A 57,671-nucleotide genomic window follows, 5' to 3' on the forward strand; every position below is an offset into this window, starting at 1 on the left:
CTTGACCACCGTGCTGCTGGATGCCGAAAACGGTTTCAAGGACGAAGCCGCCCAGGGGCCGATCTCGCTGAAGAACGGCAAGCGCTTCTCGTTCGGTGTGTTCAAGGGGCAGCTGACCAATCTGGTTCGCTCTTCGGGCATCGGCACCTTCGTCGGCATGCTGCCGGGCGTCGGCGGCAGCGCCGCCTCGGTGCTGGCCTACAGCCAGGAGAAGAACTTTTCGCGCGACTCGTCGCAGATGGGCAAGGGCGCGCCACAGGGGATCGTCTCTTCGGAGTCCTCGAACAACGCCCTGACCGGCGGTGCGCTGGTGCCGCTGCTGTCGCTGGGGATTCCGGGGGATTCGACCACCGCGATCCTGATCGGCGCCTTCACGCTGCAAGGGATTCAGGTCGGACCGCTGTTCATCGGCAACAACCTCGATACCTGGTACCTGATGATCATCGCTCTGGTGGTCGCCAACTTCCTGATGTTCGGCATCATGTACTTTGCAATCCGACGCATCGCCAAGGTGGTCGAGGTACCCAAGTACATCCTGTATCCGCTGATCATCATGATGTGCGTCGTCGGCGCCTATGCGATCAACTACGGCATCATGTTCGATGTCTGGACGCTGCTGATCTTCGGTCTCTTCGGCTGGGTCGCGCACAAGATCGGGCTGGAAGTGGTGCCGCTGATCATCGGCTTCATCCTCGGCAAGTCGGCGGAGGTCTACTTCGTCAAGAGCCTGGAGTCCTACGGCAACTTCTCGATCTTCTTCACCAAGAGCCCGATCGCCATGGTGCTCTGGGCGCTGATCGCGGTGTCGCTGGCGTTCGCGATCTACCTGCGCCTGCGTAACCGTCGCGAGACCCGTACCACGACAGTGAGTTGAACCTCGACGGTTACCGGTCCGGTTGGTTGTCGGCAGGGTACACCGATAGTCGGGACGATCACGCAAGAGGCCACGCCGGTGACGGCGTGGCCTCTTGCGTGTCTGGCATCGGCTGGCTCAGTCGGCGCTGAGCTTGCGTACCTGATGCAGGTTTTCCATCGTCGTGAGACACGCTTCGGCCGCTTCGCGCCCCTTGCTCAGGAAGTGTTCGCGGAAGAAGCTCGTGTGCGATTCGTGCTCGTGGAAGTGGTGCGGCGTCAGCACGGCTGAGATTACCGGGACTTCCTGTTCCACCTGCAGGGCCATCATGGCATCGATGACCGCGGTCGAGACGAAGTCGTGGCGGTAGATGCCGCCGTCGACGATGAAACCGGAGGCGACGATCGCAGCATAGCGGCCGCTCTTGGCCAGGAGTTTCGCCTGCAGCGGGATCTCGAACACGCCGGGAACCGTGTAGGTGTCCACCTGGTCGGTGGAGAAACCGCGCTCGGCGACGGTGGCCAGAAAGCTCGCGTGGCAGTTTTCGACGATATCGCCGTGCCAGTCGGCGCGAATGAAGGCGATGCGCCGCGAGAGTGTCTGCTCGGAAAGCTGCGGCGGATAGGGCTGATTCATGGTCGTTTCCCGTAGTCAGTGGCGGAGGTCACGCTAACCAGAATCAGGGCTGCGGCTCGCTTGAAAACGGGAAGGCGGTGAGGCGAACGCGAGCCGGCCGGCAGCCGGGAACGCGGTCGATCGACCGAATCGTCGTTGCAAGAGACACCGTTCTCTTTCATCCGGACTATGACCGTCGGCTTCGGAATTGCACCGAATCTGCTGACCCCGGAAACCGCTGCCGGGCGCTCGCGGGCTTGAGTATCGCGTGCCTGTCGGCCATCGATACGCTTTACCGCCGGTGGGGACTTTCACCCCGCCCTGAGAACCGTAGACGGCGGCCGAGGGCCGCCGTCTACGGTTCTCAGTCTACGCCCATCGTCGCTGGCGAGAAAGGCCGAACGCGCGCGTGGCTATGGTATCTTGAGTCGATCGACGCCGATCGCAACACAACCCCCTGACACCTCTGGAAAAACGGAAGCGTGCATGAGCGAGCGCAACGACAACGCCGATATCGCCCTGATGACCGAAATCGCCTCTCTCTACTATATCGAGGGCGAGACGCAGGAAGTGATCGCCAACCGCCTGGGGATCTCGCGGGTCAAGGCGGGGCGGCTACTCAAGCGCGCGCAGGCTGAGGGGATCGTCGATGTCCGCGTGCGTCAGCACCCGGCGGTGAGCGCGGAGATCGAGCAGGCGCTGATTCGTCGTTTCGGTATCCGACGCGCGCTGATCGCGCTCGACCATGCCGACGCCGACGTGCAGCGTGCCAACGTGGCCAGCCTGGTCGCGGACCATCTGTCGCGACGCCTGACGGAGGGTGCCATCGTCGCGGTCGGCATGGGGCGCAACGTCGGTGCGGTGGCGGACAACGTCTTCGAGCAGGGGCAGCGCCAGTGTTCGTTCGTCTGCGCCATCGGTGGTTCGGTGCGTGCCGGCGAGTACATGAACCCCGACCACATCTGCCGGCGACTGGCGACACGCTTCGGCGGCGAGAGCGAAACGCTTTATGCGCCGGCGCTGGTGCAGAATCTCGCGCTGCGTGATGCGATGTACGAGAATCCGACCGTCCGTCAGACTCTGGATCGCGCGCGGCGCGCCGATCTCGCCCTGATCGGGATCGGCGATCTGAGCGAAAACAGCAATATGGTGCGCATGGGCTGGTTCACGCCGCAGGAGACCGCCGAGGCGCGACTCTCCGGTACGGTCGGCGACATGATGGGCTACGACTTCATCGACATCTATGGCCGGCCTTCGATGACGCCGATGCAGGGGCGCGTCATCGGCCTGACCATCACCGACCTGGCACGGATTCCCGACGTGATCGCCATTGCCGCCGAGAACACCAAGGCGGCGGGTATTCTCGGCGCGCTGCGCACCGGCGTGATCGACACGCTGGCGACCAGCGTTACCAACGCCCACACCATTCTGCGCCTGGACGAGGCGACGCGAGTCGAGGAGACCCCGCCCGCGCACTGATGCGGAGCGGTCCTGTCAGTCTTTCCCGGTCGCCGCTCGTGATTCGTCTCCGACGCTGGCCGCCGCTAGCCGCTCACGTATCGAGCGCATTTCGGCGAACGACGTCGGCGTACCAATGGAAGCTTTCCTTGGGCAGGCGCTGTTGGGTGGCATAGTCGATGTAGGTGAGGCCGAAGCGCTTGGAGTAGCCGGCCGCCCACTCGAAGTTGTCGAGCAGCGACCACGCCAGGTAGCCGCGAATATCGATGCCCTCCGCGAGCGCTTGCTCGATGACGGCCAGATGCCGACGCAGGTAGTCGATGCGTGCGCTATCGTGAACGCGGCCATCGTCGGCGATGATGTCGTCGAAGGCGCCGCCGTTTTCGGTGATCAACAGTGGCAGGCGGTAGCGGTCGCGGAACTCGCGCAGAATCGGCAGCATGGCGTCGGCATCGATCACCCAGTCGAAGGCGGTGCGCGGTGCCTCCGCCGGATCCTCCTGGGCAATACCGATACCTTCTGGCACTACGGCCCCGCCGGGGCCCGCCGGGTCGTGGCAGACATGCAGCGGCGCATAATAGTTCAGGCCGAAGTAGTCGAGCGGCGCCGAGATGGCTTCCAGATCCCCCGGCTCGATGAAGGGCTGGCCGCCGATCTCGGCGTGCCAGGCCAGCAGCTCGCTCGGGTAGGCACCATCCACCAGCACGTCGAGACAAGAGCGATTGAACAGCAGATCGAGCGTCTCTGCGGCCTGCTGGTGGGCTTCGCCTTCTCGCGAGGGCCGGGTTGGCCAGTAGGAGCCGACCATGCCGAACTCGCCCATGGGCTGCGCCCGGCGCATCTCGTGCACGGCGCGGCCGTGCGCCACCAGCTGATGATGGATCGCCGGCAGCACCAGACGCTGGTCCCCCAGCGCCGGCGGGAACATCCTCGTGGCATGGCCCCACCAGGTGGTGACGGCCACTTCGTTCATGGTAGCCCAGCAGGTCACCCGATCGCTCAACAAGCGATGCGCGTCCATCGCGTACTCGGTGAAGCGTGCGATGGTATCGCGCTCTAGCCAGCCGCCACGCGCCTCGAGTGCCTGCGGAATCTCCATGTGGTTGATAGTGACCAGCGGTTGGATGCCGCGTGCAAGCAGTCCGTCCACGAGCCGGTCGTAGAAGGCCGCTCCCTTCGGGTTGAGTGGCCCGCAACCGTCGGGATGCAGGCGGGTCCAGGAAAGCGAGAAGCGATAGGCACTCACACCGAGACGTGCCATCAGGTCGAGATCTTCCTCGAACCGATGGTAATGATCGGCAGCGATGTCGGCGGTATCGCCGTCGAGGATATTGCCCGGCTGGGCGGCGAAGAGGTCCCAGTTGGACGGACCGCGACCATCCTCCCGCGTGGCGCCCTCGATCTGATAGGCGGACGTGGCGGTACCCCACAGGAATTTTTCGGGAAACGGCATGCAAGGCTCCGGATCGATGAGAGAAGGCGGTGACAGAGCACGGTGACGAGCAGCGACCGACGAGGTAGCCGCGGCTCTTCAACGGCGATGTATCGATTTAGCGAATGCGTACAAACTTGAGTACCGGTATACCGACCAGGGCGACGATCGCGGCGGTGATCAGCAGGGCGCCATAGTTCTCGCTGCCAGCCTGGCCTTCGCCGATCGCGAGCAGCAGCGGTGCCACCAGGGGGATCAGCGAATAGGGCAGCGTGTAGGCGATATTCACCAGCCCCAGATCCCGGGCGTTGGTCGTCGGATCGACCATCGTCTCGGTACCCATGGCGATATAGAGCCCGGAGAAGAGCCCATAACCGACGCCCATGATGGCGACGCTCAGGAAGAAAAGGGGTAGGCCGCCGGCCAGCAGCATCAGGACCGCGCCGAGGGCGAGTGCGGCGCCGGCCATGGCGAAGACCGGCTTGCGCCGCTGTATCCGGTCTGAGATCAGGCCTGACAGTGGGCTCAGTGCCAGCGCGATCAGATTCATCACCAGCACGGCATAGAAGACCAGTCCGGGTACGCGTTCGGTGGCGATGCCGAGATGATTCTGAATGAAGAAGAATAGATAGGTCTGGACGACCGCCAGGGCGCTGGCGATCAGAAACATGCTGAGTAGGTACCAGCTGAAGCTGGGCGCCTTGCGTGGGTCGATGTAGAAACTGCCGGCCAGGGTCTTCAGATCGAAATCGGGCCGCGCGCCGGGTGCCAGGCGACGATCCGGCAATACCGCCATGAACAGCAGCACGGCGACAACGGCGATGATGGCCGGGGCCATGAAGATGAACCACGGATCGTTGGGGAACAGCTTCACGAAGTAGGTGCCGGCCAGAATGCCGGCGGTCGGCGTCATACCGGCGATGCCGGACAGCAGGCCCTGCTGCTGTGGCGGTACCTGATCGGCGATCACCGCGATCAGCGCGGCGATGGCGGCGTTGACGAAGAGCTGCATCAGCGCCCAGCCGGCGAAGATACCGAGCAGGCTGTCGGCGCCGGCCAATAGGGCGGCAGCGCCGCCGCCCCCTAGCGCGCCGACCAGCATCCAGGGACGGCGCATGCCGAAGCGCGAGGTGGTGATATCGCTGAGGCGGCCGAACAGCGGATTGGCGAACATCGCCACGAGCGCGCCGATACCGGCGATCAGTGAGTAGCTGCTGGTGGCGCTGTCCGGCGTGACCTGGTTGACGCGCAGCGCCAGACTCACGGTGGCGGGTGTCATCACCAGCATCCAGATACCGAACAGGGCGAACGTGTAGGCCGCGATGAACCCGGGGCCGACCCGGCCGTTGCCGGTGGCGTCGAGCGCTTCGCTGGTGGGTGAGGTCTCGAGAACAGCGGCGAGATCCGGCGTGGGCATGACGAGCTCCTGGCGCAACTTCGGCCTGCATTGAGTGGGCTTGGCGGACGAGAGCATCCACGCAAAACGAGACCGCGGCAAAATGGAATCGGTTCCGGTATCGATTCCAGAACCTTGCCGGGTGCCGGCGCGAGATGCAAGGGTCGGCGACAGGTCTGCGCCTAAAGTCTAATAAAATAGCGAAGACGACCCACCGCCGACGGGAGTGTGGTGAAACGATCGGCGGAGGTGGGAACGGCAAGAACGTTTAGCTGGAGGCGCGTTCGACCAGCGACACCGGCAGGGTATGCAGGCGCGTCGCCTCGGGGGCTTCCGTTTGCCCCTCGACGACCAGGCGCACGGCCAGTTCGCCAAGTTGGGCGGTCGGCTGATGGACCGTGGTCAGCGGCGGATCGACGAGCCGCGCAATGCGCTCGTCATCGAAGCCGGCCACGGCGACGTCCTGCGGCACCCGATAGCCGGCCTTGCGCAGCGCGCCGAGCACCGGTGCTGCCAGATAGTCGGTAAGGGCGAAGACGCAGTCGAAGGGGGCGCAGGACGTCAAGCGTCGCGCCAGCCGTTCGATATCCGGCTCGGGCTGGTCGAAGTCGTCATCCGAGATGAGTATCGCCTCGTCTTCGCAGGCGATGCCGGCCTCGGCCAGAACGGACCGGAAACCGGCAATGCGCTCATCGATGAAGGCGGCTTGGCCGGACGGCGCCACGATCAGCGGGCGCCGACGTCCGCGCGCCAGCAGATGACGCGCCACCAGCGCGCCGCCGCCGGCGTTGTCGGAGCGCACCGTGACGAAAGGTGGCTCGGTGAGCACGTCATCGATCAGCACGGTAGGCAGGCCGCGCGAGACAGCCGCGGTCTGGCTTGCCTCGAAGTGTTCCGGGGTGACGATCACCAGGCCATCCAGCGCCAGGTACGACAGCTCCTCCAGCGTTCCCGCCAGGCCGAGCGATTCGTGCAGCGGATGAATGAGCAGCTGGTAGCCGAGGCGGTTGGCCTCTGCCGTGGCGCCCTGCAGCACCGGCGCCCACCAGCCCCAGCTCTCCAGCGGCACCACCAGGCTCAGGGTCAGATGCCGGCCGGTACGTAGCGCCTGCGCGGTACGGCTGGGGCGGTAGCCGAGCTGTTCGGCGATGCGGCGGACGTGCTGGCGGGTGGCCTCGCGCACATCGGCGTGGGGCGACGGAGAGAGCGCGCGGGATGCCGTGGCCTTGCCGACGCCGGCGGCGCTGGCGACATCGGCCAGAGAGACTTTCTTCATGAGGCGGTCTGAACGGTGAACGGCAGGCAGTATGGCATGCGACGGGGCGTGACGTCATCGTGGCTCGGGCGTTGCCCCGCCTCCACGCGAGGCAGTGCCCGAACCACGAAAAAACCCACCGCTAGGGTGGGTTTCGATAGCCGGTGCCGGGCGCCGGCACCGGTCAGCGCGAGACGGGCGCGATCAGCCCAGCAGCGCTTTGGCGCGTTTGACCACGTTGTCGACCGTGAAGCCGAAGTGCTTGAACAGGTCCGCACCCTTGCCGGATTCGCCGTAGGTGGTCATGCCCAGCACGTCGCCATCGAGGCCGACGTACTTGTACCAGGTCGACGGGATGGCCGCTTCGATCGCCAGGCGCTGGCGCACGCTGGACGGCAGCACCGACTCGCGATAGCTCGCGTCCTGGGCGTCGAACTCGGTGGTGCAGGGCATGGAAACGACGCGTACCTTGCGGCCTTCGCCTTCCAGTTCGGCGGCGGCATCCATCGCCAGGCCGACCTCGGAGCCGGTGGCGATCAGGATCAGCTCGGGCTGGCCGCCGTCGGCGTCCTTGAGCACGTAGCCGCCGCGGCGGATCTGCTTGAGCTGCTCGTCGCTGCGCGACTGCGCCGGCAGGTCCTGGCGCGAGAAGATGAGCGCGGTCGGGCCATTCTCGCGCTTGAGGCCTTCGACCCAGGCGGCCGCGGTTTCGGTCGCGTCGCACGGGCGCCAGGTTGCCAGTCCCGGCAGGTTGCGCAGGTCGGCAAGCTGCTCGATCGGCTGGTGGGTCGGGCCATCCTCGCCGACCCCGATGGAGTCGTGGGTGAAGACGTGGAGGATGCGGGTGTGCGACAGCGCCGACATGCGCACGGCGTTATGCATGTATTCCATGAACACGAGGAAGGTGGCGTCATAGGGGATGAAGCCGCCGTGGGTGGCGATGCCGTTGGCAATCGCGCCCATGCCGAACTCACGTACGCCGTAATGCAGGTAGCCGCCGTCGAAGTCCTCCTTGCGGATCGCCTTGGCGCCTTTCCACAGCGTCAGGTTGGAGGGGGCGAGGTCGGCGCTGCCGCCGAACAGTTCCGGCAGATCCGGGCCGAGTTCGTTGAGCACCGCGAGCGAGGCCTTGCGCGAGGCGAGTTTCTCGGATTTTTCCTGGGCGCGCTTGACCAGGGCGTCACCGTCGAAGCCGGCGGGCAGTTCGCCGTTGTAGCGACGCTTGAGCTCCTTCGCCAGCGCCGGGTAGGCCTTCTCGTAGGCGGCAAGCTTGGCGTCATACTCGGCTTCAAGCTTCTGGCCTTTCTCGTGGGCATCCCAGGCGGCGTAATAGTCGTCGGGAATCTCGAACGCCGGATAGGCCCAGTCCAGTTCCTGGCGTGCAAGGGCGACCTCTTCCTCGCCCAGCGCGGCGCCGTGGCTCTCTTCCTTACCCGCCTTGTTGGGCGAGCCGAAGCCGATCACCGTCTTGCAGATGATCAGGGTCGGCTTGTCGCTGAGCGACTTGGCTTCCTCGATCGCCTTGTTGATCTGCTCGGCGTCGTGGCCGTCGACGTCGCGCACCACGTGCCAGTCATACGCCTCGAAGCGTTGAGCGGTATCGTCGGTGAACCAGTCCTTCACCTCGCCGTCGATGGAGATGCCGTTGTCGTCATAGAATACGGTCAGATTGCCGAGCCCGAGGGTCCCCGCCAGCGAGCAGGCCTCGTGGCTGATGCCTTCCATCAGGCAGCCGTCGCCGGCGAAGACCCAGACGCGGTGGTTGACGATCTCGTGGCCGTCGCGGTTGAACTGTGCGGCGAGCGTGCGCTCGGCCACGGCCATGCCGATGCCATTGGCGAGACCTTGGCCCAGCGGCCCGGTGGTGGTCTCGATGCCGGCCGTATAGCCGTGTTCCGGGTGGCCGGGGGTCTTCGAACCGATCTGGCGGAAGTTCTTCAGCTCTTCCAGCGGCAGGTCGTAGCCGGTGAGGTGCAGCAGGGAGTAGTGCAGCATCGAGCCGTGACCGTTGGAGAGAATGAACCGGTCACGGTCCTCCCAATCGGGATTGCTCGGGTTGTGCTTGAGATGGTCGTTCCACAGCACTTCCGCGATGTCGGCCATGCCCATCGGCATGCCGGGGTGGCCCGAGTTGGCCTGCTGCACGGCGTCCATGGAAAGCGCGCGGATGGCGTTGGCTAGCTGACGGCGAGATGGCATTGGCTGTCAAATCCCTTGGATAGTAGATGGATGTCGGAGCGGTTCCGATCGCGCTCCTAGCGTGATCCGGCGAGCGCCGAAGCCTCCTCGACGATCGCCTCGAACGCGGCCGGATCATGGGCGAAACGCCCCAGAAACAACCCGTCGACCTGTCCTGCCAGCCGAGTCAACAGGTCGGGGCCGGCGCTGCCACCATAGATGACGCTGGCTGAAGGGTTCGAGCACAAGTGCTCGCGCAATCCCTGGCAGACCGCCGCGATGTGGTTAAGCGATGCCGGCTCGGCCGCGCCGATGGCCCAGTGCGGTTCATAGGCGACCACCAGTGGCAGCCGACGCTCGCTCTCGGTCGTGCGGGCAAGCGCGCTGTCGACCTGTGCGCGACAGGCGACGATAGCTGCTTCGGCGCCCTGGCGCGAATGCTCGCCGACGCAGAGCACCGGCGTCAGACGCTGCGCCAGCGCGGCCTGCGTCTTGGCGGCGACCGTGGCGTCATCCTCGCCGAATAGCCGGCGGCGTTCGGCATGGCCGATCTCGACGTGGCGGCAACCCATCTCGGCCAGCATGACTCCACTCACCTCGCCAGTATAAGCACCGTTCGACGCGTGATACAGGTTTTGGGCGCCGACGGCGATCGGCGAGTCGGCAAATATCTCGAGTGCCGGTGCGATGGCAGGAAAGCTCGGTAGCACGAACGGCGCCACGCGACCGTCACGGACGGCCGCGTGCGTGGCTACCCGATCGGCGACCTGTCGGCACCAGTCGAGCGTACGCTCGTAGCCGAAGTACATCTTGAAGCTGATGCCGAGCGTGATCGGTGCGCTTGCCATGCCGGCTCCCTGTGCGTGGCTGATGTTCGGCGGCCCGACCGGCGGTCGGGCGTTCGGTCAACATGGCTTCCCTCCGGTCCCTTCGATCAGGTCGTCGCCGTCGTGTGCTGTTCGATCACCGCGTGTATGGCGGTCAAGATCATGGCGAGTGACGTGGCCCCGGGGTCCGGCGTGCCAACGCTCTTCTCCGCCAGCGGGCGCGCCCGCCCGAGCTTTGGCTTGAGCGCCGCCGTATCGCTGGCCGCTTGCGTGGCGACCTCGCAGGCCCGCTGCCAGGCCGGTGCCAGTGCTTCGCCGGCATCCACTGCCTGCGACAATGCCTCGCTGAACGGGATCAGCGCGTCGACCAGCGTCTTGTCGCCGGGCTTCGCCTTGCCGAAGGCCATGACGTCATCCTTGGCCTTGGCGATACCTCGAGCGTAGTGCGTCGGCGTCGGTTCGTCATCGTCGCCCAGGGTCAGACTCAGTGCATTGAGCATCACGCCCCAGATCGCACCGGACGTGCCGCCGGCGCGGTCTGACCAGGCTTCCGCCGCCAGCCGCAGCAGTGTGCCGGCCCCGGCTTGACGGTCGACCGCCGACTCGGCGGCCTTGTCCGCTGCCACGGCGCCGCGCTGCATGCCGATGCCGTGATCGCCGTCTCCAGCGATCGCATCCATGCGGCCCAGTTCCTCGACGTTGTCGTCAACGACCTGGCGGGTCGCGCCGATCGCCTGCCGGAGGCAGCGCGCCGCGGCCATCGACGCTTCGCTCGCTGGCGGAATTTCATCGGCGTCGGGAATGTCGAGCTGGGAAGCATCGATCGGCGGTGCCGGGTTGAGGCTGCCCTTGCGATAGGCGGGGGTATCGCAAGGCGCTTTCCACAGCCGCTCCAGCTCTTCGTCGAGCCAGAACAGCGTCAGCGAAGCGCCGGCCATGTCGAGGCTGGTCACCAGTTCGCCCACCTCGGGTTCGACGATCTCCAGGCCTGCCTCTGTCAGTAGCTGGTTGACGCGTCGGTAGACGACGAACAACTCCTCGTACTTGATCGAACCGAGGCCGTTGAGCAGCACCGAGGTGCGAGCGCCGTGCACGCTGTCGATGCCGTCCGGGATCTCCTCCAGTAGATGCGATACCAGCAGCTCGGCCAGGTCGTCGGCCGTGGGGATGGCCTGTTCGCTGATGCCCGGTTCGCCGTGAATGCCGAGGCCCACTGCCATCTTGCCATCCGGCACGTGGAACAGGGCGTCGTCGGCGCCGGGCAGGGTACAGCCGTCGAAGGCTACGCCCATCGAACGTGTGCGCAGGTTCGCGGCACGCGAGACACGCACAACTTCTTCGAGCGAATAACCGGCTTCGGCTGCCGCTGCGGCCACCTTGAAGACGGTCAGGTCGCCAGCGATGCCGCGACGCTTGTGGAGTTCCTCCTGCTCGGCGCTGGAGACGTCATCGATCACCGCGACGATCTCGCACGGAATGCCTTCGCGGATCAGCCGCTCGCGGGCCTGACCAAAGTGCAATACGTCGCCGGCGTAGTTGCCGAAGCTCAAGAGAACGCCGCCGCCGTTGTTGGCCGCCTTGCAGACGTTATAGACCTGCTGCGCCGAGGGAGAGGCAAATAGGTTGCCCATGACGGCGCCGTGAGCGAGCCCCTGGCCGACCAGACCGGCGAAGGCCGGGTAGTGGCCCGAACCTCCGCCGATCACCACGGCGACGCTGCCTGGTTCGCTGCGGGTGCTGCGAATGACGCCGCCGGGGACCTGGCAGACGCGCTGGGTATGGGCGGCGACGAAGCCTTCGGTGGCCTCGTCGACGAAATTCACTGGGTCATTGAAGAGACGTGTCATGGCCGACGCTCCGGCAGGGGATGGATGCCCGGTCGCGATGCGCCCGATAGCGGTGATATCGCGACGTTGAGATTATGATCTTTGTGCGAACATTTGTTTGTCGCAGTCATGAGCACCATCATAGCGCTGGCATAATGTGCGGATATGCGACTTTGGTGGGTGTTTCGCGCTGATTTGGCGTGTCTCGGTTCAGTGGCGCCGCGCAGCGGCATGTCGATGAGGCCGCGGAGATACCTCGAATTGAGCGGCACCTGGCGGCTAGACTTTTGTTCATATGAAAACCATTTGTTCATATGAAGCATTGCTGTCTATGATGAACCGTGGTTCCGACACGCCATTGACCGGACGGGAGGTGAGTGATGGCACAGACATGGCGAGTGGCGCTCGGGTGCGACGAGGCCGCCTACGAGATGAAGCAGCAGATCATCGAGCACGTGCGTGCGCTGGGACACGAGGTCGAGGACTTCGGCACGCACGACGCGCAGCCGGTGCTCTACCCGGATATCGCCCTGGCAGTCGCTGAAGCGATCGCCGATGGCCGCTACGACCGCGGCATCCTGATGTGTGGCACTGGCATCGGCGTGGCGATCTCTGCCAACAAGGTGCCCGGCATTCGTGCCGCGCAGGCGCACGATACCTATTCGGCCGAGCGGGCACGCAAGAGCAACGATGCGCAGATCGTGACCATGGGTGCGCGCGTCATCGGCATCGAACTGGCAAAGACGATCGTCGACAGTTTTCTGAGTAACGAATTCGAGCCGGGTGGGCGGTCCCAGCCCAAGGTGGATCGCATCGAGGCCTACGAACGCGGGCAGCGCTGAACGCGTTGCCGGCGAGAGCGGCGTAAGGCTTCCGGCAGAGTGGAAACTGTCTAAGGCATCGTCGCCAAGTTCTGGTGCGGACGGATCGGATGAACGACGGAGCGCGGCTCGCCCAGGCGAGCCGCGCTTTTTTTATCTCGCCACCGCCATACAGGCGCTACGGGGCTTGATACCGAGCCGGTATCGCAGCGCCTCGTCGCGATCACGTATCCCGACGTCGGAGGCTGATTCTCGTCCGCGTCGCTGCCTGACGCGCTCTGGTGTAATCGATCTCTGGTTCAATCGATCTCCGATCTCGTCGGGCACTTCTTTCCGGTTCGCCTCTTGCACGCCTCTCGATGGCTCGCCGTTCCTCTGCCTCGGGTCGGCATGGGCTGCCGGGGTGATGCGTATCTTGCGCCCACGTTCTTTGGTCGTAGGGCGTCCTGAAGAGCGATTTTTCTCTTTCAAATTCAGTGCCTTGAATACCTTCGGCCAAAGTCGAAGAGGCGTTTTGTTGACTGTTAACAGTGATGCGGAATATTGCTGTAAGGGTAGTCGGGAGCGCAGGCATGATTCGCCTGGACTATCCCGAACGCTTTCAACGGCGGCTAAACGCCGGTGCCACGGCAGGGGGAGCCAGCATGAAGACATTCCGTTCACTTTCCAGACAAACACGACGCCAAAAGGCAGGTTTCGAAGCAGGCGAGATCGATTCGCTGCAGGCCACCACCTGGCGGCGGGCACTGGTCCTGGCCGTCGGTCTGACGGCCGGGGTCGCGGTCAGCGGCGCCCAGGCGGCGCAAACGCTGGTGCTGGGGCATGGGGCTGCGCCGGGCAATCCGCGCTCGCTGGCAGCCGAACACATGGCGGATCTGGTCGAGCAGTACAGCGAAGGCGACCTCACGCTGCGCATCCAGGGCTCCGAGCAGCTCGGCTCCGATGTGCAGATGCTGCAGCAAACGCAAAGCGGCGCGATCGGACTGACCGCCAACAGTCAGGGGTCGCTGGCTTCCATCGTGCCCAAGGCCAATGTCTTCGGGCTGCCGTTCCTGTTCGATTCGCCGCAGGCCGCCTGGGAGGTCGTGGATGGTCCGGTCGGCGACGAAGTAGAGGCTCAGGCCGAGGAGCGCGGTCTGAAAGTGCTCGCCTGGTGGGATAACGGCTTGCGTCAGTTCACCAACAACGTGCGCCCGATCGAGAAGCCGGCAGATCTGGCCGGGCTGAAGATGCGGACCTCCCAGGATGCCGTGACCATCGACACCCTCGGCGAGCTGGGCGCCAACCCGACACCGATGGCGTTCGGCGAGCTCTATGTCGCGCTCAAGCAGGGCACAGTGGATGGCCAGGAGAATCCGGTGGTCAACATCATGTCCTCGCATCTGGATGAGGTGCAGCAATACCTATCGCTCTCCGACTACCGCTACGAGACCACGCCGGTGGTGATCGGTATGCCGACCTGGCAGCGGTTGCCGGAGAAGGATCGCGAGGCGCTTCAGCGCGCCGCCCAGGAGTCCGCCGAGTTTCAGCGTCAGACGCTGATCGAGCAGACCGATGAGCTGCTGGCGCAGATCCGCGAAAGCGGCGCCATGGAGGTCAACAACGTGGATGCCGCCGCGTTCCGCGAGGCGACGCAGCCGGTCCTCGACACCTGGCAGGAGAAGCTGGGCGATATCGTCGAGCATGCGCGTCAGGCGGCCGACGAGGCCAACGCCCTCTGATCGCCGCGGGCCGGGCGGCAGCTCGGCCCGTCGGTCGCGCCGAGCGCCCAGTCGAAGGAGGCGACAATGACCCAGGGGTATAGCGTGATGAACGACAGAGACGACGCCCGAGTGCCGAAACCGTCGCTGACGCGATGGCTCGCTCGCAGCCGCGAGCTCTTCTACTGGCTTGGCAGTGTGGTGGTGGTGACGACCACGCTGGTGATCGGTGCCACGTTGATGGCGGGTGTCGTCGTCCGCTACTTCCTGTCGGGGTCGCTCGCCTGGGGTAACGAGCTGCCGGTGATCCTGTTTCCCTGGCTGATCATGGGTGGCGTGGTCATGGCGGCGGCGCGGCATCAGCATCTCGGTGTGGATTTCTTCCTTCGCAAGCTGCCGCTGCGGGCGGCTCGCCTGCTGATGGTGCTGGTTCAGCTCATGGTGATGGCGCTGATGGCGCTGCTGATCCAGCAGTCTTTTGTGCTGTTGACCTATATGCAGTATCAGACGACGCCGGTGCTGGGCTGGTCGGCAACCTGGGCCTTCTACAGCTTGCCGCTGGGCGCACTCGGCGTACTGCTGCTGGCGCTGGTCGACCTCATTGGCTTGGCCAGCGGGGTCGAGTCGCCAGTCGAGGAGGAAGCCCCATGACATTGATCGCCCTGCCGCTGTTCCTGCTGCTGCTGGCGCTGGCGCTGCCGATCGGTTACGCCCTGCTGGGCGCGAGCAGCATCGGGATTGCGCTGAGCGGCAGCTATCCGCTGTCGATCGCCGCCCAGCGTTTCTTCGATGCCACCCAGAGCTCGCTGCTGCTGGCGATACCGTTCTTCATTCTGGCCGGCGAACTGCTGATCGCCGGGACGCTGGGGCAGCGCATCATTCACTTTGCCGGACTGCTGGTCGGTCGCGTGCGCGGTGCGCTGGGGCAGGTGAGCGTGGTGACCTCGATGCTGTTCGCGGGCGTTTCCGGATCGGCCGTGGCGGATGCGTCGGCGCTGGGCTCGGTGCTGATTCCGTGGCAGAAGCGCGAGGGCTATCCCGGCCCCTTCGCTGCGGCGGTCAACTCGGCGAGTTCGGTAATCGGCGTGATCATTCCGCCGTCGATTCCGCTGATCATCTATTCCAGCGTGGCGCAGGTGTCGGTTGGTACGCTCTTTCTGGCCGGCGTGATCCCGGGGCTGATCTTCGGCGGTGCCAGCCTGATCGCGGTCTACCTGATCGCCCGTCGCGGCAACTATCCGCGCAGCGAGCAGCCCTTCTCGCTGGTGGCGGTGACGCGTGGCCTGCTCAGCTCACTGCCGGCGCTGCTGATGCCGGTGATCATTCTCGGGGCGCTGATCGGCGGCGTCGCCACGCCGACCGAGATCAGTGTCGTCGCGGTCTTTTACGCCCTGGTCGTCAGGCTCTGCTATCGCGACCTTTCGCCGCGCGGGCTGCTGGGCTCGGTGCTGAGTGCCGGACGGGCGACCGGTGCCGTGATGCTGCTGATCATGGCCTCCTCCGTGCTGGGCTGGATCATGACGGTGGACCAGCTGCCGTCGCGGCTGGTGGCTTTCGTCGACTCGCTGGGGTTGGCGGACGTGCTGATCATTCTGTTCATGAACCTGCTGATGCTGGTGGTCGGTGCGGTAATCGACATGACGCCGGCCATCCTGCTGCTGGCGCCGATCATGATTCCGCTGGCCGAGTCGATCGACATGAGCCTGATCCAGCTCGGCATCATGATGGTGCTCAATCTGGCCATCGGCCTGTTCACGCCGCCGGTCGGCACGACACTGTTCATCTCGTCGTCGATAGCCGGCGTGCGTATCGAGCAGACCGCCAGGGCACTGGTGCCGTTCTACCTGTTCGCGCTGCTGGTGCTGGTACTGGTGAGCTACGTGCCGGCGCTCTTCCCGATGGGGTAAACCCGAGGAGCCGGCGGCATGCCGGCGCTATCAGGCGTCGCGTCATGTCTCGATTTATTGTTAACAGTCAACAATTAGGTGAGGTCGCGGGTTTGCCCGGTGTGGCGATGCGTGTGTCGTGAACCACGACGACGAACGACATCCCTGAATGAACGATTTTAATGACCGCGCGGGAAAGGCGCCGAGCCGGCCCCGTCATCGATGGAGTTAACGCCATGAGTACAGCATTGCCTTCGGCCGAGCGCCTACGTGCCATCGGCATGTCGGTGAGTACCGCCGCCTGGGATGGTTATGACTGGCCCGAGATCCTCGACTCGATGCAGCGCCTGGGCATTGCCGACGTCGAGCTGGCCTTTATCAAGGGGTACGTCAGCGAATTCACCGATGCCGACCTCAACGATGCGCTGGCGCGACGGCTCGTCGACGAACTGGCCCGGCGCGGACAGCGCTGCACGGTGCTGTCCGCGCATATCGACCTGGGCGAGCCCGGGGCCGGCGAGAGCCTGGCGGTGCGCATCCGTTTCGCCGCCGCGCTGGGTGCGCGGTATCTGATCACCAACGCCGCGAGCCTGGCAGGGCGGGCGACTTTCGACCGCGATCTCGAAGGGATGATCGACGCGGCCCGCGCGGCCGGCGTGAAGCTACTGTTCGAGAACCCCGGCGACGGTCGCGACAACCTGATCAATGCGGCGGACGACCTCCCCGCCTTTCTGGCGCGGCTGGATCGCGCCGCCGCCGGCATCAACTACGACCCCGGCAACCTGATTTCCCATCGTCCGGCGCTGTCGCCGGAGGCGGATGCTCAGGCGGCGATCCCGCTGAGCGACCACCTGCATCTCAAGGCGGTCACGCGGGTCGCCGACGGATACCGCTTCGAGGCGCTCGGCGAGGGCGATATCGACTATGCCCCGATCGTCGCCGCGCTGGCATCCCGAGCGCTGCCGTTCAGCCTCGAGCTACCTTTCCGGCTGCGCCGCGACACCCAGGCACAGCCCGACAAACTGGCCGAGCCACTGCCGCTCGAGGTGATCGAGAGCGGTGTCGCGGCATCGTTGCGCTTCATGGCGCAGCATCATCCCGGCCTTCAGGCCAACGACCTTTCTACCCGCTCTGGAGAGACGCAATCATGAACGGACTGCTCGACAACAAGGTCTGCATCATTACCGGTGGTGCCGGCCCGCGTGGCATCGGCAAGGCGACGGCGCGCCTGTTTCACGAACAGGGTGCCACGGTGGTGATCGCCGATCTGGATCTGGAACAGAGCCGGCAGGCCGCCGCCGACATCGGTGCCGAGCGAACGCTGGGCGTCGTTTGCGATGTCACTGACAAGGCCTCCTGCGAGGCGGCGGCGCAAGCCGTAAAAGACGCTTTTGGGCGGATCGACGTGTTGATCAACAATGCCGGCATTACCCAGCCGCTGAAAACGCTGGAGATCACGCCGGAAAACTACGAGCAGGTCACCGACGTGAGCCTGCGCGGCATGCTCTACATGTCGCAGGCGGTGCTGCCGTACATGGTCGAGCAGCAGGGCGGGGCGATCGCCAATACCTCCTCGGTGTCGGCACAGCGCGGCGGCGGTATCTTCGGCGGTCCGCACTACAGCGCCGCCAAGTCCGGCATGCTGGGGCTGTCGAAGGCGATGGCGCGAGAGTTCGGGGTGCATAACATCCGCGTCAACTCGGTCACGCCGGGGCTGATCCAGACCGATATCAATGCCGGCAAGATCTCCGGCGAGATGCAGGAAAAAATTCTCGCCAATATTCCGCTCAACCGCCTGGGGGATGCTCAGGATGTGGCTCGCGGCTTCCTGTTCCTGGTCTCCGAGCTTTCTTCCTATACCACGGGCGCGGCGCTGGATATCAACGGCGGCATGCATATGTACTGATGCCGAACAGCCGTGCGTCGGGCGGTTGTCTTGCGGCGGGTCGATCTCGGTCACCCGGGTAACGTTGTCGTGACGCGGACCTACGAGTCCGCGTCCGACGTTTCGTAAGCCGAGACCAGTCTGGCGACCGCTTCTCGCATATGTCGCTGGAGTTCGTCCTCGATCTCGCCGGGGTCTCCTCGTTCGAGCGTATCGACGATGAGGTGGTGGCGGTCGGCGGACATGTTGCGCAGCGCGCGATCGAGACCGGCCTGCATCACCGAGATGCGGATGGCGCCCTCGAGCGACAGCCAGGTGGTCAGCAGTGCCGGATTGCCGCTCTGTTCGCACAGGGTGCGGTGAAAATCGAGATCGGCTTCGATCTGTTCGCCAAGATCCCCCTCGACGCGCTGCAGCCGTGCCAGCGCCTCGCGCAGGTGCGCTAGGCGCTGGGCGTGGTCCGGCTGTGCCCGCAGCCGCTGGGCCGCCAGCACCTCGAGCGCCGTGCGCACTTCATAGATGTGTCCCAGTTCGGCCTTGTCGATGGCTCTCACGCTGAGCTGCCCGCGCGGGCCGGCCACGAGCAAGCCTTCCTGCTCAAGGCGGCGCATCGCTTCCCGCAGGGTGCCTCGACTGACGCCGAAGGCTTCCGAAAGCTCCGTCTCGACCAGGTGTTGGCCGCTGTGCAGCTGGCCGGACGTGATCGCGGCGCGTAGCCCATCCAGGCACTGGTCGCGCAGGGTCGTGCGTTTCAGGTTACGAATCATGGAGGGCTCATCGTTTGGGCTCAGGAGTGAATATTCGAGTTTGTTTGTAAACTGTCAACAGCGACTCGTAAATGAACAAATGTTCTATTCGCGTTCAGAAAGCACAGGGCGATTTGACTCTAATGTTAACAGTTAACATTAAATATCGCCGAATAACTTTAGTCGCAATATCCTGGGCAGTTGGGTTTTTATATTTTTTAAAACAATGATTTATTTTTGTTTACCTAAAGTATGAGGCGTCGTTTTTCCGTGGAGTGTTGAAGTTGTCCGGGCGGTGGGGCTAAAAACATATGAACTTCAAATGAGCATGTGTTTGCTTCCGGAGACTCTCATGGCCGAATCTACCACCGCGTCCCCCCAAACCGCCGCTACCGGCGACATCCCGCGCACGATGAAAGCTGTGGTCGCTTACGCCCCCGGTGACTATCGCTACGAGGAGGTTCCCGTTCCCGAGATCGATGACAAGGAAATTCTGGTCAAGGTCGAGGGATGCGGCATCTGCGCCGGCGATATCAAGTCTTACGACGGCGCCCCCAGCTTCTGGGGCGACGAGACACAACCGGCTTATATCAAGGCGCCGATGATTCCCGGCCACGAGTTTATCGGCCGGGTGGTCAAGGTCGGCGCGGCGGTCGAAGGCTACCAGCCCGGGGATCGAGTCATCTCCGAGCAGATCGTGCCGTGCTGGGAGTGCCGCTTCTGCGGGCGCGGACAGTACTGGATGTGCGAGAAGCACGACCTCTACGGCTTTCAGAACAACGTCAATGGCGGCATGGCCGAGTACATGAAGTTCACCAAGGAGGCGATCAACTACCACGTGCCGGAAGAGCTGCCGCTGGAGAAGGCGATTCTGATCGAGCCGTACGCCTGTTCGCTGCACGCGGTGCAGCGCGCGAAGATCGAACTCGGCGACGTGGTGGTGCTCTCCGGTGCGGGCACGCTGGGCCTCGGCATGGTCGGCGCGGCGAAGAAGGCCGGCGCCGAGAAGCTGATCGTGCTCGATCTGTTCGACGATCGGCTGGCGCTGGCCGAGCAGTTCGGTGCCGATCTGACCCTCAATCCGAAACGTGACGATGTGGTGTCGATCATCAAGGAGATGACCGGCGGCTATGGCTGCGACGTCTACATCGAGGCGACCGGTCACCCGACCTCGGTCGAGCAGGGACTGTCGATGATTCGCAAGCTCGGCCGCTTTGTCGAGTTCAGCGTGTTCAAGGACCCGGTCAGTGTCGACTGGAGCATCATCTCCGACCGCAAGGAGCTCGATGTGCTCGGCTCGCATCTTGGCCCTTACTGCTATCCGCTGGTCATCGAAGGCATCCGTAACGGTGACTTCCCCACCGACGGCGTGGTGACTCACCAGTTGCCGCTGGAGAAGTACGAGGAGGGCTTCGAGCTCATGAAGCACGGGGCGAAGTCGCTGAAGATCGTGCTGATTCCCTGAACCGAACCGCCGTGCGAAGAGGAGGCCTGACATGAGTGCAACCGTCGCCAGCCGGCCGATATCCCCCGGCAAGTCGCGCCGACGTCTGATCCTCGGCGTCGTCGCGGTCGCGGTCATTGCCGCGATGGCCTGGGATACCACGGTGGTCGAGATCGGCACCGAAGCGGAACTGGCCGGGGGCTTCTCGGCCGACACCTACGGCAGCGAACACTTTCCTGCCATTCGCGAGAGCATCGAGGCGCGTGCCGTGCCCGCCGAGGAACTGGCGGCGGCGGTGCTAGAGGATGCGACCGCTGCCGGTCAGCAGTATGGCGTCGGCGACGGCTTCGGGCCGGTGGTGCCGGTGACGTTCACCGGCACGCTCGGTGAGGCGCGCTCCGGCGTCTACACGGTGGCTGTCGAGGGCGTGCCCGACGACATCGGCGTGCGCCTGCAGACGGGGCCGGCGATCAACGGGACCGATCTGCGCGATGCCACCGGCGAGATCGCCTTCAGCCAGTTCACCAACCAGATCGAATACCAGAACGCGGGCGCTTCGATCAACGATGCCATGAAGCAGGCCGTGCTGGCCGATCTCGATACCGCCAGCCTGAGTGGCGAGACGGTGAAGGTAACGGGCGTGTTCAAACTGATCAATCCCAAGAACTGGCTGGTGACGCCGGTCCGGCTGGAGGTGCAGTGATGGCTTCCCGTTCCACGCCTCACGCTCGGCACGCCGTGGTCGAGCCTACCGCCGCCGGGGCGCATGCCAACGGCGCGGGCCATCACGACGAGGCGATCGTGCTGTCGGCGCGCGATGTCGCCAAATCCTTCGGCAGCGTACAGGCGCTCAAGACCGTCAACTTCGATGTCTATCGCGGTCAGGTGACTACGCTCTTCGGCGAGAACGGTGCTGGCAAGTCGACACTGATGAAGATTCTCTCCGGTGTGATCCAGCCTACCGACGGCGAGATCCTGCTCGAAGGGGAGCCGGTGCGCTTTGCCTCGACTACCGATGCACAGCGTCTGGGTATCTCGATCATCCATCAGGAGCTGAGCCTCGCGCCCAACCTGAGCGTGCGCGACAACATCTTCATGGGGCGTGAGATCAAGGGGCCCACGGGCATCGACTATGCCGAGGAGGCACGCCAGACCCGGGCGTTGATGGAAGAACTCGACGAGCCGATCGATCCGCTGACGCCGGTCGAGGATCTGCGGCTGGGGCAACAGCAGATTGTCGAGATCGCCCGTGCGCTCTCGGTCGATTCGCGCATTCTGATCATGGACGAGCCGACGTCGGCGCTATCGGCGTCGGAGGTCGAGGTGCTGTTCCGGGTCATCCGCGACCTGAAAAGTCGCGGTGTGTCCATCGTCTACATCTCCCACCACCTCGAGGAGGCGCTGACCATTACCGATCACGCGGTGGTGCTGCGTGACGGGGTGATGACCGCTTACGCCCGCCGCGCCGAGATCGACCTCGAGTGGATCGTACGCAACATGGTCGGCGAGAACTTCGATCTCGGCTCGCCGCCGGCCGGCTATGCCCTGGGCGAGGTGGCACTCTCCATCGAGGATCTGAGCGTCGCCGATTCCAGCGTGTCGGAGCGGTCGGTGGTCGATCACCTGTCGCTCGAGGTGCGTGCCGGTGAAATCGTCTGCCTCTACGGGCTGATGGGCGCCGGGCGCACCGAGCTGCTGGAGTGCGTGGCCGGCCGGGTGCCGTCGAGCGGCGGTCAGGTGAGGCTGGAAGGGGAGGACGTTTCCCACCTGAGTATCGCCGAACGAATCGAGAAGGGCCTGGTGCTGGTGCCGGAAGATCGCCAGCGCGACGGTCTGGTACAGACGATGTCGGTCGGCGAGAACCTGTCGCTGGCGAGCATCAAGGCATTTACCAAGGGGCTGTTGACCTCCGGGCGGCGCGAGCGAGGGGTGGTCGAGGAGTCGATCGCCAATGTCCACATCAAAACCGACGGCCCGCGCGCCGAGATCGGCTCGCTCTCGGGCGGCAACCAGCAGAAGGTCGTCATCGGCAAGATGCTTGCCACCCATCCGCGCGTCGTGCTGCTCGACGAGCCCAGCCGAGGCATCGATATCGGCGCCAAGGCGGAGGTGTTCAAGTTGCTGGCGGAAGGCGCGGCCAGCCAGGGCCTGGCGGTCATCTTTTCCACCTCCGAGGTCGGCGAGTGCCTGAGCATTGCTCACCGCATCGTCGTCATGAGCCGCGGGCGCATCGCCGCGGAGTTCGGCGCCGACATCTCCAAGGAACAGATCATGGCAGCCTCCGGCGAGGCCGTGGTCGCCTGAAGACGCAAGACGAGGCGTCGGTCGCCCGACCACAACACACGAGAGCGCTTTGACGCGAAGGGAGTTTTGATTATGTCCAAGCAACGCCAGGCGCCTGTGCGCCAGCGTGGCGGCTTCGATCTCGGGCGCCTGCTGCTCGAGGGGCGCGCGTTCTTCGCCCTGATCGCGATCATCGTGATCTTCTCGCTGCTGTCGCCGGTCTACTTCACGACCAACAACTTTCTAACCATGTCGTCGCACGTGGCAATCTTCGGCCTGCTCTCGATCGGCATGCTGCTGGTGATCCTGACGGGAGGCATCGATCTGTCGGTGGGGTCGACGCTGGGGCTGGCCGGCGTGGTGGCCGGCTTCCTGATGCAGGGCGTCACCTTCGACCTGTTCGGGGTCACGCTCTACCCGCCGGTGTGGGTGGTGGTCATCCTGACCTGCGGCGTCGGTGCGCTGATCGGTGCCATCAACGGTGTTCTGATCGCCTACTTCAAGGTGCCGGCCTTCGTGGCCACGCTAGGGCTGCTCTACGTCGCGCGCGGCGTGGCGCTGCTGATGACCGACGGCTTGACCTACAACAACCTCGGCGGCCAGCCCGAGCTCGGCAACACCGGCTTCGACTGGCTTGGCTTCAACCGCCTGCTCGGCGTGCCGGTGGGGGTGTGGGTACTGGCGCTGGTCGCCATCGTCACGCTGCTGGCGCTGGCGCGTACACCCTTCGGCCGCTGGGTCTATTCCACCGGTGGCAATGCCCGTGCGGCGGAGCTTTCGGGCGTACCGGTCAAGCGCGTGCAGGTGTCGGTCTACGTGCTCTCCGGTATCTGCGCGGCGATTGCCGGGCTGGTGCTCTCTTCCCAGCTGACCTCCGCCGGGCCGACGGCCGGTACAACCTACGAACTGACCGCGATCGCCGGCGTGGTCATCGGTGGGGCGGCGCTGACCGGTGGGCGAGGCAACGTGCGCGGCACGCTGCTGGGCGCGTTCGTGATCGGCTTTCTCTCCGATGGCCTGGTCATCATCGGTGTCTCCTCCTACTGGCAGACCGTCTTCACCGGCGCCGTCATCGTCCTGGCCGTGCTCCTGAACAGCATCCAGTACGGCGGGCGGCGCAAGCGGGCCGCCCCTGCCTCGCCTTCTTCTCCTGCCTCGGCGCCACCGTCAACGACGGATCGGGAGCCTGCCGCGGCCGACGGGAAAAGCGCCGGCAAGCCGGCGGTCCAGCACTGATCGAGCGGCGCCCGTGATGGGCGCCATCGATCACCACCATCGATAAAGAAGGGTGATCCATCATGTTGAAAACAGCCAAACGCCTGTTGATCGCAGCCCTCGTCGTGACCGCGCCGCTGCTCGCCGGCACCGCCGCGGCGCAGGACAAGGGACTGATCTCGATCATCGTCAACGACCCCTCCAATCCTTACTGGTTCACCGAGGGCCAGATCGCCCGCGAAACCGCCGAGGAGCTGGGGTATCGCGCCAATGTCAGCGCGCACAAGGGCGATACCAACGCCGAGAGCCGCCAGATCGATACCGCGATCACCAACCAGGCCAAGGCGATCATCCTCGATCCGGCCAATGCCGACGGTTCGGTCGGCGCGGTGCGCAAGGCAGTCGACGCGGGCATCCCGGTCTTCCTGGTCAACGCCGAGATCAACCAGCAGGGCCTGGCAGAAGCGCAGCTCGTTTCCAACAACGCCCAGGGTGCGGCGATCGGCGCACAGCAGTGGGTGCAGGCGGTCGGTGATTCGGCTCGCTACGTGGAGCTCAAGGGCGCACCGTCGGACAACAACGCCGCGACCCGTTCCAACGGCTATACCACCGTGTTGAGCCAGTATCCGGATCTGGAGAAGGTCGGCGAGGATGTCGCCAACTGGGATCGCACCCAGGGCTACAACAAGATGCAGAGCCTGCTGCAGGCGAATCCGGATATCGACGGCGTGATCAGCGGCAACGACGAGATGGCGCTGGGTGCCATCGCCGCGCTGAAGGAAGCCGGCAAGCTCGATGATGTGGTCGTGGGCGGCTTCGATGGTTCCCCGGATGCGGTCGACGCCGTGCGTTCCGGCGAACTGGCCTATACCGTGCTGCAGCCGGTGGCGATCTTCTCGAAGGCTGCCGTGCAGATGGCCGATCGCTTCATCACCAGCGGTGACACCGGCCTCGAGGGCGAGAAGCATCTGTTCGATTGCCTGCTGGTGACGCCGGACAACGTCGATCAGTACACCTCCGCCTTCGTGCTGGAGCAGTAACCGCATATCGAAAGGGTCGATGCATGAAGACTGTCGCGGGCCGAACGGCTCGCGGCAGTTTGGCGTAAAGCGTTCCGATCGGCGCTTGATCCGTCGATAGGCGATGCCCGCGTCGTCGAGTGGTCGGCAGCAGGCTTCGGCGAGGCCATCGTCGATCAATACGAGGTCGAACTCTTGGCAATCGGCCAGCCGATGCCGCACGTGGCGGCCGAACTTGGCGCTGTGAACGAGCGGAATCCGGCGCTCGCCGCCGGCTCGACTGCCAGGCGTCAGATCATGGTCAGCACGACCTTGATCGAGTCTCGCCGAGCGGCGATCTCGAAGCCGCGCTCGAACTCGGCCAGTGGCACATGATGCGTGACGATACCTTGCGTCGTCACCAGGCCGCGCGCCAGCAGGTCGATCGCCACCGGGTAAGTGTGCGGAGAGAGGTGCGAGCCGCGGATATCCAGCTCCTTGCGGTCGCCGATGGTCGACCAGTCGACGGTGGCGGGTTCCTTGAAGACGCTGAACTCGACGAAGCGGCCGAGCTTGCGTAGCGACTCCAGGCCCTGGGCCACGCCGCTCGGCGCGCCGGTGGCGTCGATATAGACCTCGCAGCCGTAACCGCCGGTGAGGGCCCGAATTTCCTTGGCGATATCGTCGCGATGCGGGTTGAAGCCGTGATCGCCGCCGTAGTCATAGGCCATTGCCAGGCGGTCGTCGTGGGTATCCACCAGGATCAACTGCCTGGGCGTCTTGAGCCGGGCGAGCTGGACCATGGCCAGGCCGATCGGGCCGCCACCGGCGATCACCACGGTGTCGTCGAACTGGATATCGGCGCGATTGATGGCATGGATGCCGCAGGCCAGCGGTTCGAGGAAAGTCGCGTCCTCGACGCTCAATCGCGGGTCGACCGGGTGCAGCACGGCATTGGCCGGCACGCGCAGATATTCGGCCATACCGCCGTCGGCGACACCGCCCTGGAAGCCGAAGATGTGATGTACCTCGCACATCCAGTAGTGGCCGCGCTGGCAGTAGAGACACTTGCCGCAGGGCAGGATCTGTTCCGGCACGACGCGATCACCGAACGAGACACCGAAGTGTTCCCCGGCACCCTCGCCCAGTGCGACGACCTCCCCCGCGAATTCGTGGCCGACGATCATCGGTGGCTTCACGAAGGGCGCGAAGCGATCGCCGTCGCCCCAGTACATCGCCGCGCCGTCGCGGCACTTGAGGTCGCTGGCACAGATGCCGCAGGCGTGAACCTTCAGGATCAACTCGTTCGGCCCCGGTTTCGGTGTCGGCACCGATTCGAGTCGATAGTCGTTCGGGCCTCGGCAGACCACGGCCCGCATGGTGTCGGGTAGTCGTTCGGGATCGGACATGGTGTCTCCTCGCGGCAGGCGTGGGTTGGCTGCCATGGCACGAAGTCCGTGAATAACATTTCAGCGTGATAAGTCGCTTTATGACTTTGGTATCGGGGGGTCTCCACCGATGGAGTTCTGTTTTTAACCATTTGAATCCAAATGGTTTGTCAGGGGGCTTCTCCTTGGTTTGGCACCAATGTCTAAGCCATGAAGATCACAGGTGAATGTTAGAAACAGGTGAATGTTAGAAATGGCTGGCATGCGACGAGTCGAGCGAGGCTCGGCCAGGGTTCGTTCTTGGGGAGGCAGTGATGCCGGAGGGATACTTGCTGGGGCTGGACGGCGGTTCCAGCTCGACCAAGGCGGTCATATTCGATGCGCAGGGAGAGGTGGTCGGGGTCGGTCGCCATGGCGCACCGCTTGAGCATCCGCAGGCGCATCGGGTCGAGCGCGACATGCAGGCGGTCTGGCGCAGTGCCGTGCAGGCGATCCGGCAGGCGCTTCAGGATGCCGATATCGACGGTCGTGAGATCGCCGCGATCGGGGTCACGGCCCACGGCGACGGGCTTTATCCCGTCGACCAATTGGGCGCGCCGCTGGGCAAGGCGATCACGTCGTTGGACAGCCGCGCGACGGGCATCGTCGAACGCTGGTCTCGCGAGGGCGTGCAGGCGCAGGCGCTGGCATGTCTCGGTCAGGTGCCGTTTGCCTTCTCGCCGGTCGCGCTGCTGGCGTGGATGCAGGCGCACGAGCCGGCGCGTTTCTCGGCACTGGGTCATGCGCTGACCTGCAAGGACTGGCTGCGGTTGAAGCTGACCGGCGAGGTGTTTGCCGACTTCACGGAAGCCAGTACCGGCTACACAGACGTGCACACCCAGCGCTACAGTCGCGAGGGGCTCGCCCTGCTCGGCATCGAGGCCGCCTTCGGTGCGCTGCCGGCGGTGAGAATGCCCGACGAGGTCGCCGGCCAGGTCACCGCCTCGGCGGCGCGGGAGACCGGCCTGAGGGCGGGCACCCCCGTTGCCACCGGTTTGCATGATGTGACCGCCAGCGCGGTCGGACTCGGTAACGTCGAGGCGGACACGCTGACTATCGCTGCCGGCACCTTCAGTATCAATGAGGTGTTCTCCAACGCGCCCCGCCCCGACTTCCGCTGGGCAACGCGCAACGGCCTGCGCCCGGGGCAGTGGCTCAACATGGCGGTATCGCCGGCGTCGTCGAGTAACCTCGAATGGTTTCACCGCCAGTGGGGGCGGCCGGGGGATGGAGGCACGGCGGCCTTCCTGGCCGATATGGAGTCGGCGCTGGAGGACGCTTTCGCCAGCGCCTCGCGGCTGGTCTATCACCCGTTTCTCTACGGCTCGCCCTATACGGAACCGGCCAGTGCCGGTCTGTTCGGGCTTCAGGGCTGGCACGGTCGCGGCCATGTGCTGCGCGCGATTCTCGAAGGGGTCGTGTTCAACCACCGGGTTCACGTCGACGCGCTCGCTTCCGCGTTTGCCATTCGACGCACGCGGATCACCGGCGGCGGCACACAGTCGCCACGTCTGGCCCAACTGTTCGCGGATACCCTGGGGCGCGAGGTCGAGATCGGGGCGACCCCGGAGGCCGCTGCCTGGGGCGCTGCCATCTGTGCCGGTGTGGCCGCGGGTCTGTTTCCGTCGATCGAGGCGGCCGCGTCGGATGCGCGGATGGTCCGCCGCCATGTGCCCGACGCCGCGGCACAGTCCGCCTGTCAGGCGCAATTCGAACGCTACGAACGACTGGTCGAGAGTCTGTGTCCACTCTGGAGCATGCTCGACGCCGAGTCGGCCACGGCGGTCGAGTCCGGCGAAGCATCTCACTCCACGACGCAGGGAGTTGGCCGATGAGCGATGGTACTCCGCCAACTGCCGTCAGCGACCGCCAGCGTACGCTGGCACGGCTCGCCGAAAATCCCGCCGTGGATGTGCTGATCATTGGGGCCGGTATTAATGGCGCGGGTCTGTTTCGGGAGCTGGCCGCCCAGGGCATCGATACGCTGATCGTCGACAAGCAGGATTTCTGTGGCGGTGCCAGCGCGGCGCCGTCGCGCTTGATTCATGGCGGTCTCAAGTATCTGGAAAGCGGCGAGTTTCGCCTGGTGGCGCAGTCCACGCGCGAACGCAACCTGCTGCTACGCAACGCGCCACACGTCGTCCATCCGCTGCGCACGGTGATGCCGACGCACAGCTGGTTCGGCGGCATCTGGCCGTCGATTCAGCGTTTCCTGCAGCGGCCGGCGAAGATCGACGATCGTGGCGTGTTGATCAGCGAAGTGGGGCTGGCGCTCTACGACTTCTTCGGTCGCCGGTTTCGCAGCATGCCCCGACACTCGGTGATGTTCGGGCGCCGGGTTCGCGAATCGCTGCCGGACATCCGCGGCGACGTGCGGGCGCTGCATACCTATTACGATGCCGCTGTCTCCCAGGCCGAGCGGCTCGGCTTCGAGCTGATCGACGATGGCTGCCAGGCGCACCGAGGTGCGATGGCGCTCAACTATGTCACACCGGTCGGCCATACCGACGGCACGGTCGATCTCGAGACGTTGGCGGGAGAGCGGCTGTCGGTGCGTCCGCGGATCGTGATCAATGCCGGGGGCGCCTGGATCGACGAGATCAATCGTCGTCTGGGGCTCGCAACGGCGCATATCGGCGGCACGAAGGGCGGACACCTCATCGTCGATGTGCCGGCGATTCGTCGCCAGCTCGACGGTCGCATGATCTATTTCGGAACACCCGATGGCCGGATCTGCCTGATCTATCCGTTCATGGAGCATGTTCTGGTCGGCGCCACCGATATTCGCTGTACCGATCCTGACCGGGCGATCTGCAGCGACGACGAACGCGACTACATGCTGGAGGCGGTGCGTTATCTGTTTCCCGGTGTGCCGGTGGGACCAGAACAAGTGTGCTATCGCTATAGCGGTGTCCGCCCGCTGCCGCGCAGCGATGCCGACGACCCTGGCCAGATCAGCCGCGACCATGCCCTGGTCGAAGATCGGCTCGGCGATCTGTCGGTACTGTCGCTGGTAGGCGGCAAGTGGACCACCTTCCGCGGCTTTGCCGAAGAGGCTGCCGATACGGTACTGACGCGACTGGGACGGCGCCGCGAGGTAGGGACCGAGCAAATGCCGATCGGTGGAGGACGCGACTACCCGCGCCGTGATGCCGAGCGCGATGCTTGGCTGTCGCGTGTCGCCGGACACTGCGATGGCGACCGTGGCCGCGCCGCCGCGCTGCTTGCTCGCTACGGTTCGCGGGGCGAGGCCGTGGCCGCCTACTGCGCCGAGCGCGAAGGGGCTCGGCGTCCACTGCGGACGCTGCCCGACTACAGCGTCGGTGAATTCGAGTTCGTCTGTCGGCGCGAGCGGATCGAGCAGCTCGACGACGTCCTGTTCCGGCGCCTGCCCATCGCCCTGTCGGCGCGACTCTCTTCGGCCGTCATCGAGGAAGTCGCCGACTGCTGCGGGGTGACGCTCGGCTGGTCGGATACGCATCGCGAGGCGCAGGTCGTTCGCGTGCGGCGGCTTGCCCGGGAGCGCCACGGGGTGACCTTGGCGGGGGCGGACATGACCGGCGAGACGACGGCCCCGGCAACATGACGATGACGACCGCTCAGGAGCATGATGCATGACGACTTCTTGTGGCGCCGCGATCGGTGCTGCCGAGCGGCGAACGCGTCGCCTGTTCCGGCGCGCAAGCGGCCGCAGTTGCATGGTCGCCTTCGATCGGACGCTGCTGGCGGGACCGCTCGAGTCGGCGATCGACGCGCGCGCCACCTGCGCGGCGATCGTTGCCGCCAGCCCGGAGGCGGTCCTGCTGTCGCCCGGGCTGCTCAAGCGCTGTGGTGATCTGTTTGCGTGCCGTGAGGCGCCCGCGGTGGTGCTGCGGATCGATTACCCGATGGTCGGCGATTTCACCTTGGCCGGGGCGGAACGCCACCGCCTGATCGCGACCCCCGCCGAGGCCCAGGCCATGGGCGCCGATGCGGTCGTCGTCTGCCTGATTTCCGGCTATGAAGATTCCGACGCCGAAGCCGATAACCTGACAGCGGTGGCCGAGACCGCGCGTGCCTGCGAGGCAATCGGCCTGCCGCTGATCGTCGAGGCGGTGGTGTGGGGCCAACGCGAGGAAGGGCGGCTCGATCCGACACGTATCGCGCGGGTGGCGCGCATCGCCGCGGAACTCGGTGCCGATCTGGTCAAGGCGCAGTTTACCGGGGCGCCGGCGGACATGCGTCGGCTGGCAGCGAGCTGTCCGGTACCGGTGCTGATTCTCGGCGGCGCGGCGGTGGATGACGACGACGCTCTCGAACGCTTCACGCGGTGTGCACTCGACGGGGGCGCGCAGGGTGTGATCTTCGGGCGTAACGCCTGGCAGCGGACGGCTGTCAGCGCCGGCATCGAGCGGTTGATCGATATCGTCCACGGCGATGCGGCGAACGCTCCGGCGTGATGCGGGACGTTCGGTGCGCCCACCGCCGACACGCCGGATGGCGCGCTTCACGACGGCCTGGTAAAGCCCGGCGCGGCGGAAAGATAGGCAGCTAGCAATTCAATGTGTAGACTTTTGTCCCCCTTGCCTCGAGTCGTCGAGGGCTGTCGAACATCGATGCCGAGCGTCCTGGCGCCGGTGGAATCGGCAGGTGCCCGCGACAGCTGCCATACTCGCGACAGGGATGTCGCGTGCCGTTCTGACCATTGACGCCGGCCGACGGCGCCGAATGACCAGCAGGCGGGCGCGTACGTGCACCGCAACCAGTGAACGAAAAGGGGCTCCGTACGCCATGAGTGAATATTCTCTGTTTACCTCCGAATCTGTCTCCGAGGGCCATCCGGACAAGATCGCCGACCAGATTTCCGACGCGGTGCTGGACGCCATCATCGCCCGCGACAAGCAGGCGCGCGTGGCGTGCGAAACGCTGGTCAAGACGGGCGTGGCGATTGTCGCCGGTGAAATCTCGACGACCGCTTGGGTCGATCTGGAAGATCTGGTGCGCCGGGTGATCCTGGACATCGGCTATACCTCTTCCGAAGTCGGTTTCGATGGCGAGACCTGCGGCGTGATCAACCTGATCGGCAAGCAGAGCGTGGATATCGCCCAAGGCGTCGACCGTGCCAAGCCGGAAGACCAGGGCGCTGGCGATCAGGGCCTGATGTTCGGCTATGCCACCAACGAGACTGACTCCTTCATGCCGGCGCCGATTCACTATTCACATCGTCTGGTCGAGCGCCAGGCCGAACTGCGCAAGAACGGCACTCTGGGCTGGCTGCGTCCCGACGCCAAGAGCCAGATTACCTTCACCTACGGCGACGACGGCAAGCCCAATGGCGTCGACGCCGTGGTGCTCTCGACCCAGCATGATCCGGATATCTCGCAGGACGAGCTGCGCAAGGCGGTCGAGGAACTGATCATTCGCGATGTCCTGCCGGCAGCGTGGATTCACGACAGCACGCGCTTCCACATCAACCCGACCGGAAAGTTCGTGATCGGCGGGCCGGTTGGCGACTGCGGACTGACCGGGCGCAAGATCATCGTCGATACCTACGGCGGCATGGCGCGCCACGGCGGCGGCGCCTTCTCCGGCAAGGATCCGTCCAAGGTCGATCGCAGCGCCGCCTACGCCGGTCGCTATGTGGCCAAGAACATCGTCGCCGCGGGGCTGGCCGACAAGTGCGAGATCCAGGTCTCCTACGCCATTGGCGTGGCCGAGCCGACCTCGGTTTCGATCAACACCTTCGGCACCGGCAAGGTGGCCGAGGCCAAGATCATCGAGCTGGTGCGCGAACACTTCGACCTGCGTCCGCACGCGATCACGCGCATGCTCGACCTGTTGCATCCGATGTATCAGCTCACCGCCGCCTACGGCCATTTCGGTCGCGAGCCGTTCGAATCCAGCTACGTCTGGACCGACGTCAACGGTGAGTCGCATACCGAGACCTTTACCGCCTTCCCATGGGAGAAGACGGACAAGGCGCCGGCGCTGAAGGCGGCCGCCGGGCTCTGATTCGACCCGACAGGCGGCAACTGCGTTTGCCGACGATTCGCGACGGACCCGCCAAGGCGGGTCCGTCGCTTTTGATATCTCTCATGCCCCCTTTCTGTTTACACGATTTCTGCCAGGAGTAAGACGTGCTCGAACTTGCCGCCATCGTCATGACGGTCACCGCCTGTCTGGCGTGGTTCAACGAACGCTTCATCAAGTTGCCCGCGACCATCGGGGTCATGGTCATCGCCCTGTTTCTGTCGCTGGTGATCCAGGGGCTCGCCGCCGTCGGCTTCGAGGCACCGGCGTCACTATCGCGCGGCTGGGTCGAGGCACTGGATTTCGATGCGCTGTTGATGAACGGCATGCTCTCGTTTCTGCTCTTTGCCGGGGCGCTGCACGTCGATATCAAGAAGCTCAAGCACTACTGGGCGTCGATCGGCGTGCTGGCCACGGTCGGGGTGCTGGTCAGCACGCTGCTGATTGGCTTTGCCTCTCACTGGCTGCTGCAGGTGATGGGCGTCGAGGTCGCACTGCCGTGGTGTCTCGTCTTCGGCGCGTTGATCTCGCCGACCGATCCCGTGGCCGTGCTGGGGATCATGCGCGATGCCGGGGCGCCGGAGGATATGGAAGTGCGCATCGTCGGCGAATCGCTGTTCAACGACGGGGTCGCGGTGGTGCTGTTCACGCTGCTGCTGGCTGCCGCGCAGAGCGGAGAGTCCCTCGGCGGCTGGCATGCGATCGGCCTGTTCGTCGAGGAAGCGGGCGGCGGCGCCGTGTTCGGTCTGGCGCTCGGGTATGGCGTGCATGCGCTGATGAAGCGTGTCGACCAGTATCAGGTCGAAGTATTGCTGTCACTGGCGATGGTCCTCGGCGGCTATACCCTGGCGACGCATCTGCATGTCTCCGGACCGATAGCGATGGTTGTCGCGGGGCTGGTCGTGGGCAACCACGCCTGGACGCACGCGATGTCGACCACGACGCGGCAGCACCTCAATGACTTCTGGGAACTGGTCGACGAGATTCTCAACGCGCTGCTGTTCGTGATCATCGGCCTGGAGCTATTGGCGCTGCCGTTCGATCGCATCTACCTGCTGGTGGCGGTGCCGCTGATTCTGCTGCTGATGGCGGTGCGCTGGCTGGTGGTGGCGACGCCGGTCATGCTGGCGCGTCGCCATTTCCGTCCGGGGTCGATCCCGGTTCTGACCTGGGGCGGGTTGCGTGGCGGTATCTCGGTGGCGCTGGCGCTGTCGATGCCGCCGGGCGAGGCGCGTGACGTGATCCTCAACGTCACCTACCTGATCGTGCTGTTCTCGATCGTGACCCAGGGCTTGACCATCGGTCATCTGGTCCAGCGCGTGCTCAAGCGCAACGCCGGGGCATCGGGCTGATTCTTGGCCTGGCCAAGCGAGATGAATCGCGCGCAGGTGGTATACGCCTCACACGGGCCTCGCTGTTAGACTTTGGTTGTAGTTGATCGCTTATCCATGGTATCGCCGTCGGCCGTTACTTACTCTTAGGCAGCTTGTTCGATAACGCGAAACCGACGGAGTGAACCATGATGTTACGCACGGGAATGCTGGTCGCGGCGCTCGGCCTGTCAGGCGCATTGCTGGCAGGCTGTGGCGACGACGCCGACGATCAGGCGCAGGAGGAAACCCAGTCCTCCTCAACGTCGCAGGAGAACGGTGCGAGTTCGCAGGCGTCGTCGGCCGATAGCGGCGAGTCTCAGGACATGGCGACCAGCGGCGAGGCCGCCGGTGGCGAGCCGGTCAACCTGATCTTCGGTACCGGCGGTACCGGCGGCAGCTATTACCCGATCGGCGGCGCGCTGAAGAGCATCTTCGAGCAGAGCGAGCTGGTCGACGGCGTGCAGGTGGTCTCCACCGGCGCCTCCGTGCAGAACATCAACAACATCTCCGACGGGCTCAACCAGATCGCGATCGTCATGAGTGACGTCGCCTACGATGCGGTCAACGGCCAGAACCAGTTCGACGGTTCGCCCGCCGACATCGAGGCGCTTGCCGGACTTTATCCGAATGTCGTGCAGGTGGTTGCCACGGCCGACAGTGGTATCGAGAGCATCGCCGACCTGGCCGGCAAGCGCGTCGGCGTGGGCAAGGTTGGCTCCGGAGTCGAGCAGAGCGCGGCCAAGGTGATCGAGTCCGCCGGCCTGAGCTATGACGATCTGGCCCGGGTCAGCCACACCGGCTACGCCGACAGCGTCACCGAGATGAGCAACGGCAATCTCGACGCGGCCTTCTTCACCTCTGGCGTGCCCAACTCCAGCATTACCGGCCTGATGCAGAGCACCGATATCACCTTCGTGCCGGTCACCGGCGACGTCGCGTCGTCGCTGCTGGAGCAGTATCCCTACTACGAAACCTACGAGCTGCCGGCCGGCGCCCCCGAGCGCTACAACCTCGACGAGTCGGTGGAGACCGTGGCGATTCGCAACATGATGATCGTTGGCAGCGACATGCGTGATGATGTCGCCGAAGAGCTCGCTCGTCGCTTCCACGACTATCTGGAGTCCGGCAATGTTTCGGTCGGCGCGCTCAAGCAGTTCGACCCCAACACCATGAATCAGAACCTGGTGGTGCCGGTGCATGCGGGTGCCCAGGCCTTTTACGAGACGCTGGCATCGGCAGACGACGCCTCGGCGACTAGCGCCGATGACGACAGTGACCTGTCGGAAGAGACTGCCAGCTCGTCTGAGAATGAAGCGGCAGCCACCACGGAGGCCGACGGCGCCGAAGCCGAGCCGGCCAAGCAGACCAGTGCCGAGACGCCGGAAGACAACGTGGAAACTGGCGCTGACAGCGATGCCAGCGGCAGCGAAAACGCCCAGGATGAACAGCCGCAGTCCTGAGTTCTGCATGGACGAGGCGTTCGTGGCACGAGTGGTGGCGTGGTGGCGTGGTTGAAGTGTTGATGTTGGTGGTCGCACGTTGACCGCGCGCCAGCGGTCGATAGCCCTGGCGACGGTCGCGATTTTCGTGCTCGCCGCCACGCTGCCGCTCCCCTGGCTGGTGGTGAGTGAAGGCACGCAGTGGCGGCTGGCCTTTCCCGGCTGGCAGGGCACGACCTTCAAGGTGCGCTGGATGCACTCGGTCGAGAAGGAAGACTGGGAGGAGTGGTTCGCGGTCACCGGCAACGGCGCCATCGAGATCACCGGTACCCGCTTCAAGACCTTCGGCGCCGGCGTCCCGGCCCACGCCGGTAACGCGACTCGGCTCGAGGATGGCTGGGTCGTGATGACCGGCATCGATCGCGTGGTCGACCCCTATGCCGTTCAGGCCGCCGTCGAGGAGCATTACCGCCTGATCTTCGCCGGCCGCGTGATCCCGCTCTCGCACGCCGACCCGCCACCGATTCTGCTCATCAGCGTGCGTGACGCACCGCTGTGGCAGGCGCTGCCGGCGCTGTTCCGTTCGCTGACCAGCGTCGAATCGCGGCGCTGATACCGACGAAGCGGGCTCGAGGCGCGCTTCGTCATGTCGCCACTACCTCGTGGACCGAAACCCCGTCAGAAGATAGGCAGGCGTGTGCTGGCTGGCCGATTCGGGCTGTCCGGCCCCGCGTTCTGTTGAAGATTGTGCCATAGCGTAGCGTCAGGCTGACGCAGGATACCGATATGACCGAACAAAAAACCACGCTCTCCGCCGATGCCGATCAGGATCCGGCGGTCAAGGAAGCGCTGGAGAAATTTGATCGCGAGAGTCTGGTGCGGGACAAGTTGCCGGCCGGCATCGTCAAGTTCGTGACCGTGGTCAGCGTGCTGCTGGCCCTGTTTCATCTCTATACCTCGTTTTCCGGGCCGCTGGTCGATGTCGCCCAGCGCAGTATTCACCTCTATACGCTGCTCGGGCTCGCCTTCGTGCTCTATCCCCTGACGCGCAAGGGCGCGCGGGACCGTGTCCCCTGGGGCGATGCACTGCTGGCGCTGATCGCCTTCGGCATCGGCGTCTACATGCTGGCGGTGTCGGACCGGGTTATCGCTTCGGCCGGGCGCATCAACAATGTCGATATGGTCGTCGGTTTCGTCGCGATCGCGCTGGTGCTGGATGCGACCCGGCGCGTCACGGGGTGGGGGCTGACGGTTCTGGCTTCGCTCTTTCTGGTCTACGGCTTCTACGCCAAGCTCTCGTTCTACCCGCAGCTGAACGAGGCGATCATTCTCGCCACCTGCAAGCAGGTGGTCGCGCATCTGGTCTTTATCACCGAGGGGCTGCTGGGCACGGCGATCGGTGTCTCGGCCAGTTACATCATTCTATTCATCCTGTTCGGGGCATTTCTCGGCAAGTCCGGGCTGGGCCAGCTGTTCAACGACCTGGCGCTGGCAATCGCAGGCCACACCCGTGGCGGCCCGGCGAAGGTGGCGGTCATCGCCAGTGGCTTTCTGGGCTCGATCAATGGCTCGGCGATTGCCAACGTGGTCACCACCGGGGCTTTCACCATTCCGCTGATGAAGAAAACGGGCTACAAGCCGAACTTCGCCGGCGCGGTAGAAGCCTCGGCGAGCGTGGGCGGCCAGATTCTGCCGCCCATCATGGGGGCGGCGGCGTTCATCATGGCCGAAGTGCTCTCGGTGCCTTATACCCAGGTGATCCTGGCCGGCATTATTCCGGCGCTGCTGTTCTACCTCGGCGTACTGTTCCAGGTGCACCTGCGCGCGATGCGCAACGGACTCGAGGGCATTCCGCGCTCGCAGTTGACGCCGCTCAAGGCCGTCATGCTCAAGCGTGGCCATCTGCTGATTCCGATGGCGGTGCTGCTGTGGCTGCTGTTCGAAGGGCGCGCGCCGTTCTTCGCGGCCTTCTGGTCGATTGCCGCCACCGTGCTGATCTGCGGTACCCGCCGCGTGACCCTCGGGTTGAGCGCGATCCTGGTGCTGCTGATATTCGAGCCGCAGCTGCGCGCGCTGATCGGCGGCAACCCGATGCCCAACTTTCCGGCCAGCCGCTGGATGCTGTTCGCGATCATCGCGATCCCCGTCGCCATCAACGCGATCCGCGCCCGACTGGGTATGGTGGCCGAGAAGATGGATGTCGGCGACTGCCGTGATGCCATGCATGACGGCGTACGCAATGCCATTCCGGTGGCTATCGCCTGCGGCGCGGTGGGGATCATCGTCGGCATTGCCACGCTGACCGGCGTGGCGCTCGAGGCCGCGGACGCGGTGGTCACGCTTGGCCAGCAGATTCCGATTCCGATGATCCAGCTGCTGGTGACGCTGGCGCTGACCATGGTGGCTTCCATCGTGCTTGGCATGGGGCTGCCGAGTATCCCGACCTACATCATTACCAGCACCATGGCCGCGCCGATTCTGCTCAATCTGCCGCTGTTCCGGGAGCTCGCCGGCAGCAACGAGACCGCGATCTTCGTCGCGCACATGTTCGTGTTCTACTTCGGCCTGTTCGCCAACCTGACGCCGCCGGTGGCGCTGGCCGCCTACGCCGGTGCCGGTATCAGTGGCGGCTCGCCCAACGCCACAGGCTTCCAGGCGATGAAGCTCGCCATCGCCGGCTTCGTGGTGCCGTACATGTTCGTCTTTGCCCACAGCATGCTGATGATCGACGCGACCTGGTTGAACACGATCTGGGTGATCGTGACTGGTGTCGTCGGCGTGCTGTTGCTGGCAGTGGCGGTCGAAGGTTACCTGCGCCGGCCGCTCAATCCGTTCTGGCGCGTGCTGGCGGCAGTCGGGGCGCTGGCGCTGATCTTCCCGGGTCTGGTCAGCGATCTGGTCGGCGCGGCGATTACCGTCGTGCTCTTCCTCCTCGCCAAGCAGAAAGCGCCCAGCGCCGACCCGGTCTGATCGGCATCCCTCTCTCGACGCCCGCTTGCCGTCACGGCAGGCGGGCGTTTGTGTCTCCGGCGGTGGGACCTCCTGTGGTATCTGGCTGCCGATCTCATACTTTCGTATGGCGCGACGTTTTGCTCATCCTCGATTGACGACAGGGTGCGCTGCGGTTTGCTATAAGAAAAACAAGGCACCCGTAAGTTGAAGCAACGGCGAGAGGTGCCGGTCATAGACCGATGAGGATGGCTCATGGCAATTAACGTCACGCGGCGCCAGTTTTTCAAACTGGGCGGGGCGGGGCTGGCGAGTTCGAGTCTGGCGATGATGGGCTTTGCGCCAGAACCCGCCGAAGCGTCGATCCGCCAGTTCAAGCTGGCCCACGCCAAGGAAACCCGTAACACCTGCACCTACTGCTCGGTCGGCTGCGGCATCCTGATGTACAGCAAGGGTGACGGTTCGAAGAACGTCGAGCAGGATGTCTTTCACATCGAGGGGGACCCCGACCATCCCGTCTCCCGCGGTTCACTCTGTCCCAAGGGGGCCGGCCTGCTGGATTTCGTCCACAGCGATGGTCGCCTGGCCTACCCGCAGGTGCGCGAGGCCGGTGCCAGCGAGTGGACGCGCATTTCCTGGGACGAGGCGCTCGAGCGTATCGCGCGTCACATGAAGGACGACCGCGACGCCAACTTCGTGCGGCGTAACGCGCAGGGGCAGACGGTCAATCACTGGACCACGACCGGTTTCCTCGCGGCTTCCGGCTCTTCCAACGAGGCCGGCTACATCACCCACAAGGTGGTGCGCAATCTCGGCATGGTGGCGTTCGACAACCAGGCACGCGTCTGACACGGACCGACGGTGGCAGGTCTTGCCCCAACATTCGGTCGCGGTGCCATGACCAACCACTGGGTCGACATCCGCAATGCCAATCTGATTATCGTGATGGGCGGCAATGCTGCCGAAGCGCATCCCGTGGGATTCCGCTGGGTGACCGAGGCGATCGAGCATAATAACGCCGAGCTGATCACGATCGATCCACGATTCACGCGTACCAGCGCCGTGGCGCAGGACCGGGCGTTCATTCGCACCGGTACCGATATCGCCTTCCTCGGCGGGCTGATCAGCTATCTGATCGAGACCGATCAGATCCAGCGCGAATACGTGCTCCACTACACCGATGCGGCGCTGATCGTTCGCGACGGCTACGGCTTCGAGGATGGCCTGTTCTCCGGTTACGACGAGGCCACGCGTAGCTACGACAAGCAGTCGTGGATGTACGAGATGGGCGACGACGGTTTCGTGCGGCGCGATGAGTCGCTCGAAGATCCGCGCTGCGTCTATCAGCTCCTGCGCGCGCATTACGCCCGCTACACCCCGGAGACGGTCTCGAGCATCACCGGCATTCCGGTGGAGACGATCCAGCGCATCTGGCGGAAGATCGCCGCGACCGCCGTGCCCGACCGCACCATGACCTTCTGCTATGCGCTGGGCTGGACGCAGCACTCGATCGGTTCGCAGATCGTGCGCGTGGCCGCCATGGTGCAGCTGCTGCTCGGCAACATGGGTATGCCGGGCGGCGGTGTCAACGCCCTGCGCGGCCACTCCAACATCCAGGGGCTGACCGATCTGGGGCTGCTGTCGCAGCTCTTGCCGGGCTACCTGACGCTGGCCAATGCCAAGGAGCAGGATTACGCCGCCTATATCGACAAGCGCACCAAGCAGCCGACGGTCGAGGGGCAGGTCTCCTACTGGAAGAACTACGAGAAGTTCCACGTCAGCCTGATGAAGTCCTGGTTCGGCTCGGCCGCGACCGAGCGAAACCAGTGGTGCTTCGACTGGCTGCCGAAGCTGGAGCGACCGCTCTACGACGTGCTCGATACCTTCGAGCGGATGTCGAAGGGCGAACTCAACGGTTACTTCTGCCAGGGCTTCAATCCATTGGCGTCGTTCCCCGACCGGGCCAAGATCACCCGCGCGCTGTCGTCGCTCAAGTACCTCGTGGTGATGGACCCGCTCAATACCGAGACCAGCGAGTTCTGGAAGCACTACGGCGAGTACAACGACGTCGACTCGAGCGCGATCGATACCGAAGTCTTCCGCTTGCCGACCTGCTGCTTTGCGGAGGACGAAGGGTCCATCGTCAACAGTGCGCGCTGGCTGCAGTGGCACTGGGCCGCCGCACCGCCCCCGGGCGATGCGCGACCCGACATCCGCATCATGGCCGAGCTGTTCCTCCGGCTGAAACGGCTGTATCAGGAGGAGGGCGGCGTCTTTCCGGAGCCGATTCTCAACCTGACCTGGGACTACGACATCGCGGATGAACCGAGACCGAGCGAACTCGCACGCGAGTACAACGGCCGCGCTCTCGAGGATCTCGTCGATGACGAGGGCAATATCACCCGCCGCGCCGGCGAGCAGCTCTCCGGCTTCGGCGAGTTGACCGCCGATGGCCGGACCGCGGCTGGCTGCTGGATCTTCACCGGCTGCTGGACGGAAGACGGCAACCAGATGGCGCGACGCGACAATTCCGACCCCTACGGGACCGGCAATACGCTGGGCTGGGCGTGGGCGTGGCCGGCCAACCGGCGCATTCTCTACAACCGCGCCAGCGCCGATGTGCAGGGGCGACCCTGGGGCGCGAACAAGGCGTTCATCTGGTGGGACAGCGAGCAGGGCCAGTGGACCGGTGCCGACGTGCCGGACTTCCCGACGACGTCGCCGCCGTCCCAGGGGCAGATGCCGTTCATCATGCAGCCGGAGGGCGTGGGGCATCTGTTCGCCGGTCAGAGCATGGTCGATGGGCCTTTCCCCGAGCACTACGAGCCGTTCGAATCGCCGGTGCCGCAGAACCTGCTGCATCCCGGCAATTCGCGGGCGCGGGCCAATCCGGCGGCGCGCATCTTCGACGACGATCGCGAGGCGCTGGGCAAGCCGGAGGACTTCCCGCACGCGGCGACCACCTATCGCCTCACTGAACACTTCCACTTCTGGACCAAGCACGCGCGACTCAATGCCGTGGTCCAGCCGGAGCAGTTCGTGGAGATCGGCGAGGCGCTGGCCGAGGAGATCGGGGTGGCCGCCGGCGATTGGGTCAAGGTGTCATCCAATCGCGGCTTCATTCGCGCGGTGGCGGTGGTGACCAAGCGCCTGCGGCCGATGCAGATCGGCGACCGCCAGGTCCATCACGTGGGGATTCCGTTGCACTGGGGCTTCACCGGCGTGGCGAAGAAGGGCTATCTGGTCAACGCCCTGACGCCCTTCGTCGGCGATGCCAACACCCAGACGCCGGAGTACAAGTCATTCACCGTGCGCGTCGAAAAGGCGTAAGGGAGCGTTCGAGACATGAATAATTCCCAGAACATCATCGCCCGCTCCGCGACCACGACGACACCCCCCCAGGTGCGAAGCCACGTGGAGGAGGTCGCCAAGCTGATCGATGTCTCCAAGTGCATCGGCTGCAAGGCGTGTCAGGTGGCGTGCATGGAGTGGAACGACCTGCGCGACGACGTCGGCGAGTGTCACGGCACCTACGACAATCCGACCGACCTGACCGCCAACTCGTGGACGGTGATGCGTTTCAGCGAGCACGAGTCCGACGATGGCAATCTGGAGTGGTTGATCCGCAAGGATGGCTGCATGCACTGCGCCGAGCCGGGCTGCCTGGCGGCCTGTCCGGCGCCCGGCGCGATCGTGCAGTACGCCAACGGCATCGTCGACTTCGATTCCGAGCACTGTATCGGCTGCGGTTACTGCATCACCGGCTGTCCGTTCGACATCCCGCGTATCTCGCCGAAGGACCAGAAGTCCTACAAGTGCACGCTCTGCTCGGACCGGGTCAACGCGGGGATGGAGCCGGCCTGCGTCAAGACGTGCCCGACCAACTGCATCGAGTTCGGGACCAAGGAAGACATGCTGGCTCGTGCCGAAAAGCGTGTCGGCGATCTGCAGGCGCGCGGCTTCCGGGACGCGGGCATCTACGATCCGGCGGGGGTCGGCGGTACGCACGTCATGTATGTGCTCCACCATGCCAATGATCCCAACCGCTACAGCGGCTTGCCGAAAGATCCGCGCATCTCGCCGCTGGTCGGCGCCTGGAAGGGCGTTACCAAGCCGATCATGTCCGCGATCATCGGCATTACCGCCTTTGCCGGCGTGATCCACTACATGACCAAGGGGCCGAAGGAGGAGCCGGAAGACGATCCGGGGCACGATGACGCACCGGCGCACACGCTCGGCTACGATGCGACGCGTCGGGACGCGGGAGCGCGCGGCGAGGGTGAGGACAGCGCGGGCGATCGCCCGAAGGGGGAAGAGCGATGAAGAGGCCACACGATCGTCTGATCCGGTATTCGCCGCTGGATCGCGCCAATCACTGGAGCATGGCGATGGTTTTCGTGCTGCTGGCGCTGTCCGGCCTGGCATTCTTTCATCCGGCATTCTTCTTTCTGAGCCATACGCTGGGCGGACCGGTGTGGGCGCGTATCCTGCATCCATTCCTCGGCGTGGTGCTGGTGCTGCTGTTCTACGCCATGGCGCTGCGTCACGTCCGGCGCAACCTGCTGGGCGAGAACGACGTCCAGTGGATGCGCCAGATCGGTGACGTGCTCGATAACCGCGACGAGAAGCTGCCGCCGATCGGCAAGTACAATCCGGGACAGAAGCTGGTCTACTGGTCGCTGGTGGTCTCGATCGCGCTGCTGTTGATCAGTGGCGTGATCATGTGGCGGCCGTGGTTCGCCGGCTACTTCCCGATTCCGTTGATCCGTTTTGCCAACCTGATCCACGCCCTGTCGGCGTTCGTCGCCATCGTCACCATCGTGATCCATGTCTATGCCGCGATCTGGGTCAAAGGCTCCGTGCGGTCGATGACCCGTGGTTGGGTCACGCGCGCCTGGGCACGACATCACCATGGCCTGTGGGCCAAAGAGCAGGAGGAGAAATCGCGTGAGCACTCCTGAACGGGACGCCGGTGCCAGCGCTACGGGCGAGCATGCCTTCGGCCGGGCGCCGGCGTCCCCCGGGGCGCCGCCGATGGTCGTGCTGCCGGGGCGCAAGCTGTTCGCCGAACGCGCGCAGCGGCTGCACCGGCTAGCCGAGCGCCTGCCGGCCATGAGCGACTACCTGCATTTCATGGCGCGAATCGTCGAGGCGCAACATCGCGTGCTGCAGCAGGCCCGACCAAGCTTGACCGACACGGCCGATCTGGCGATCGCCCACGACATTCCGCCGCTGGCGGTCGACGGCTTGTGGCGCGACATGTCCTGGCCTATGGACCTTGAGGCGCTGATTGCCGACCTCGACCCCGAGGTACCCGCCGCCCAGCGCGTCTGGTTCGAAGCGCTGCGGGAAGCACCCAGCGAGACGCGCACTGAGCTGGCGGCGGCGCTGCTGGGTGGCGAGCCGCTGTCGGCTGACGCCACCGCGATGGCGCCGCTGGTCGGTGCGGCGCTGCAGGTGGCGTGGACGCGCCAGGCACGTGGGCTGGCGCATCCGCCGGGGCGGCCGAAGGAGAGCGTGCGTGCGCTCTGTCCGTGCTGCGGGGCCCCACCGGTGGCGAGCGTGATCCAGATCGGTATGGCGCGCTCCAAGGTGCGCTACCTGCATTGCGGCCTGTGCGCCACCGAGTGGTACGCCGAGCGCGCACGCTGCCCGCAGTGCGGCGACAGCAAGACGCTGGGCTACCATACGCTGGAGGACCACAGCGGGGATCGCGTCCTGCCTGTCCAGGCCGAGACCTGTGACCACTGCGCCAGCTATCTCAAGGTCGTTCAGCGCGAGTGGGCGCAGGACGCCGATCCGCTGGCCGATGATCTCGCCAGTCTGGCGCTGGATATGATGATCGCCGATCGCGAGCTGGCGCGACGTGCCTTCAATCCGCTGCTGGTGCTGGGCAGCCCCGCCTGACACGTCGATCTCTGCAGGCGTCGGTATCGGTCGCGGCGGTTCTGGCCTGCGGCGGGCTTGTTCCGGCGTCCTGGCAGCGCTTAAATCGAAACTCCACCCGCGGCCTGAGAGCTGTTGATGTCGGAACCCACCTCGATACCCGAAGACCTTCGCCGCCGTCTGCCGGCGGTCAACACGTTGCTGGTTCACCCGAGTCTGGCCGAATGGCGCGAGGAGGTCGGCGAGCGGGCGCTGACGCGCGCCGTACGCGACACGTTGGCTAAATGGCGAGATCGACTGGGGGACGCCGAGATGGCGTTGCCCGATGAGGCGACGCTACTCGCCGAGATTCGTGAGAGCGTCGGACGCCAGCGTCAACGCCACGCACGTTCGGTATTCAATCTTACCGGCACGGTTATTCACACCAACCTGGGGCGCTCCCCGTTGAGCGAGTCCGCGATCAAGGCGGTGGTCGAAGCGGCACGTCACCCGGTAGCGCTAGAGTACGATCTCGAGGCCGGGAGGCGCGGAGACCGCGACCGGCTGGTGGAGGATCTCCTCGTCGAGCTGACCGGGGCCGAGGCGGCGACCGTGGTCAACAACAACGCCGCCGCCGTGCTACTGGCGCTGACGGCCGTTGGCGCCGGTCGCGAGGCGATCATCTCCCGGGGCGAGATGATCGAGATCGGCGGGGCGTTTCGCATGCCCGACGTGATGACCGCCGCCGGCTGCCGACTGGTCGAGGTCGGCGCCACCAACCGCACCCACGCGCGGGACTTTCGTCAGGCGCTCGGCGACGAGAGCGGGTTGATCGTCAAGGCACATACGTCGAACTATCACGTCGAGGGCTTTACCGCGAGCGTACCCGAGCCCGAGCTGGCCGAGATCGCCCATGCCCACGGCATCCCGTTCATGATCGATCTCGGCAGCGGGGCGCTGACCGACTTCCGTGCGCTCGGACTACCCTGCGAAGCGCAGCCGGGCGAGGCGATCGCCGCCGGCGCCGACCTGGTCACCTTCAGCGGCGACAAGCTGCTCGGTGGCCCGCAGGCGGGCATCGTGGTCGGCCGGCGCGAGCTGATCGCCAAGCTCAAGTCGCACCCCCTCAAACGGGCGCTGCGCTGCGACAAGCTCACCCTCGCCGCGCTGGAAGCCACGCTCAGAACCTATCGGGATAGTGCAGCGCCCGAGCGTGAACTGCCGACCCTTTCTCTGCTGACACGGCCCGGCACCGAGATTGCGGCCCAGGCCGAGCGCCTGCTCCCTATCGTTCGCCAAGCCCTGGATGGCATCGCCGACGTGGAGGTCAGGTCCTGTCGCAGCCAACTGGGCAGCGGATCGCTGCCGGTAGATCGCCTCGACAGCGCGGCGCTGGCCATGACGCTGCCGCGCGGGCGCGATCTGGCCCGCCTGGAGCGGGCATGGCGCCGCTTGCCGCGTCCGGTGATCGGGCGCGTTCATGACGGTGCGGTCTTGCTCGATCTGCGCTGCCTGGCCAGCGACAGCGACGAGCAGGCCTTCGTTGCCCAGCTATCGCGGCTGCCGGATGCGTGGCGAGCGGTATCATGATCGTCGGCACCGCCGGCCACGTCGATCATGGCAAGACCGCGCTCGTTCGGGCGCTGACCGGGGTCAAGACGGATCGCCTGAAAGAAGAGCAGGCACGTGGCCTGACCATCGAGGCCGGTTACGCCTATCCCGACCCGCCGCCGGGGTTCGACGGCGTCTCGCTCGGCTTCATCGATGTGCCCGGCCACGAACGCTTCATCGCCAATATGCTTTCCGGCGCTGCCGGTATCGAGGCGATGCTGCTGGTGGTCGCGGCGGATGACGGCATCATGCCGCAGACGCGTGAGCATGCGCGAATCCTCGAACTGCTCGGCGTCACCCGAGCCTGGGTGGCACTGACCAAGATCGATCGCGTCGACGGCGCGAGAGTCGACGCGGTCAGCGCGGACATCGACGCCTGGCTGGCCGGGACCCCCTTTGCCGGTTCGCCGATCTTCCCGCTTTCCAGTCTCCGCGGTGAGGGCGTCGAGGCGCTGAGCGAGACGCTCTGGCGAGCCGCCGCCGATCAGCCCGGCCGCGACGATAGCGGCAGCTTCCGGCTGGCGGTCGATCGCGTTTTCATCAAGTCGGGTAGCGGGGTCGTCATGACCGGCACGATTCGTGCCGGCAGCGTGCACACGGGCGCGTCGGTTCGTCTGCTGCCGAGCGGGCTGGTGGCGCGCGTTCGCGGGCTGCGAGCGCAGAACCGCGAGGTCGAGTGGGCAGGGCATGGGGAGCGCTGCGCGATCAACCTGAGTGGCAGCGATATCGAGCGCGATCGAGTGGCGCGCGGCGACTGGGTGATCGGCGAGCACTCGCCGATCACCGACCGTCGGCGCCTAGACGTGACGCTACGCCTGCTGCCGGAGTCGCCGCCGCTGACTCACTGGACACCGGTTCATCTGCATCACGCCAGCGCTCACGTCACCGGGCGTCTGTCCCTGCTGGAAGGGGAGACCCTGATGCCGGGCGAGACTTGCCTGGCGCAGCTGGTGCTCGAGTCGCCGCTGCAGCCGGCGCACGGCGACGCGATCATCGTGCGCGATCACGGCGCCAGTCGCACGCTGGCGGGGGCCCGGGTGCTCGATGTCGCGCCGCCCCGACGCGGCGCGCGCAAGCAGGAGCGGCTTGCCTGGCTGCGTGCGTTGCGACAGGCGCTGCCGACGGCGGTCGCTGCGACGTCGCCTGATCGGCTCTGGCCGGCACTGGACGTCAATCATGGCGTCGATATCGTGGCGTTGGCCGCCAACCTGAACCTGGCCACAGCGACGGTAGCGGCTTCCGCCGAGCGTGCCGGCTGGCAGGTCATGACGAGTGGGGCCGTATGCCTGGCTCTGTCCGACGGCTATCTGCAGCGGTTGTATCGGAAGGTGCTGGCCCGCCTGGCCGAGATGCACGAGGTCGAGCCGAGCATGCGCGGCGTCGAGATCGATCGCCTGCGCCGCCTAAGCGCGCCCGACCTGCCGGCGTCGCTGTTCCGCCCGCTGCTGGCGCGCTGGAAGGACAATGGCGATCTCGTTCAGCACGGCCCCTTCGTGGCGCTGGTCTCGCATCGTGCCACGCTCTCCGATGTGGATAGCGAACGCTGGAAAGTGGTGCAGCCGCTGCTCGCGGCGCAGCCTTTTGAACCGCCACGGGTACGGGATATCGCCCGGCAGCTGGCGTGGCCGGAGACCGATGTCCGGCGTTTGCTGCATAACTGTGCGCTGCTGGGAGAGGTCTACCAGCTGCGCCAGGATCACTTTTTCCTGACGCCGGCGGTCGCGACGCTGGCCGATATCATCCGCCAGCTCGATACGGTGTCGCCGGGCGGGGTCGCGGCCGCGGCGTTTCGTGATCGCGTCGGCTGCGGTCGCAAGCTGGCCGTGGCCATTCTGGAATTTTTCGATCGCATTGGCTTCACGCGTCGAGTGGGCGATAGCCACAAGGTGATCCGAGAGGATATGCTGTTTGCGTGATCGCTACGCTTGTCGTTGATTCCGGAAGAGAATCGTTCCCCGGTGGGGCGCCAGGACTTCAACTCCTGTAGGGGCTGCCAGCGGTCCCTGGTGGGTTCGACTCCCACTCTCTTCCGCCATGACGAGGACGACTACCGGGTGGCAGCCGCTACGGTGATGTCGAGGGGCGTTTTCGGCGTCTCCTGTCACGGCATGGCTCGTAGATTCTCGGGCGTTTCGATGTCAAATGGCGGCGCCAAAAAGAAATTCCATTTTTATTGATCCGTCAGATGGTTATAACTGGCTGATTAAGATCACTTAAGTTTTGTCATTAGCAAAAGTGATGCATGGATTACGAGAAGTCCCTTGGATAAGTGCGCTCAGAGGTCCACTCTGAACATGCTCACTTAGCCAAGAGGCAACAGCCGCGAAGGACCGCGGGGGTGAGCTCTCTCGATTGATCTCTCCGGTCGATCGTTCCGTTTTGATCGGCCCTCTCCCACCGCACTTCGCGATCCTGATCGACACGGCTCGATGCCGAGTCTCAACCCTTCGCGAGAACAGCATGCAAGGCTCTTTAATTGGCATCGTGGTCGCGCTGGTCGTCTGGACGACCACGCAGGAATGGGGATGGGGTATCGGTGCCGGTATCGCCGTCGGTATCGCCTGGGACCTGTGGCGCCAGCACCCCGGCAGGCGGTCGCGAGACGCCGACGACGATGATAGTGGTCGCTAGGCGCACGACACTTCGTCTTGTACGGCCGCCCCCCGTTCACGGTGGCTTCGCCCGTCATGATTTCTGCTGCAGCCCCTCCAGCAGCGCCGCCATATCGTCGGCGTGCTCTTCCTCCTGCGCCAGAATATCTTCCATGACACGCCGCGAGGTCGGATCCTTGTCGCCCAGGTAGGTGATGATCTCACGATAGCTGTCGATCGCGATGCGCTCGGCGATCAGATCTTCCTTGATCATCTCCTCGAGGGTTTCGCCTTCGTTGTATTCCGAGTGCGAGCGGCTGAGCAGTCCTTCCGGCGAGAAGTTCGGGGCACCGCCCAATTGGGTGATGCGTTCGGCCAGCTGGTCGGCGTGCTGCTGCTCTTCCTGGGCGTGTTCCAGAAACTCGTCCTTGGCAATGCTCGAACTGAGGCCATCGGCCATGTAGTAGTGGCGCTTGTAGCGCAGCACGCAGACGATTTCGGTCGCGAGCGCCTCGTTGAGAATCTGGATTACGGCTTCGCGATCGGCGGCGTAGCCCTCCGTGACGGCACCATTCTCGATATGTCGGCGGGCCCGTTCGCGAATCGTCTGGATATCGGTCAGAAACGTCTGTTCGCTCATGCGATCTCCTCCCTGATGGATCGGCGTGCGGTGCCCGCACGCCATAAAGGCAGCGTATACCCAACGCTTCTCAACGTAGTCGATCCGCGGATTTTTCCCCAGCCGTGACGCCGAGCCGGTGTAATACAATAGCGCCGAGGGTGTGGGCTACCATGCAGGCAGACTTTCAGGCGGGAGACAGGTATGCCGTCCCACGATCACGCGGCACACGGCGCTGACCACCATGGCCACCAGCACGGCCATGATCACGACCACGACCACGACCACGACCACGACCACGACCACGACCATGTCCCGACGGTGACAGCGGATAGTGCGCGGCGGGTGAAGTTGGCCATGCTGCTGACGGCCGGTTTCATGGTTGCCGAAATCGTCGGTGGGCTGGTGTCGGGTTCGCTGGCGCTGCTTGCCGATGCCGGTCATATGTTCAGTGACAGTTTTTCACTCGGGCTCGCACTGTTCGCTTTCATCATGGGCGATAAGGCGCCGGACAAGCTGAGAACCTTCGGCTATCAGCGTTTTCAGGTCCTGGCTGCTTTCGTCAATGGCCTGACGCTGCTGGCGATCGCGGTCTGGATCTTCGTGGCGGCGATCCAGCGTTTCATGCAGCCGGTGACGGTGCTGGCGGGGCCGATGATGGTGATTGCCGTGCTGGGCCTGGTGATCAACATCATCGTGTTCAAGATTCTGCACGGTGGCGACCAGGAGAACCTCAATCTGCGTGGCGCACTGCTGCACGTCATGGGCGATCTGCTCGGATCGGTGGCGGCGATCGTCGCTTCCGTGGTGATCCTGCTGACCGGCTGGACACCGATCGACCCGCTACTGTCGATGCTGGCTGCCGCGCTGATCCTGCGGGCCGCCTGGAAGATCCTGCGGCGCTCCACGCATACCTTGCTCGAGGGGACGCCCGACGGTATCGACAGCGCCCGCCTTCGCGAGGCCCTGCTCGAGGTCGAGGGCGTAAGTGACCTGCATGACATGCACTTGTGGGGGCTGACGCCGCAGGAGCCACTGCTCAGCGTGCATCTGGTGATCGAGCGCGCGGATCTGCACGACATGGTGATCGAACGCGCCTATGCGCTGCTCAAGTCACGCTTTCATATCCAGCATGCCACGCTGCAGGTCGAGACGCGCGCCTGCCTGACTGGGGGCGATTGTCATCATGGTATGACGCTTCACCCTTGATCAGCCGGGGGAATCGTCGAGTACAAGACGAGCCCATGACTGGCATTCATGGTGGAGGCGGAAAGTTTCATTGGCCGCAGACAAGAGGAATCGGCAGAATTCCCGTTCAGACGTCGTCAATTCATCACCGGCAGTCGTTCCCGGGATGTCGGGCGGACGCAGGATCGCCGCCGCTGCGCGGCGGTCGGCCGGCAACGAGCCTGTCGCGAGCCACCAACAAGAGAGTCCACGTATGAGCACGCAACCGCCCCTCGGCATCAGTTTCGAATTCTTCCCGCCCAACACCGAGGCCGGCCGGGAGAAGCTCGATGGGGTCCGTGATGCGCTGGCGGCGCGGGATCCGCGTTTCTTCTCCGTGACCTACGGCGCCGGCGGCTCCACCCAGGCGCGGACCTTCGACACCGTGAAAGCGGTACGTCGTAGCGGCGTGAGAACGGCCCCCCATCTTTCCTGCGTAGGTAGTGACAAGAGCGTGCTGCGCGAACTGCTGCAGCGCTATCGCGAGGATGGAGTCGATAGCCTGGTGGCCCTGCGCGGGGATCTTCCCTCGGGGATGGGCGGTGCCGGCGAGCTGCGCTACGCCAATGAGCTGGTCGAGTTCATCCGTGAGGAGACCGGCGATCACTTCAAGATCGCGGTGGCCGCCTATCCGGAAGCGCATCCGCAGGCGCCGAGCCTGGAGCGTGACCTCGAGAACTTCGCACGCAAGGCACGCGCGGGCGCGGATATCGCGATCACCCAGTATTTTTTTACGGCGGACGCCTATTTTTACTTCGTCGAGCGAATCCGCGCGATGGGCATCGAGACACCAGTCATTCCCGGTATCATGCCGATTTCCAACTACACCAAGCTGGCGCGTTTTTCGGACGCCTGCGGCGCGGATATTCCGCGCTGGATCCGCAAGCAGTTGGAAGCCTACGGCGACGACAGCGAGAGCATCCAGGCCTTTGGCACCGAGGTGATCTCGCGTCTCTGCCAGCGACTGCTGGAGGGCGGTGCCCCCGGGCTGCATTTCTATACGCTCAACCAGTCGGCGCCGGCGCTGCGCATACTCGATAATCTGCGCTGAGCGTTCGCATCCTTCGCTGGCGGTGACTACGTTGAGGTAACGACGTTGAATAGCGTCACTCACGGCAAGGAGAAGATCATGCAACGCACAGGATTGATCGGCGTCGGGGCTGGGCTCTTGCTGGCGCTGGTGGGTACCGCCGCAGCCGAGACGACGGTCGAGATGCAGGCGCTGAGTTCGGATGGCACCGGCGATAGCTTGGGCACGGTGAGCGCGGAAGACACCGACCATGGCCTGCTGCTGACGCCGGATCTCGCCGGACTCGAGGCCGGGCTTCACGGCTTCCATCTGCACACCAACCCCAGCTGCGACCCGAGCGAGAGCGATGGCGACGTGACGCCGGGCGGCGCTGCTGGCGGTCATTTCGACCCTGAAGAGACCGGTACCCACCAGGGTCCGTATCGCGATGATGGCCATCTCGGTGATCTGCCGGCGCTGACGGCCGATAGCGAAGGCTACGTGAGCACGCCGGTGCTCGCACCTCGTCTCACCGAGGCGGATCTGGCGGGGCATGCGCTGATCGTGCACGCGGGCGGTGACAACTATTCCGACGAGCCGAAGCTCGGCGGTGGCGGTGCTCGCGAGGCCTGCGGGATCATCGAGAGCGACTGAGGGGGAGCGGCGACTTGGCCTTGTCGTTCGTTTCACCGGTCGTTCATTGGATAGACGGCCCCGCCGTGGCGGGGCCGTTTGCGTGAGGGCCTCGGGAATCTTGGAATACTCTCTGTAAGCTGTTGTTTTTTATCTGCCGGACGCCTCATAATCTGGCCATTTATCCAGTAATGGGGCGCGTGCGCCGGTGGCTAACTTTCGAACGCATTTCGGCGTGGCGGGAATCGGTGGCGTGCTGGTCGGCCAGGCCGGTTGGCATGCCTCGCTGTGGAATGGCTGGCAGGCGCTCGCGGTAGCGGCGATGGTCGCGTTCGGTGGGATTCTGCCGGATATCGACGCCGACCATTCTCATGCCATTCGACTGATCTTTCATCTTCTCGCCATCGTGGCGGTGGTGCTGGCGGTGCTGGTGCTGCAGCAGCGCGTGACGCCGGCCATGCTGTTCGCGGCCTGCGGTGCCATTTATCTCGCCATGCGCTATCTGGCGGGCGCGATCTTCGCCCGTTTCACGGTCCATCGCGGTCTCTGGCACTCACTGCTGGCAGCGGCGATCAGCGGGCTCTGCACGGCGGCAGTCAGCTTCTCGCTGCTGGGGCAGCCCGAGCGTCTGGCCTGGTTGCATGGGCTGTCTCTGACGCTGGGCTTCCTGATCCACCTGGCGCTCGATGAGCTTTATAGCGTCGATTTGACCGGGGCACGGCTGAAGCGCTCGTTCGGTACCGCGCTCAAACCGTTCGATTGGAACGCGCCGGGTAGTGCATTGATGCTGCTGCTGACGTCCGCTCATCTGTTGAGCTGGCTGCCGCCGCTGGACGCCCTGCGCGAGCTGCTCGTGCAGGGGCTGTCGCTCTGGCCTTAGGGCGAGCGTCTGAAGATGCGTCAGCCCGATTGCCGCGCTGACCGCGGAGACGGTGGGCGAGGGGAGCGCAAGGGGAACTCAGGAATCGCGGGGCGGACCCGGATCGAGAATGCGCACCGGCGTGATCTCCTGCGCCGCCGGCGATTGACGCTCTCGCGGCTGGTTGACCCGAGTGGCCAGCTCCTGCGGCGAGTCGTCATCGATCGGTAGCTGTTCGAAGAAATCGCAGCTGACACAATCGCGGTAGCGAATACCGTTCTGCTCCCAGCTACGCACGCGGTCCATGGCCGCGCAGCGCGGGCAGATGGTGCCGGCGATGAAGCGCTTCGGCGTATGAGTCATGTCGTGCCTCGTATCATGGCATCTCTCTGCAGTTGCCGAGCGGGCCTTGTGGCCCGCTCGAGCCGATCGGGTGGCAGGGGTCAGGCGGCGTCTTTCGGTTCGATGCCGGAGTGACGCAGCAGCGGTTCGATGCTGGGTTCGCGCCCGCGGAAAGCGGCGAACAGATCGGCGGCTTCGCGGGAGCCGCCGCGCTCGAGGATCTCCTCGCGGAAACGTTGCCCCGTTTCCGGGTCAAAGATGCCCGCTTCCTCGAAGGCGCTGTAGGCGTCGGCGGACAGCACCTCGGCCCACTTGTAGCTGTAGTAGCCTGCCGCGTAGCCGCCGGCGAAGATATGCGCGAAGCCGTTCTGGAAGCGGTTGAAGGGCACGGTCGGGACGACCGAGACCTTGGCGCGCACGTCATCGAGCAGCGCCTGCACGTCGGCGGCACTCGGTGCCTCGAGTTCGTGATGCAGGCGGAAGTCGAACAGCGAGAATTCGAGCTGGCGGACCATCTGCATGGCGGACTGGAAATTGCGCGCGGCCTGCAGCTTGTCGAGGAGATCGTCGGGGAGCTTCTCGCCGGTATCGACGTGGCCCGCGATCAGATCCAGACCGTCGCGTTCCCAGCAGAAGTTTTCCATGAACTGGCTAGGCAGCTCGACGGCGTCCCAGGCCACGCCACTGATACCGGACACGTCGGCGACGGTCTGGCGCGTCAGCATATGATGCAGACCGTGGCCGAACTCGTGGAACAGCGTCAGCACCTCGTCGTGGGTCAGCAGTGCCGGCTTGCCCCCGACCGGCGGCGTGAAGTTGCAGGTCAGATAGGCCACCGGCAGCTGTAGCTCGCCGTTCTCGCGCTCGCGGCGGGTGCGGCAGACATCCATCCAGGCACCGCCGCGCTTGCCTTCGCGAGCGTAAAGGTCGAGATAGAAGCCGGCGATCGGCTTATCGCCGTCGAGGACGTCGAAGTAGCGCACGTCGGCGTGGTAGCGCGGCGCTTCCGGGTTCTCCGCCATGGTGACGCCGTAGAGCTTGCGGGTGACCTTGAACAGACCTTCGACCGCGCGGGTAGCCGGGAAGTAGGGGCGCAACTGCTCCTGCGAAATGTCATAGCGTGCCTGACGCAGCTTCTCGCTGACGAAGCCGATATCCCACGGCTGTAGATCGCTCATGCCGAGGCTCTCGCGGGCAAACGCTTCCAGCTCGTTGAACTCCTGCTGCGCCTGAGGGTGAGCACGCGTCGCGAGATCTTCGAGAAAACCGAGGACCTGGTTCGGCGAGTCGGCCATCTTGGTGGCAAGCGAGTAGTCGGCGTAGGTGTCGAAGCCGAGCAGCTGGGCGAGCTCGTGGCGCAGCTTGAGCGTCTCTTCGATGACGGGCGCGTTATCGTTCTCGCCGGCCGTGGGGCCCTGGTCGGAGGCGCGGGTGACATACGCGGTATACACTTCGCGGCGTAGCTCGCGATCCTCGGCAAAGGTCATCACGGGCAGGAAACTGGGGACGTCGAGGGTGAGGCGATAGCCGGATTCGTTCTTGGCGTCGGCATTCGCCTTGAGCGTTTCCCTGGCGCTCTCGGGCAGGCCGGTCAACTGGGTATCGTCGTCGAGCGACTTGTGCCACGCCTGAGTGGCGTCGAGCAACTGGTTGGAGAAAGTGTTACCGAGCTCCGATAGGCGCGCCTGGATCTCGCCGTAGCGGCGTTTCTTGTCGTCGGGCAGGTCGACACCGGCCAGGCGGAAGTTGCGCAGGGTGTTGTCGACCGCCTTGCGCTGGCCCTCATCGAGGCTGGCGAAGTCGTCGCTGTGACGCAGGCGCTCGAATGCCTCGAACAGTGCGGTGTTCTGGCCTACCCAGGTGCTGTATTCGGAAAGCATGCCGAGACACTGTTGATAGGCTTCGCGCAGCGCCTCGTTGTTCATCGTCGAATTGAGATGCGACACGGGGGACCAGGCTTGGGAGAGACGGTCGTCGAGCTCTTCGAGCGGTGCGGCGAGCGTCTCCCAGGTAACCGTCTGCTGCTGTGCCAGCGCGTCGGTGGCCTGCCGATTGTCGGCGATGATCTGCTCGATGGCCGGAACCACGTGCTCTGGGCGAATGGCCTCGAAGGGCGGCAGGGTGTGATGCGCTAGCAACGGATTGTTCGACATGGTCACCTCGAAGGGATGGATCAATGCCATTCTACATGGGGGGGCACGCCGGTGCTTTCAATGCGCCGCCGCGTTGGCCGGCGCACAGCGCCCTGATAGGCTCGTCGCAAACCGGTGCGGGCGTCGTGACCTGGCTGGCAACCTCGGAGAAGGAGATCCGAAGACGATGAGCGAAACCCTGGAGCGCTGGCAGTCCCGTCGGGCCTTTATTCTGGCGGTGACCGGCGCCGCCGTCGGGCTGGGCAATATCTGGCGTTTCCCCTACATGACGGGAGAAAACGGCGGTTCGGCATTCCTGTTGCTCTACATCGTCTTTGTGCTGCTGCTGGGCCTGCCGATGATGATGGCGGAGATCATGGTCGGCCGTGCCGGTCGTCGAGGACCCATGCAGGCGCTGGCGTATCTCGCCGGCGAGGCGGAAGTCAGCCCGGCATGGCGCTGGCTGGGGCTGTTCGGGGCCATCACCGTGTTTTTCATCCTGTCCTTCTATTCCGTGGTCTCCGGCTGGTCGATCGAGTATCTGGTCGAGTCGCTCAGTGGCGGTTTTGTCGATCGAACGCCGGCGGAGATCGGCACGGCGTTCGATGCCTTCCTGGCGGATCCACCGCGCATGATCTTCAACCACACGCTGTTCATGCTGCTGACCATGTCAGTGGTGGCCGCCGGGATCGCCAACGGCATCGAGAAGCTCAACAATGTGATGATGCCGCTGCTTTACCTGATTCTGCTGGTGCTGGGCGGCTATGCGTTCACCACCACTGGGTTCGGCGACGCGATGCGCTGGCTGTTCACGCCGAATCCCGCGGCGATCACCTGGAGTGTGGTGCTCAATGCCATGGGCCATGCCTTCTTCACGCTGGCCGTCGGTGCCTGCGCACTGATGGCCTACGGTGCCTACATGCCGGAGGAGCAGAGCCTGCCGCGGGCGGTGTTCTCGGTCGCGCTGCTGGATATCGCAGTGGCGTTGCTCTCCGGCATCGCGATCTTCTCGGTGGTGTTCTCTCACGGGCTCGACCCCGGCGAGGGGCCGGGGCTGATGTTCGTGACACTACCGGTGGCCTTCAGCGAATTGCCGGGCGGACAGCTGTGGCTGGCAGCCTTCTTCGTGTTGCTGCTGGTGGCGACCTGGACGTCTTCGATCAACCTGGCCGAGCCGATGGTCTCGATGTTGGTGGATGCCGGTCTGCGCCGCGGGACGGCGGCGATTCTGGTCGGCGCCTTGGTGTGGGGTGTCGGTCTGCTGTCGGTGCTGTCATTCTCGACGCTTGCCGATGTCCACTGGATCGGCGAGATGAATTTCTTCGCGCTGGTCTCGACGGTGCCGCCCGACCTGTTCCTGCCGGTCGGCGGTCTGCTGATCGCCATCTTTGCCGTCTGGCGCATGCCGCAGCCCCTGGCGCGGCAGGCCTTGGGTATCTCGCTGCCGCTGTTCCGGCTGTGGCGCTGGCTGGTGCGCTATATCTCGATACCGATGGCCGTGATCGTGTTGGTTTCCGGCCTGCTGTAACGCGACGGTATCTGGCAGAGCAAACCGTCGTATGAGTGTTTCTAGAGTCAAGCGAGTGTTCCTAGAGTCGACCGAGTATTCATAGAGGAGGCATCAAGATGACGATACGACCTTTTCAAGGCGTGACCCCGAGTCTGGGTGAGCGCGTCTTCGTCGACGACTCGAGTGTGGTGCTGGGCGATGTGGCACTGGGGGATGACTGTTCCGTCTGGCCGATGGCGGCGATCCGTGGCGATGTCCACCGCATTCGTATCGGGGCGCGGACCAGTGTCCAGGATGGCTGCGTACTGCACTGCACGCATGCCAGCGACTACAACCCGGGAGGCTTCCCGTTGACGATCGGCGAGGAAGTGACCATCGGTCACCAGGCAACGCTGCACGGCTGTACCGTCGGCAACCGGGTGCTGGTCGGCATGGGGGCTATCGTGCTCGATGGGGCGGTCGTCGAGGATGAAGTGATCATTGCCGCCGGGGCGCTCGTGCCACCAGGCAAGACACTGGCCAGTGGTTATGTCTATGCCGGCAGTCCGGCAAAGCCGTTGCGTGAGCTCAAAGCGGAAGAGCGGACATTCTTTCACTACTCGGCCAGCAACTACGTCAAGCTGAAGGATCAGCACCTGGCGGGTACATGAGGCTAACGGCGTTGGTCGCCTGGCGTCGCGTCAACGCCGGCCCTGAGGATCACCCAGCAGTAGTGAGCGACGTTCGGCGCGCTGGACGCGAGACTCGGTTCGCTGCATCTCCACCAGGCCGACCTTGACGTAGTGCAGATGCGCATGCGCGCAGCGGCGCGCGTCCTCCGCCCGACCCTCCAGAATCGCCTCGAGCAGGGCGCGGTGCTGATCCATCAGGGTGGCCCGCGCCTGATCTCGTTCGAACAGGTGGGCCAGGTTGGCGACAATGCTCTTCTCCAAGAGATGGAACAGGCCGCGGATCGTGTGCAGCATGAGCACGTTGTGAGCGGTCTCGGCAATCGCGAGATGAAAGGCGGCGTCCGCTTTCGCTTCGCGCAGGGGATCGCTCTGCTGCTCGGGATCGCTATAGCTGGCATCGAGTGCCTCGAAGCGTCGCTGCAGCAGCTCCTTGTCCGCCGGTGTGGCGCGCATCGCCGCGTGATAGGCGGTAATGCCTTCCATGGCGTCGCGAAACTCCAGCACATCCAGATGAAACTCGTCATGTCGCGACAGCATCTCGAGCATGGGGTCGGTGTAGGTCTCCTCGAGTCGCTCGCTGACGTAGG

47 protein-coding genes, 1 tRNA gene and 1 riboswitch (2 of these 49 running past the window's edge) are annotated in these 57,671 nt (G+C 64.8%); of the genes, 35 read left to right on the forward strand and 13 right to left on the reverse strand.

The window, feature by feature from the left end; genetic code table 11:
• A protein-coding gene (locus MC381_RS03370) for a tripartite tricarboxylate transporter permease (RefSeq protein ID WP_251976305.1) crosses the window boundary here: on the forward strand, window positions 1-874 show its 3' portion. 635 nt of this gene lie to the left of the window's left edge; the window shows 874 of its 1,509 coding nt (coding positions 636-1,509); its start codon lies beyond the left edge, outside the window; its stop codon occupies window positions 872-874.
• A gap of 117 nt (window positions 875-991) precedes the next feature.
• Here MC381_RS03370 and MC381_RS03375 read toward each other — a convergent pair whose 3' ends face one another.
• On the reverse strand, window positions 992-1,489 hold the full coding sequence (locus MC381_RS03375; protein ID WP_251976306.1) for a 6,7-dimethyl-8-ribityllumazine synthase: 498 nt from the start codon (window positions 1,487-1,489) through the stop codon (window positions 992-994).
• A 145-nt stretch (window positions 1,490-1,634) separates the two neighbouring features.
• Window positions 1,635-1,801, reverse strand: a riboswitch (FMN riboswitch).
• Window positions 1,802-1,954: 153 nt separating this feature from the next.
• On the opposite strand from MC381_RS03375, the gene MC381_RS03380 reads away from it, so the two are divergent.
• A complete protein-coding gene (locus tag MC381_RS03380) occupies window positions 1,955-2,947 on the forward strand; it encodes a sugar-binding transcriptional regulator (RefSeq protein ID WP_251976307.1) in 993 nt (330 codons plus the stop codon).
• Between the two features lie 73 nt (window positions 2,948-3,020).
• Here the strand turns inward: MC381_RS03380 and MC381_RS03385 are convergent, their stop codons facing one another.
• The 6 genes from MC381_RS03385 to MC381_RS03410 form a co-directional block, all read right to left on the reverse strand.
• Window positions 3,021-4,379, reverse strand: a complete 1,359-nt coding sequence (locus tag MC381_RS03385) for a GH1 family beta-glucosidase (RefSeq protein WP_251976308.1) — start codon at window positions 4,377-4,379, stop codon at window positions 3,021-3,023.
• Between the two features lie 97 nt (window positions 4,380-4,476).
• Window positions 4,477-5,775: an MFS transporter gene (locus tag MC381_RS03390; protein ID WP_251976309.1), complete on the reverse strand. Its 1,299-nt coding sequence runs from the start codon at window positions 5,773-5,775 to the stop codon at window positions 4,477-4,479.
• 247 nt (window positions 5,776-6,022) lie between these two features.
• Window positions 6,023-7,030, reverse strand: coding sequence for a LacI family DNA-binding transcriptional regulator (locus MC381_RS03395; RefSeq protein WP_251976310.1), 1,008 nt, complete (start codon window positions 7,028-7,030; stop codon window positions 6,023-6,025).
• A gap of 183 nt (window positions 7,031-7,213) precedes the next feature.
• Complete coding sequence (gene tkt / locus MC381_RS03400) at window positions 7,214-9,208, reverse strand: transketolase (RefSeq protein WP_251976311.1); 1,995 nt, start codon at window positions 9,206-9,208, stop codon at window positions 7,214-7,216.
• Between the two features lie 56 nt (window positions 9,209-9,264).
• Window positions 9,265-10,035, reverse strand: a complete 771-nt coding sequence (locus MC381_RS03405; protein WP_251976312.1) for a triose-phosphate isomerase family protein — start codon at window positions 10,033-10,035, stop codon at window positions 9,265-9,267.
• An 86-nt stretch (window positions 10,036-10,121) separates the two neighbouring features.
• The gene (locus MC381_RS03410; RefSeq protein WP_251976313.1) at window positions 10,122-11,861 is read right to left on the reverse strand and encodes a dihydroxyacetone kinase family protein; all 1,740 of its coding nucleotides are present in this window, start codon (window positions 11,859-11,861) and stop codon (window positions 10,122-10,124) included.
• Window positions 11,862-12,220: 359 nt separating this feature from the next.
• Here MC381_RS03410 and rpiB point away from each other — a divergent pair, with 359 nt between their 5' ends.
• From rpiB to MC381_RS03440, 6 genes are all read left to right on the forward strand, one after another.
• Complete coding sequence (rpiB, locus tag MC381_RS03415; protein WP_251976314.1) at window positions 12,221-12,682, forward strand: ribose 5-phosphate isomerase B; 462 nt, start codon at window positions 12,221-12,223, stop codon at window positions 12,680-12,682.
• A 551-nt stretch (window positions 12,683-13,233) separates the two neighbouring features.
• The gene (locus MC381_RS03420; RefSeq protein WP_251976315.1) at window positions 13,234-14,382 is read left to right on the forward strand and encodes a TRAP transporter substrate-binding protein; all 1,149 of its coding nucleotides are present in this window, start codon (window positions 13,234-13,236) and stop codon (window positions 14,380-14,382) included.
• Between the two features lie 66 nt (window positions 14,383-14,448).
• Complete coding sequence (locus tag MC381_RS03425) at window positions 14,449-15,012, forward strand: TRAP transporter small permease (RefSeq protein ID WP_251976316.1); 564 nt, start codon at window positions 14,449-14,451, stop codon at window positions 15,010-15,012.
• Window positions 15,009-16,268, forward strand: coding sequence for a TRAP transporter large permease (locus MC381_RS03430; protein ID WP_251976317.1), 1,260 nt, complete (start codon window positions 15,009-15,011; stop codon window positions 16,266-16,268). Before MC381_RS03425 ends, MC381_RS03430 begins: the two co-directional genes overlap by 4 nt.
• 215 nt (window positions 16,269-16,483) lie before the next feature.
• The gene (locus MC381_RS03435; RefSeq protein WP_251976318.1) at window positions 16,484-17,398 is read left to right on the forward strand and encodes a sugar phosphate isomerase/epimerase family protein; all 915 of its coding nucleotides are present in this window, start codon (window positions 16,484-16,486) and stop codon (window positions 17,396-17,398) included.
• The gene (locus MC381_RS03440) at window positions 17,395-18,153 is read left to right on the forward strand and encodes an SDR family NAD(P)-dependent oxidoreductase (protein WP_251976319.1); all 759 of its coding nucleotides are present in this window, start codon (window positions 17,395-17,397) and stop codon (window positions 18,151-18,153) included. Before MC381_RS03435 ends, MC381_RS03440 begins: the two co-directional genes overlap by 4 nt.
• 80 nt (window positions 18,154-18,233) lie before the next feature.
• Here MC381_RS03440 and MC381_RS03445 read toward each other — a convergent pair whose 3' ends face one another.
• Window positions 18,234-18,899: a GntR family transcriptional regulator gene (locus tag MC381_RS03445; protein ID WP_251976320.1), complete on the reverse strand. Its 666-nt coding sequence runs from the start codon at window positions 18,897-18,899 to the stop codon at window positions 18,234-18,236.
• Between the two features lie 331 nt (window positions 18,900-19,230).
• Between MC381_RS03445 and MC381_RS03450 the strand changes: the two genes are divergently transcribed.
• From MC381_RS03450 to MC381_RS03470, 5 genes are all read left to right on the forward strand, one after another.
• Window positions 19,231-20,343: an MDR/zinc-dependent alcohol dehydrogenase-like family protein gene (locus MC381_RS03450; protein ID WP_251976321.1), complete on the forward strand. Its 1,113-nt coding sequence runs from the start codon at window positions 19,231-19,233 to the stop codon at window positions 20,341-20,343.
• A gap of 31 nt (window positions 20,344-20,374) precedes the next feature.
• Window positions 20,375-21,025: a DUF2291 family protein gene (locus MC381_RS03455; RefSeq protein ID WP_251976322.1), complete on the forward strand. Its 651-nt coding sequence runs from the start codon at window positions 20,375-20,377 to the stop codon at window positions 21,023-21,025.
• A complete protein-coding gene (locus MC381_RS03460; protein WP_251976323.1) occupies window positions 21,025-22,626 on the forward strand; it encodes a sugar ABC transporter ATP-binding protein in 1,602 nt (533 codons plus the stop codon). The genes MC381_RS03455 and MC381_RS03460 overlap by 1 nt, the downstream gene beginning before the upstream one ends.
• 72 nt (window positions 22,627-22,698) lie before the next feature.
• Window positions 22,699-23,841, forward strand: a complete 1,143-nt coding sequence (locus tag MC381_RS03465) for an ABC transporter permease (RefSeq protein ID WP_251976324.1) — start codon at window positions 22,699-22,701, stop codon at window positions 23,839-23,841.
• A gap of 62 nt (window positions 23,842-23,903) precedes the next feature.
• A complete protein-coding gene (locus MC381_RS03470) occupies window positions 23,904-24,860 on the forward strand; it encodes a D-ribose ABC transporter substrate-binding protein (protein ID WP_251976325.1) in 957 nt (318 codons plus the stop codon).
• 269 nt (window positions 24,861-25,129) lie between these two features.
• On the opposite strand, the gene MC381_RS03475 is transcribed toward MC381_RS03470, so the two are convergent.
• Window positions 25,130-26,227 (reverse strand): alcohol dehydrogenase catalytic domain-containing protein, encoded by a 1,098-nt coding sequence (locus MC381_RS03475; protein ID WP_251976326.1) that lies wholly within the window; start codon window positions 26,225-26,227, stop codon window positions 25,130-25,132.
• Between the two features lie 293 nt (window positions 26,228-26,520).
• Here MC381_RS03475 and MC381_RS03480 point away from each other — a divergent pair, with 293 nt between their 5' ends.
• The 16 genes from MC381_RS03480 to MC381_RS03555 all read left to right on the forward strand — a co-directional run bounded on the left by MC381_RS03480 (window position 26,521) and on the right by MC381_RS03555 (window position 48,122).
• Window positions 26,521-28,080, forward strand: coding sequence for an FGGY-family carbohydrate kinase (locus MC381_RS03480; protein ID WP_251976327.1), 1,560 nt, complete (start codon window positions 26,521-26,523; stop codon window positions 28,078-28,080).
• Window positions 28,077-29,831, forward strand: coding sequence for a glycerol-3-phosphate dehydrogenase/oxidase (locus tag MC381_RS03485; protein WP_251976328.1), 1,755 nt, complete (start codon window positions 28,077-28,079; stop codon window positions 29,829-29,831). The genes MC381_RS03480 and MC381_RS03485 overlap by 4 nt, the downstream gene beginning before the upstream one ends.
• Window positions 29,832-29,859: 28 nt before the next feature.
• Window positions 29,860-30,684, forward strand: a complete 825-nt coding sequence (locus tag MC381_RS03490; RefSeq protein ID WP_251976329.1) for a class I fructose-bisphosphate aldolase — start codon at window positions 29,860-29,862, stop codon at window positions 30,682-30,684.
• A 331-nt stretch (window positions 30,685-31,015) separates the two neighbouring features.
• Window positions 31,016-32,236, forward strand: coding sequence for a methionine adenosyltransferase (metK, locus tag MC381_RS03495; protein WP_251976330.1), 1,221 nt, complete (start codon window positions 31,016-31,018; stop codon window positions 32,234-32,236).
• 125 nt (window positions 32,237-32,361) lie between these two features.
• Entirely contained in the window at window positions 32,362-33,606 is a 1,245-nt protein-coding gene (locus MC381_RS03500; protein ID WP_251976331.1) for a cation:proton antiporter, read from the forward strand.
• A 167-nt stretch (window positions 33,607-33,773) separates the two neighbouring features.
• Window positions 33,774-35,087, forward strand: coding sequence for a TAXI family TRAP transporter solute-binding subunit (locus MC381_RS03505; protein ID WP_251976332.1), 1,314 nt, complete (start codon window positions 33,774-33,776; stop codon window positions 35,085-35,087).
• Between the two features lie 79 nt (window positions 35,088-35,166).
• The gene (locus tag MC381_RS03510; protein ID WP_251976333.1) at window positions 35,167-35,679 is read left to right on the forward strand and encodes a DUF1850 domain-containing protein; all 513 of its coding nucleotides are present in this window, start codon (window positions 35,167-35,169) and stop codon (window positions 35,677-35,679) included.
• A 173-nt stretch (window positions 35,680-35,852) separates the two neighbouring features.
• A complete protein-coding gene (locus tag MC381_RS03515) occupies window positions 35,853-38,036 on the forward strand; it encodes a TRAP transporter permease (protein ID WP_251976334.1) in 2,184 nt (727 codons plus the stop codon).
• A gap of 309 nt (window positions 38,037-38,345) precedes the next feature.
• Entirely contained in the window at window positions 38,346-41,345 is a 3,000-nt protein-coding gene (fdnG, locus tag MC381_RS03520) for a formate dehydrogenase-N subunit alpha (protein WP_510184915.1), read from the forward strand.
• A gap of 15 nt (window positions 41,346-41,360) precedes the next feature.
• Window positions 41,361-42,338, forward strand: coding sequence for a formate dehydrogenase subunit beta (gene fdxH / locus MC381_RS03525; protein WP_251976336.1), 978 nt, complete (start codon window positions 41,361-41,363; stop codon window positions 42,336-42,338).
• Window positions 42,335-42,976 (forward strand): formate dehydrogenase subunit gamma, encoded by a 642-nt coding sequence (locus MC381_RS03530; protein ID WP_251976337.1) that lies wholly within the window; start codon window positions 42,335-42,337, stop codon window positions 42,974-42,976. The genes fdxH and MC381_RS03530 overlap by 4 nt, the downstream gene beginning before the upstream one ends.
• Entirely contained in the window at window positions 42,963-43,922 is a 960-nt protein-coding gene (gene fdhE / locus MC381_RS03535) for a formate dehydrogenase accessory protein FdhE (RefSeq protein WP_251976338.1), read from the forward strand. The genes MC381_RS03530 and fdhE overlap by 14 nt, the downstream gene beginning before the upstream one ends.
• Before the next feature lie 117 nt (window positions 43,923-44,039).
• Window positions 44,040-45,470: an L-seryl-tRNA(Sec) selenium transferase gene (selA, locus tag MC381_RS03540; protein ID WP_251976339.1), complete on the forward strand. Its 1,431-nt coding sequence runs from the start codon at window positions 44,040-44,042 to the stop codon at window positions 45,468-45,470.
• The gene (gene selB, locus MC381_RS03545) at window positions 45,467-47,407 is read left to right on the forward strand and encodes a selenocysteine-specific translation elongation factor (protein ID WP_251976340.1); all 1,941 of its coding nucleotides are present in this window, start codon (window positions 45,467-45,469) and stop codon (window positions 47,405-47,407) included. Before selA ends, selB begins: the two co-directional genes overlap by 4 nt.
• Window positions 47,408-47,430: 23 nt before the next feature.
• Window positions 47,431-47,526: transfer RNA gene (locus MC381_RS03550), tRNA-Sec, on the forward strand.
• A gap of 425 nt (window positions 47,527-47,951) precedes the next feature.
• Window positions 47,952-48,122 (forward strand): hypothetical protein, encoded by a 171-nt coding sequence (locus MC381_RS03555; RefSeq protein WP_251976341.1) that lies wholly within the window; start codon window positions 47,952-47,954, stop codon window positions 48,120-48,122.
• Window positions 48,123-48,176: 54 nt separating this feature from the next.
• On the opposite strand, the gene MC381_RS03560 is transcribed toward MC381_RS03555, so the two are convergent.
• A complete protein-coding gene (locus MC381_RS03560; RefSeq protein WP_251976342.1) occupies window positions 48,177-48,722 on the reverse strand; it encodes a ferritin-like domain-containing protein in 546 nt (181 codons plus the stop codon).
• A 183-nt stretch (window positions 48,723-48,905) separates the two neighbouring features.
• Here MC381_RS03560 and MC381_RS03565 point away from each other — a divergent pair, with 183 nt between their 5' ends.
• From MC381_RS03565 to MC381_RS03580, 4 genes are all read left to right on the forward strand, one after another.
• Window positions 48,906-49,910: a cation diffusion facilitator family transporter gene (locus MC381_RS03565; protein ID WP_251976343.1), complete on the forward strand. Its 1,005-nt coding sequence runs from the start codon at window positions 48,906-48,908 to the stop codon at window positions 49,908-49,910.
• A gap of 232 nt (window positions 49,911-50,142) precedes the next feature.
• Window positions 50,143-50,979, forward strand: a complete 837-nt coding sequence (metF, locus tag MC381_RS03570; protein ID WP_251976344.1) for a methylenetetrahydrofolate reductase [NAD(P)H] — start codon at window positions 50,143-50,145, stop codon at window positions 50,977-50,979.
• A 78-nt stretch (window positions 50,980-51,057) separates the two neighbouring features.
• Window positions 51,058-51,591 (forward strand): superoxide dismutase [Cu-Zn] SodC, encoded by a 534-nt coding sequence (gene sodC, locus MC381_RS03575; protein ID WP_251976345.1) that lies wholly within the window; start codon window positions 51,058-51,060, stop codon window positions 51,589-51,591.
• 187 nt (window positions 51,592-51,778) lie between these two features.
• Window positions 51,779-52,450, forward strand: a complete 672-nt coding sequence (locus MC381_RS03580; RefSeq protein WP_251976346.1) for a metal-dependent hydrolase — start codon at window positions 51,779-51,781, stop codon at window positions 52,448-52,450.
• Window positions 52,451-52,528: 78 nt separating this feature from the next.
• Here MC381_RS03580 and MC381_RS03585 read toward each other — a convergent pair whose 3' ends face one another.
• Both MC381_RS03585 and prlC read right to left on the reverse strand, forming a co-directional pair.
• On the reverse strand, window positions 52,529-52,792 hold the full coding sequence (locus MC381_RS03585) for a YheV family putative zinc ribbon protein (RefSeq protein ID WP_251976347.1): 264 nt from the start codon (window positions 52,790-52,792) through the stop codon (window positions 52,529-52,531).
• Between the two features lie 80 nt (window positions 52,793-52,872).
• Window positions 52,873-54,924 carry an oligopeptidase A gene (gene prlC, locus MC381_RS03590; RefSeq protein WP_251976348.1) on the reverse strand — a complete coding sequence of 684 codons (2,052 nt, stop codon included), beginning with the start codon at window positions 54,922-54,924 and terminating at the stop codon, window positions 52,873-52,875.
• A 166-nt stretch (window positions 54,925-55,090) separates the two neighbouring features.
• Between prlC and MC381_RS03595 the strand changes: the two genes are divergently transcribed.
• Window positions 55,091-56,431, forward strand: a complete 1,341-nt coding sequence (locus MC381_RS03595; RefSeq protein WP_251976349.1) for a sodium-dependent transporter — start codon at window positions 55,091-55,093, stop codon at window positions 56,429-56,431.
• A 98-nt stretch (window positions 56,432-56,529) separates the two neighbouring features.
• A complete protein-coding gene (locus MC381_RS03600; RefSeq protein ID WP_251976350.1) occupies window positions 56,530-57,063 on the forward strand; it encodes a gamma carbonic anhydrase family protein in 534 nt (177 codons plus the stop codon).
• A 30-nt stretch (window positions 57,064-57,093) separates the two neighbouring features.
• Here the strand turns inward: MC381_RS03600 and MC381_RS03605 are convergent, their stop codons facing one another.
• On the reverse strand, window positions 57,094-57,671 hold the 3' portion of the coding sequence (locus MC381_RS03605; RefSeq protein ID WP_251976351.1) for a GntR family transcriptional regulator. The gene runs 211 nt beyond the window's last position; 578 of the gene's 789 nt are visible here — the last part of the coding sequence; its start codon lies beyond the right edge, outside the window; its stop codon occupies window positions 57,094-57,096.

Source organism: Salinicola avicenniae (genome assembly GCF_023736115.1).
Classification (GTDB): Bacteria; Pseudomonadota; Gammaproteobacteria; order Pseudomonadales; family Halomonadaceae; genus Salinicola; species Salinicola avicenniae.

Coding starts and splice junctions, on each gene's coding strand:
- metF (WP_251976344.1), top strand. CDS start 50,143: ATGAGCACGCAACCGCCCCTCGGCATCAGTTTCGAATTCTTCCCGCCC.
- MC381_RS03395 (WP_251976310.1), bottom strand. CDS start 7,030: ATGAAGAAAGTCTCTCTGGCCGATGTCGCCAGCGCCGCCGGCGTCGGC.
- MC381_RS03380 (WP_251976307.1), top strand. CDS start 1,955: ATGAGCGAGCGCAACGACAACGCCGATATCGCCCTGATGACCGAAATC.
- MC381_RS03425 (WP_251976316.1), top strand. CDS start 14,449: ATGACCCAGGGGTATAGCGTGATGAACGACAGAGACGACGCCCGAGTG.
- MC381_RS03410 (WP_251976313.1), bottom strand. CDS start 11,861: ATGACACGTCTCTTCAATGACCCAGTGAATTTCGTCGACGAGGCCACC.
- MC381_RS03450 (WP_251976321.1), top strand. CDS start 19,231: ATGGCCGAATCTACCACCGCGTCCCCCCAAACCGCCGCTACCGGCGAC.
- MC381_RS03595 (WP_251976349.1), top strand. CDS start 55,091: ATGAGCGAAACCCTGGAGCGCTGGCAGTCCCGTCGGGCCTTTATTCTG.
- sodC (WP_251976345.1), top strand. CDS start 51,058: ATGCAACGCACAGGATTGATCGGCGTCGGGGCTGGGCTCTTGCTGGCG.
- selA (WP_251976339.1), top strand. CDS start 44,040: ATGTCGGAACCCACCTCGATACCCGAAGACCTTCGCCGCCGTCTGCCG.
- MC381_RS03465 (WP_251976324.1), top strand. CDS start 22,699: ATGTCCAAGCAACGCCAGGCGCCTGTGCGCCAGCGTGGCGGCTTCGAT.
- MC381_RS03600 (WP_251976350.1), top strand. CDS start 56,530: ATGACGATACGACCTTTTCAAGGCGTGACCCCGAGTCTGGGTGAGCGC.
- MC381_RS03420 (WP_251976315.1), top strand. CDS start 13,234: ATGATTCGCCTGGACTATCCCGAACGCTTTCAACGGCGGCTAAACGCC.
- MC381_RS03515 (WP_251976334.1), top strand. CDS start 35,853: ATGACCGAACAAAAAACCACGCTCTCCGCCGATGCCGATCAGGATCCG.
- MC381_RS03565 (WP_251976343.1), top strand. CDS start 48,906: ATGCCGTCCCACGATCACGCGGCACACGGCGCTGACCACCATGGCCAC.
- rpiB (WP_251976314.1), top strand. CDS start 12,221: ATGGCACAGACATGGCGAGTGGCGCTCGGGTGCGACGAGGCCGCCTAC.
- MC381_RS03485 (WP_251976328.1), top strand. CDS start 28,077: ATGAGCGATGGTACTCCGCCAACTGCCGTCAGCGACCGCCAGCGTACG.
- MC381_RS03460 (WP_251976323.1), top strand. CDS start 21,025: ATGGCTTCCCGTTCCACGCCTCACGCTCGGCACGCCGTGGTCGAGCCT.
- MC381_RS03435 (WP_251976318.1), top strand. CDS start 16,484: ATGAGTACAGCATTGCCTTCGGCCGAGCGCCTACGTGCCATCGGCATG.
- tkt (WP_251976311.1), bottom strand. CDS start 9,208: ATGCCATCTCGCCGTCAGCTAGCCAACGCCATCCGCGCGCTTTCCATG.
- MC381_RS03505 (WP_251976332.1), top strand. CDS start 33,774: ATGATGTTACGCACGGGAATGCTGGTCGCGGCGCTCGGCCTGTCAGGC.
- MC381_RS03530 (WP_251976337.1), top strand. CDS start 42,335: ATGAAGAGGCCACACGATCGTCTGATCCGGTATTCGCCGCTGGATCGC.
- prlC (WP_251976348.1), bottom strand. CDS start 54,924: ATGTCGAACAATCCGTTGCTAGCGCATCACACCCTGCCGCCCTTCGAG.
- selB (WP_251976340.1), top strand. CDS start 45,467: ATGATCGTCGGCACCGCCGGCCACGTCGATCATGGCAAGACCGCGCTC.
- MC381_RS03560 (WP_251976342.1), bottom strand. CDS start 48,722: ATGAGCGAACAGACGTTTCTGACCGATATCCAGACGATTCGCGAACGG.
- metK (WP_251976330.1), top strand. CDS start 31,016: ATGAGTGAATATTCTCTGTTTACCTCCGAATCTGTCTCCGAGGGCCAT.
- MC381_RS03475 (WP_251976326.1), bottom strand. CDS start 26,227: ATGTCCGATCCCGAACGACTACCCGACACCATGCGGGCCGTGGTCTGC.
- MC381_RS03490 (WP_251976329.1), top strand. CDS start 29,860: ATGACGACTTCTTGTGGCGCCGCGATCGGTGCTGCCGAGCGGCGAACG.
- MC381_RS03390 (WP_251976309.1), bottom strand. CDS start 5,775: ATGCCCACGCCGGATCTCGCCGCTGTTCTCGAGACCTCACCCACCAGC.
- MC381_RS03440 (WP_251976319.1), top strand. CDS start 17,395: ATGAACGGACTGCTCGACAACAAGGTCTGCATCATTACCGGTGGTGCC.
- fdxH (WP_251976336.1), top strand. CDS start 41,361: ATGAATAATTCCCAGAACATCATCGCCCGCTCCGCGACCACGACGACA.
- MC381_RS03555 (WP_251976341.1), top strand. CDS start 47,952: ATGCAAGGCTCTTTAATTGGCATCGTGGTCGCGCTGGTCGTCTGGACG.
- MC381_RS03455 (WP_251976322.1), top strand. CDS start 20,375: ATGAGTGCAACCGTCGCCAGCCGGCCGATATCCCCCGGCAAGTCGCGC.
- MC381_RS03385 (WP_251976308.1), bottom strand. CDS start 4,379: ATGCCGTTTCCCGAAAAATTCCTGTGGGGTACCGCCACGTCCGCCTAT.
- MC381_RS03445 (WP_251976320.1), bottom strand. CDS start 18,899: ATGATTCGTAACCTGAAACGCACGACCCTGCGCGACCAGTGCCTGGAT.
- MC381_RS03405 (WP_251976312.1), bottom strand. CDS start 10,035: ATGGCAAGCGCACCGATCACGCTCGGCATCAGCTTCAAGATGTACTTC.
- MC381_RS03470 (WP_251976325.1), top strand. CDS start 23,904: ATGTTGAAAACAGCCAAACGCCTGTTGATCGCAGCCCTCGTCGTGACC.
- MC381_RS03430 (WP_251976317.1), top strand. CDS start 15,009: ATGACATTGATCGCCCTGCCGCTGTTCCTGCTGCTGCTGGCGCTGGCG.
- MC381_RS03375 (WP_251976306.1), bottom strand. CDS start 1,489: ATGAATCAGCCCTATCCGCCGCAGCTTTCCGAGCAGACACTCTCGCGG.
- MC381_RS03585 (WP_251976347.1), bottom strand. CDS start 52,792: ATGACTCATACGCCGAAGCGCTTCATCGCCGGCACCATCTGCCCGCGC.
- MC381_RS03480 (WP_251976327.1), top strand. CDS start 26,521: ATGCCGGAGGGATACTTGCTGGGGCTGGACGGCGGTTCCAGCTCGACC.